At 71.1% G+C, this 57,671-nt stretch carries 49 protein-coding genes and 1 tRNA gene (1 of these 50 only partly in view); 20 read left to right on the top strand and 30 right to left on the bottom strand.

The window, feature by feature from the left end; translation table 11 throughout:
* Positions 1–80: 80 nt before the first annotated feature.
* A complete protein-coding gene (locus D1350_RS21220; RefSeq protein WP_125778038.1) occupies positions 81–779 on the top strand; it encodes a dihydrofolate reductase family protein in 699 nt (232 codons plus the stop codon).
* 73 nt (positions 780–852) lie between these two features.
* On the opposite strand, the gene D1350_RS21215 is transcribed toward D1350_RS21220, so the two are convergent.
* Together D1350_RS21215 and D1350_RS21210 are read right to left on the bottom strand one after the other, a co-directional pair.
* A complete protein-coding gene (locus D1350_RS21215) occupies positions 853–1,656 on the bottom strand; it encodes an alpha/beta fold hydrolase (protein WP_125778037.1) in 804 nt (267 codons plus the stop codon).
* A complete protein-coding gene (locus D1350_RS21210; protein WP_125778036.1) occupies positions 1,653–2,165 on the bottom strand; it encodes a PadR family transcriptional regulator in 513 nt (170 codons plus the stop codon). Before D1350_RS21210 ends, D1350_RS21215 begins: the two co-directional genes overlap by 4 nt.
* Before the next feature lie 194 nt (positions 2,166–2,359).
* Between D1350_RS21210 and bdeA the strand changes: the two genes are divergently transcribed.
* The 4 genes from bdeA to D1350_RS21190 all read left to right on the top strand — a co-directional run bounded on the left by bdeA (position 2,360) and on the right by D1350_RS21190 (position 8,077).
* Positions 2,360–3,283, top strand: a complete 924-nt coding sequence (gene bdeA / locus D1350_RS21205; RefSeq protein WP_125778035.1) for a bis(hydroxyethyl) terephthalate hydrolase — start codon at positions 2,360–2,362, stop codon at positions 3,281–3,283.
* A 150-nt stretch (positions 3,284–3,433) separates the two neighbouring features.
* Complete coding sequence (locus tag D1350_RS21200) at positions 3,434–6,115, top strand: helix-turn-helix transcriptional regulator (RefSeq protein ID WP_125778034.1); 2,682 nt, start codon at positions 3,434–3,436, stop codon at positions 6,113–6,115.
* A gap of 46 nt (positions 6,116–6,161) precedes the next feature.
* Positions 6,162–6,851, top strand: coding sequence for a GntR family transcriptional regulator (locus tag D1350_RS21195; RefSeq protein WP_164545261.1), 690 nt, complete (start codon positions 6,162–6,164; stop codon positions 6,849–6,851).
* Entirely contained in the window at positions 6,848–8,077 is a 1,230-nt protein-coding gene (locus D1350_RS21190; protein WP_240644263.1) for an MFS transporter, read from the top strand. Before D1350_RS21195 ends, D1350_RS21190 begins: the two co-directional genes overlap by 4 nt.
* Here the strand turns inward: D1350_RS21190 and D1350_RS21185 are convergent.
* Positions 8,074–8,550, bottom strand: a complete 477-nt coding sequence (locus D1350_RS21185) for a DUF2231 domain-containing protein (RefSeq protein WP_240644262.1) — start codon at positions 8,548–8,550, stop codon at positions 8,074–8,076. The two genes, D1350_RS21190 and D1350_RS21185, sit on opposite strands and share 4 nt — an antisense overlap.
* A gap of 120 nt (positions 8,551–8,670) precedes the next feature.
* On the opposite strand from D1350_RS21185, the gene D1350_RS21180 reads away from it, so the two are divergent.
* From D1350_RS21180 to D1350_RS21170, 3 genes are all read left to right on the top strand, one after another.
* Entirely contained in the window at positions 8,671–9,174 is a 504-nt protein-coding gene (locus D1350_RS21180; protein WP_125778032.1) for a sigma-70 family RNA polymerase sigma factor, read from the top strand.
* Positions 9,171–9,950, top strand: coding sequence for an anti-sigma factor family protein (locus D1350_RS21175; protein ID WP_125778031.1), 780 nt, complete (start codon positions 9,171–9,173; stop codon positions 9,948–9,950). The genes D1350_RS21180 and D1350_RS21175 overlap by 4 nt, the downstream gene beginning before the upstream one ends.
* A 61-nt stretch (positions 9,951–10,011) precedes the next feature.
* Positions 10,012–10,530 (top strand): COG4315 family predicted lipoprotein, encoded by a 519-nt coding sequence (locus D1350_RS21170; protein ID WP_125778030.1) that lies wholly within the window; start codon positions 10,012–10,014, stop codon positions 10,528–10,530.
* Positions 10,531–10,646: 116 nt separating this feature from the next.
* Here D1350_RS21170 and D1350_RS21165 read toward each other — a convergent pair whose 3' ends face one another.
* The 4 genes from D1350_RS21165 to D1350_RS21150 form a co-directional block, all read right to left on the bottom strand.
* Positions 10,647–12,392 (bottom strand): cellulase family glycosylhydrolase, encoded by a 1,746-nt coding sequence (locus tag D1350_RS21165; protein WP_206074633.1) that lies wholly within the window; start codon positions 12,390–12,392, stop codon positions 10,647–10,649.
* Positions 12,393–12,520: 128 nt separating this feature from the next.
* Positions 12,521–13,657, bottom strand: a complete 1,137-nt coding sequence (locus tag D1350_RS21160) for an RNA polymerase sigma factor (RefSeq protein WP_125778029.1) — start codon at positions 13,655–13,657, stop codon at positions 12,521–12,523.
* Positions 13,654–14,067 (bottom strand): YciI family protein, encoded by a 414-nt coding sequence (locus D1350_RS21155; protein WP_125778048.1) that lies wholly within the window; start codon positions 14,065–14,067, stop codon positions 13,654–13,656. The genes D1350_RS21160 and D1350_RS21155 overlap by 4 nt, the downstream gene beginning before the upstream one ends.
* 102 nt (positions 14,068–14,169) lie before the next feature.
* On the bottom strand, positions 14,170–14,538 hold the full coding sequence (locus D1350_RS21150) for a DUF4406 domain-containing protein (RefSeq protein WP_125778028.1): 369 nt from the start codon (positions 14,536–14,538) through the stop codon (positions 14,170–14,172).
* 49 nt (positions 14,539–14,587) lie between these two features.
* On the opposite strand from D1350_RS21150, the gene D1350_RS21145 reads away from it, so the two are divergent.
* From D1350_RS21145 to D1350_RS21125, 5 genes are all read left to right on the top strand, one after another.
* Entirely contained in the window at positions 14,588–15,373 is a 786-nt protein-coding gene (locus D1350_RS21145; protein ID WP_338068192.1) for a DeoR/GlpR family DNA-binding transcription regulator, read from the top strand.
* Positions 15,374–15,654: 281 nt separating this feature from the next.
* Positions 15,655–15,731, top strand: a tRNA-Pro gene (locus D1350_RS21140).
* A 180-nt stretch (positions 15,732–15,911) separates the two neighbouring features.
* On the top strand, positions 15,912–16,145 hold the full coding sequence (locus D1350_RS21135; RefSeq protein ID WP_125778027.1) for a helix-turn-helix transcriptional regulator: 234 nt from the start codon (positions 15,912–15,914) through the stop codon (positions 16,143–16,145).
* Positions 16,146–16,151: 6 nt separating this feature from the next.
* Positions 16,152–17,384: a tyrosine-type recombinase/integrase gene (locus D1350_RS21130; protein WP_125778026.1), complete on the top strand. Its 1,233-nt coding sequence runs from the start codon at positions 16,152–16,154 to the stop codon at positions 17,382–17,384.
* A gap of 99 nt (positions 17,385–17,483) precedes the next feature.
* A complete protein-coding gene (locus D1350_RS21125) occupies positions 17,484–18,392 on the top strand; it encodes a protein NO VEIN domain-containing protein (RefSeq protein WP_125778025.1) in 909 nt (302 codons plus the stop codon).
* 56 nt (positions 18,393–18,448) lie between these two features.
* On the opposite strand, the gene D1350_RS21120 is transcribed toward D1350_RS21125, so the two are convergent.
* The 3 genes from D1350_RS21120 to D1350_RS21110 form a co-directional block, all read right to left on the bottom strand.
* Positions 18,449–18,790, bottom strand: a complete 342-nt coding sequence (locus D1350_RS21120) for a hypothetical protein (RefSeq protein ID WP_125778024.1) — start codon at positions 18,788–18,790, stop codon at positions 18,449–18,451.
* A 157-nt stretch (positions 18,791–18,947) separates the two neighbouring features.
* On the bottom strand, positions 18,948–20,171 hold the full coding sequence (locus tag D1350_RS21115) for a hypothetical protein (RefSeq protein ID WP_125778023.1): 1,224 nt from the start codon (positions 20,169–20,171) through the stop codon (positions 18,948–18,950).
* A gap of 398 nt (positions 20,172–20,569) precedes the next feature.
* Positions 20,570–20,872 (bottom strand): helix-turn-helix domain-containing protein, encoded by a 303-nt coding sequence (locus tag D1350_RS21110; RefSeq protein ID WP_164545260.1) that lies wholly within the window; start codon positions 20,870–20,872, stop codon positions 20,570–20,572.
* 389 nt (positions 20,873–21,261) lie between these two features.
* Here D1350_RS21110 and D1350_RS21105 point away from each other — a divergent pair, with 389 nt between their 5' ends.
* From D1350_RS21105 to D1350_RS21095, 3 genes are all read left to right on the top strand, one after another.
* On the top strand, positions 21,262–30,087 hold the full coding sequence (locus D1350_RS21105) for a golvesin C-terminal-like domain-containing protein (protein ID WP_125778021.1): 8,826 nt from the start codon (positions 21,262–21,264) through the stop codon (positions 30,085–30,087).
* 1,076 nt (positions 30,088–31,163) lie between these two features.
* The gene (locus D1350_RS21100) at positions 31,164–31,727 is read left to right on the top strand and encodes a hypothetical protein (protein WP_125778020.1); all 564 of its coding nucleotides are present in this window, start codon (positions 31,164–31,166) and stop codon (positions 31,725–31,727) included.
* 29 nt (positions 31,728–31,756) lie between these two features.
* Positions 31,757–32,284, top strand: a complete 528-nt coding sequence (locus tag D1350_RS21095) for a peptidoglycan-binding domain-containing protein (protein WP_125778019.1) — start codon at positions 31,757–31,759, stop codon at positions 32,282–32,284.
* 177 nt (positions 32,285–32,461) lie between these two features.
* Here D1350_RS21095 and D1350_RS24210 read toward each other — a convergent pair whose 3' ends face one another.
* The 3 genes from D1350_RS24210 to D1350_RS21080 form a co-directional block, all read right to left on the bottom strand.
* Positions 32,462–32,854 (bottom strand): hypothetical protein, encoded by a 393-nt coding sequence (locus tag D1350_RS24210; protein WP_206074632.1) that lies wholly within the window; start codon positions 32,852–32,854, stop codon positions 32,462–32,464.
* A 103-nt stretch (positions 32,855–32,957) separates the two neighbouring features.
* Positions 32,958–33,986 (bottom strand): DNA-processing protein DprA, encoded by a 1,029-nt coding sequence (gene dprA, locus D1350_RS21085; protein ID WP_125778018.1) that lies wholly within the window; start codon positions 33,984–33,986, stop codon positions 32,958–32,960.
* 15 nt (positions 33,987–34,001) lie between these two features.
* A complete protein-coding gene (locus tag D1350_RS21080) occupies positions 34,002–35,006 on the bottom strand; it encodes a hypothetical protein (protein ID WP_125778017.1) in 1,005 nt (334 codons plus the stop codon).
* Positions 35,007–35,474: 468 nt separating this feature from the next.
* Between D1350_RS21080 and D1350_RS21075 the strand changes: the two genes are divergently transcribed.
* Positions 35,475–35,801, top strand: a complete 327-nt coding sequence (locus tag D1350_RS21075) for a hypothetical protein (RefSeq protein ID WP_125778016.1) — start codon at positions 35,475–35,477, stop codon at positions 35,799–35,801.
* 4 nt (positions 35,802–35,805) lie between these two features.
* On the opposite strand, the gene D1350_RS21070 is transcribed toward D1350_RS21075, so the two are convergent.
* The 6 genes from D1350_RS21070 to D1350_RS21045 form a co-directional block, all read right to left on the bottom strand.
* Positions 35,806–37,077, bottom strand: a complete 1,272-nt coding sequence (locus D1350_RS21070; protein WP_125778015.1) for a hypothetical protein — start codon at positions 37,075–37,077, stop codon at positions 35,806–35,808.
* A complete protein-coding gene (locus tag D1350_RS21065; RefSeq protein ID WP_206074631.1) occupies positions 37,077–37,829 on the bottom strand; it encodes a hypothetical protein in 753 nt (250 codons plus the stop codon). Before D1350_RS21065 ends, D1350_RS21070 begins: the two co-directional genes overlap by 1 nt.
* Positions 37,830–37,842: 13 nt before the next feature.
* The gene (locus D1350_RS21060; RefSeq protein WP_125778014.1) at positions 37,843–38,310 is read right to left on the bottom strand and encodes a single-stranded DNA-binding protein; all 468 of its coding nucleotides are present in this window, start codon (positions 38,308–38,310) and stop codon (positions 37,843–37,845) included.
* Between the two features lie 68 nt (positions 38,311–38,378).
* Positions 38,379–40,190, bottom strand: coding sequence for a type IV secretory system conjugative DNA transfer family protein (locus tag D1350_RS21055; RefSeq protein WP_125778013.1), 1,812 nt, complete (start codon positions 40,188–40,190; stop codon positions 38,379–38,381).
* A gap of 5 nt (positions 40,191–40,195) precedes the next feature.
* On the bottom strand, positions 40,196–40,909 hold the full coding sequence (locus D1350_RS21050) for a hypothetical protein (RefSeq protein WP_125778012.1): 714 nt from the start codon (positions 40,907–40,909) through the stop codon (positions 40,196–40,198).
* A 2-nt stretch (positions 40,910–40,911) separates the two neighbouring features.
* Complete coding sequence (locus D1350_RS21045) at positions 40,912–42,057, bottom strand: ArdC-like ssDNA-binding domain-containing protein (RefSeq protein WP_125778011.1); 1,146 nt, start codon at positions 42,055–42,057, stop codon at positions 40,912–40,914.
* Positions 42,058–42,131: 74 nt separating this feature from the next.
* On the opposite strand from D1350_RS21045, the gene D1350_RS21040 reads away from it, so the two are divergent.
* Both D1350_RS21040 and D1350_RS21035 read left to right on the top strand, forming a co-directional pair.
* The gene (locus D1350_RS21040) at positions 42,132–42,569 is read left to right on the top strand and encodes a hypothetical protein (protein ID WP_125778010.1); all 438 of its coding nucleotides are present in this window, start codon (positions 42,132–42,134) and stop codon (positions 42,567–42,569) included.
* A 272-nt stretch (positions 42,570–42,841) separates the two neighbouring features.
* Positions 42,842–43,105: a hypothetical protein gene (locus D1350_RS21035; protein ID WP_125778009.1), complete on the top strand. Its 264-nt coding sequence runs from the start codon at positions 42,842–42,844 to the stop codon at positions 43,103–43,105.
* Between the two features lie 162 nt (positions 43,106–43,267).
* Here D1350_RS21035 and D1350_RS21030 read toward each other — a convergent pair whose 3' ends face one another.
* The 6 genes from D1350_RS21030 to D1350_RS21005 all read right to left on the bottom strand — a co-directional run bounded on the left by D1350_RS21030 (position 43,268) and on the right by D1350_RS21005 (position 49,071).
* Complete coding sequence (locus D1350_RS21030) at positions 43,268–43,777, bottom strand: hypothetical protein (protein WP_125778008.1); 510 nt, start codon at positions 43,775–43,777, stop codon at positions 43,268–43,270.
* A gap of 14 nt (positions 43,778–43,791) precedes the next feature.
* Entirely contained in the window at positions 43,792–44,280 is a 489-nt protein-coding gene (locus D1350_RS21025) for an NYN domain-containing protein (RefSeq protein ID WP_125778007.1), read from the bottom strand.
* Positions 44,281–44,983: 703 nt separating this feature from the next.
* A complete protein-coding gene (locus tag D1350_RS21020) occupies positions 44,984–46,075 on the bottom strand; it encodes a hypothetical protein (protein WP_125778006.1) in 1,092 nt (363 codons plus the stop codon).
* Between the two features lie 162 nt (positions 46,076–46,237).
* Positions 46,238–47,695: an ATP-binding protein gene (locus D1350_RS21015; protein ID WP_125778005.1), complete on the bottom strand. Its 1,458-nt coding sequence runs from the start codon at positions 47,693–47,695 to the stop codon at positions 46,238–46,240.
* Positions 47,692–48,168, bottom strand: coding sequence for a hypothetical protein (locus D1350_RS21010; RefSeq protein WP_125778004.1), 477 nt, complete (start codon positions 48,166–48,168; stop codon positions 47,692–47,694). The genes D1350_RS21015 and D1350_RS21010 overlap by 4 nt, the downstream gene beginning before the upstream one ends.
* Positions 48,169–48,216: 48 nt before the next feature.
* The gene (locus tag D1350_RS21005) at positions 48,217–49,071 is read right to left on the bottom strand and encodes a hypothetical protein (RefSeq protein WP_125778003.1); all 855 of its coding nucleotides are present in this window, start codon (positions 49,069–49,071) and stop codon (positions 48,217–48,219) included.
* A 98-nt stretch (positions 49,072–49,169) separates the two neighbouring features.
* Between D1350_RS21005 and D1350_RS21000 the strand changes: the two genes are divergently transcribed.
* On the top strand, positions 49,170–50,120 hold the full coding sequence (locus tag D1350_RS21000; protein WP_125778002.1) for an SH3 domain-containing protein: 951 nt from the start codon (positions 49,170–49,172) through the stop codon (positions 50,118–50,120).
* A 59-nt stretch (positions 50,121–50,179) separates the two neighbouring features.
* Here D1350_RS21000 and D1350_RS20995 read toward each other — a convergent pair whose 3' ends face one another.
* The 5 genes from D1350_RS20995 to D1350_RS20975 all read right to left on the bottom strand — a co-directional run.
* Positions 50,180–51,634: an SCO6880 family protein gene (locus tag D1350_RS20995; protein ID WP_125778001.1), complete on the bottom strand. Its 1,455-nt coding sequence runs from the start codon at positions 51,632–51,634 to the stop codon at positions 50,180–50,182.
* Positions 51,631–52,938, bottom strand: a complete 1,308-nt coding sequence (locus D1350_RS20990; RefSeq protein WP_164545259.1) for a type IV secretion system protein — start codon at positions 52,936–52,938, stop codon at positions 51,631–51,633. The genes D1350_RS20995 and D1350_RS20990 overlap by 4 nt, the downstream gene beginning before the upstream one ends.
* 156 nt (positions 52,939–53,094) lie before the next feature.
* A complete protein-coding gene (locus tag D1350_RS20985) occupies positions 53,095–55,485 on the bottom strand; it encodes a TniQ family protein (protein WP_125777999.1) in 2,391 nt (796 codons plus the stop codon).
* Positions 55,482–56,630, bottom strand: a complete 1,149-nt coding sequence (locus D1350_RS20980) for an ATP-binding protein (protein WP_125777998.1) — start codon at positions 56,628–56,630, stop codon at positions 55,482–55,484. The genes D1350_RS20985 and D1350_RS20980 overlap by 4 nt, the downstream gene beginning before the upstream one ends.
* A protein-coding gene (locus D1350_RS20975; protein ID WP_206074630.1) for a helix-turn-helix domain-containing protein crosses the window boundary here: on the bottom strand, positions 56,627–57,671 show its final stretch. Its footprint extends 1,061 nt past the window's final position; only the last 1,045 of its 2,106 coding nucleotides appear in the window; its start codon lies off the right edge, out of view — the gene reads right to left on this strand; the stop codon is at positions 56,627–56,629. The genes D1350_RS20980 and D1350_RS20975 overlap by 4 nt, the downstream gene beginning before the upstream one ends.

The following is a 57,671-nucleotide window of genomic DNA, read 5'->3' as shown; positions in this document are numbered from 1 at the left end:
GCTCCACTGCCGCGCAGAAATAGCGTGCCAAGCGCCGTGCGCGGGTGGCGCCCGGCCGTCACCCGCGCCACGATGCCCGCATGAGCGCTGCCGACGCCGGCTCCCGCCCGCACGTCGTGGTCCACGTCGCGGTGTCGGTCGACGGCGCCACGACGGGCTTCGCGCCCGACGTCGCCCGGTTCTACGAGCTGGCCCGGACCTGGCACGAGGACGCGACGCTCACCGGGGCGGACACGATCCTCGCCCAGGAGGCCGCCCTGGCGGCACAGCCCGGCCCCGGTCCGGCCGACGACGGTCCGCTGCTCGCCGTCGTCGACAGCCGCCACCGCGTCCGGGCCTGGCAGGCGTTGCGGGACGCGGGGCACTGGTCGGCGGTGGTCGCGCTCCGGTCCGCGGCGGGTCCGGTGCGGGCCGACGGCGGCGCGACGTCGTCGGGCGACGGCGCGGACGCCGCTCATGCGGACGCTGCCGTCCGGGATGCCGCCGCCGTCGAGGAGCTCGTCCTCGGCGACGACCGGGTCGACCTGGCGGCGGCGATCGGCGCGCTGGGGGAGCGCGGCGCGAGAGTGGTTCGCGTGGACAGCGGCGGCTCGCTGACCGGGGCGCTGCTGCATGCGGGCCTGGTGGACGAGATCAGCCTGCTCGTCCACCCCTGCCTCGCGGACCCGGGCGGCGGGCGCCGCTGGTACGGCACCGAGCCACCGCCGCCGTCGGCCCTGCGCCTGACGGGCGCCGAGGCGTTCGACGACGGCGCCGTCTGGCTCCGCTACCGCTGCTGAGGCCCGTGGGCCCACGTATGGTTGCCCTCCCCGTCCGGGAGGACGACCATACGTGGACCCACAGCGGAGGGGGTCAGGCGGACCGGACCCGGCCTGCCGGCGGAACGGGCAGGAGCTCCGGCGACGGCTCTCCGGTCGCCAGCCAGTGGTCGAGCGTGCGCTGGAAGAGCGCGGGGTCCTCGAGGCTCCAGACGTGGTGCATCCCGGGTGCGAGGCGCGCGACCGCGCGGGGTGCCCGGGACACGGCCTCGACCTGGGCGTCGCGGATGAACCGGGGCTCCTTCTCGCCGGCGAGGGCGAGCATCGGCGCGTCGAGGGTGCGAAGGCCGTCGAGGACGTCGGCCGGGACGCCGTCGAAGATCTCGGGGACCATGCGCCGGGCGGAGTCCCGGTTCAGGCCGAGTCCGGTCGCGACGAACTGGTCGACCCCGTCCTCGGGGATGCCGTAGATCCGGGCGTTCACCTTCCAGTACGCGGGGCTGCCCCAGAGCGGCAGCTGTGCCAGCCCGATCCAGCGGTTGAAGCCGTGCGCGCCCCGCAGCATCGCGCCGGTCGCGAGGACGCTCCGGACGATGTCGGGGTGGCGTGCCGCCAGGGTGGTCCCGACCACGGCTCCGAACGACAGGCCGACCACGTGGGCACGGCCGCCGTGCGCGCGGTCCCGGACGAGGTCGGCGAGCACGTCGGTCGTCGTCGCGAGGTCGACCCAGGGGAGGTGGGCGGAACCGGCGAACCCGGGGAGGTCGGGGGCGAGGGAGTGGTGGCCGGTGAGCGCCTCCGCGTTCTCGGCCCACATCCAGCCGCCCACGACGCCGCCGTGGAGGAACAGGACCGTCTCGTCGTTCTCGGGGTGGTGCTCTGTGACGTGGTAGCTCACAGCGAGGCCTCCAGCTCGTCGAGCCAGGCGAGCTCCGCCTGGGTGTGCACGATGCCGTAGCGCAGGGTTCCCGCGCGCAGCCGGTCGGCGAGCCGGTCGTGGATGGTGGGCATGCTCTCGAGCTCGTCGAGGTAGGCGCGGGCGGCCTTGCGGCGACCCTCGATCAGCCCGCGCACGAGCCCGGGATCTTCCTCCCGTCCGACGAAGAAGATGCGGCCGAGGAACGCGTCGCGGGTCTTGTCCTCGGGGACGGGGGAGTGCAGCCAGTTGGTGAGAGCCTCGCGGCCCGCGTCCGTGAGCCGGTGCTCCCGGCGGTCGGGCTTGCCCTCCTGGGGCACGACCCGGACGTCGACCAGGCCGTCCTGCTCCAGCCGGGCGAGGGTGCGGTAGATCTGCGACTGGTCGGCGGACCAGAAGTGCGCGACGGTCCCGTCGAACACCTTCTTGAGGTCGTAGCCGGTCATGGGGCGGAGGTCGAGGAGTCCGAGGATCAGGGCGTCGAGGGCCATGCGGATATCCTACTCCGCATATATTGGACTGTACATATATGGGCGAGGAGGCCGGTGATTTCACCGATGCCACCCCCACGCCCTCGGCCTGAGAGTGAGCAGGCAGCCAACCCGGCAGGACGCCGAGGGTGCGGGACGCGACGACGCGGCCCGCGACAGACCCCGGCGTCGTGCCCCGTCAGAGAGGACGAACCGTGCAGCACTCACTCACCGCACCACGCCCCACGCACGCACCCCAGGCGACCCGGCGGAAGGCCCGCGCCGTCGCCGTCGCGGCCGCTCTCGCCGCAGGTCTCGGGTTCAGCGCCCTGTCTGCCCCAGCGGTCCAGGCCGCCGACAACCCGTACCAGCGCGGCCCCGCGCCCACCAACGCGAGCATCGAGGCCACCCGTGGCCCCTACGCCGTGTCCAGCACCTCGGTCTCGTCGTGGCTCGTCAGCGGCTTCGACGGCGGCACCATCTACTACCCGACCACCACCGCCGACGGCACGTTCGGCGCCGTCGCCATCTCGCCCGGGTACACGGCCTACGAGTCCTCCATCGCCTGGTTCGGCGAGCGGCTCGCGTCCCAGGGCTTCGTGGTCTTCACCTTCGACACCAACACGACCGTGGACCAGCCGGCGCAGCGCGGCGACCAGCTCCTGGCGGCGCTCGACTACCTCACGCAGCGCAGCTCGGTGCGGTCACGGGTGGACGCCAGCAGGCTCGGCGTCATGGGCCACTCCATGGGTGGCGGCGGCTCGCTCGAGGCGTCCAAGGACCGCCCGTCCCTCAAGGCGGCCATCCCGATGACGCCGTGGAACACCGACAAGACCTGGAGCGAGATCAGGACACCGACCCTGATCTTCGGGGCAGAGAACGACTCGGTCGCGCCCGTCGCGTCGCACTCCGAGCCGTTCTACAGCACCATCCCGTCGACCACGAACAAGATGTACATCGAGCTCAACGGGGCGTCGCACTTCGCACCCAACTCGTCCAACACGACGATCGCGAAGTACTCCATCTCCTGGCTCAAGCGGTTCCTCGACAACGACACCCGCTACGACCAGTTCCTGTGCCCGCTCCCCACCTCGGCCCTCTATATCGAGGAGTCGCGCGGCACCTGCCCGCTCCGCTGATCCCGCCCCACCCCGGAGGCTCCCGCCTCACCCCCTGCCGAGACAGTCACCTCGTCCGACGAGGTGACTGTCTCGGCGGCGTGGTGCCCGGGGGAACACGGGGCGTTACCGACACTTCCCCTGGGCTTTGCTTTTCCGTAACATCGCGACGTGGTCGGACAGGCTCCACGGAGGCACGGCCGTAGCGAGGAGCTCCGGTCGGCGGCCGCCGCACTGGACCTTCTGGGGGAGGGCAGCGTCGCCCTCCTCCTCGTCGGCGAGCCCGGCTCCGGCCGCACCACCTTCCTGGACGACGTCGCCCGCGGCTTCGCCGCGGGACGGGCCCTGCGGGTCGGCGCACCCCCGGCGGGCGCCGCGTACGGCGGGGTCCAGGCCCTGCACCGTGCCGTCCGCCCGACTGCGCCCCCCGCCGCCCCCAGCACCGAAGGGCTGCTCCGCCTGCTCCGCGACGCGGCCGACGACGGACCGCTGCTCCTCTGCGTGGACGACGTCCAGCGGTGGGACCCTCCGTCGCGGGGGATCCTCGGCGCCACCGCCCGGCGGATCGGCGAGGCCCCCGGTGTCGGCCTGCTCGTCTCCGTGACAGGGGTCGGGGCAGCGGCCACCGCGTTCGCCGGTCGGCCGCTCCTCCGCCTCGCACCGCTGTCCCGGGCCGCGGCGGAGGCCCTCCTGGACGACCTGGCCCCCGGCGTCGACGCCGCCGTGCGCGAGGAGCTGCTCCGAGAGGCTGACGGCAACCCGGCCCTGCTCCGGGCGCTGGTGCACCGGTTGTCGCCAGGTGAGCGCTCGGGAACGGTCCCGCTGCCTCACCCGGTCGCAGACCCGCGGCTCCTCGCCGGGGTCGCCGGGGACGACCTGGCCGGACTGCCCCAGGAGGCCCAGGACGTGCTGCTCGTGGCTGCCGCGGCGCACGTGGGCGGCCTGCCGGGCGGCACCGCCTGGCCCGACGTCGACCTGGTGCTCCGTGCCGCGGACCGGATGCCGCCCGGCGCGTTCCCGGGCGCCTTCCTGCTCGAGGGCGACCGCCTCGCCGGCGGGTCGCTCGTCCGCCGGGCGCTCCTCGCGGGCGCGCCGGCCGACCGCCGCCGGGCGGCACACCACGCGCTCGCCGACGTGCTGGAGTCCGACGGCCACAGGCTCCCCGCGCTGCTGCACCGCGCGCTGGCCGTGACCGGGCAGGACGCCGGGCTCGCCGCCACGCTGGCGGACGCCGCAGCGGACCCCGCGGCCGTCGCCACGTTCGCCGGGCGGTCCGCGGCCCTGGCCAGGGCCGCCGAGCTGACCCCCGACGCGTCGGAGCGCGCGGCCCGCTGGACCGGGGCCGCCGAGCAGGCGCTCCTCGCCGGCCGACCGGGCGAGGCGCGGCGCCTGCTCGGCGAGGCGGACGGCGGCGCCGGGAGCGTGACGGTGCGCGGCCGCGCGGAGCTCCTGCGGGGCACGTTGGCCCTCGGCGACGGACCCATGGCCGACGCCTACGCCTCCCTCGTCCTCGCCCGCTCGCTCCTCGCCGACGACGAGCCCCTGCTCGCGCTGACCGCGACGTTCGGCGCCACCGACGCGGCGTGGAACGCCGGCGACCTGGCCGCGTGCCTCGCCGCCCTGGACCCCCTGGACGTCCTCGCCGCCCCAGGCCCGGACACCTCGGTGCACGACTACCTCGTCGGTTTCCGCGCCCTCCTGGAGCGGCGGCTCGACGACGCGCTGCCCCCGCTGCACCGCGTGCTGGACGCCGGCCGCGCGCAGGACGAGCCGGAGCCGCTCCTGCGCGCCGCGGCGGCCGCTCTCCTCCTCGGCGACATCGAGGTCGCCTGCCACGCCGGGGCCCGCGCGCTCGCGGCGGCCCGCGCCCGCGGCCGCGACGGGAACGTCCCGCAGGCCCTCGAGTACCTCGCGTACGCGGAGCTGCGCGCCGGCCGGCACGCCCGTGCCCGCGCGCACGCCGAGGAAGGGCTGCGCGTCGCCCTCCGCTCCGGGCGGCGCAACACGGCCGCCCACCACCGGGCGGTGCTGGCGCTCGCCGCGTCCATCGAGGGCGACGCCGACGAGGTGACGGCGCAGGTCACCGAGGCGCTCGCGACGGCCCGCAGCCACGGCCTCGCGCAGACGGTCGCCCTCGCCGAGTGGGCCGCCGGCCGGGCCGACCTCGGGCGCGGACGCCCGTCGGAGGCCGCCGCACGGCTCGGCGCCGTGGTGCGCCCGGGCCGCTCGACCGGGCACTTCGCCGTACGGCCGCTGGCCATGCCGTGCTTCGTGGAGGCCGCGGTGTCGGCGGGCCTGGCGGAGGAGGCCCGGCCGATCGCCGACGAGTTCGCGATCTGGGCCGCGTTCGGCGCGGACCCGCAGGCCCCGGCCCAGCTGGCCCGGTGCCGCGCGCTCCTGGCACCGCCCGACGACGCCGACGCCCTCTTCCAGCACGCCCTCCTCCTGCACGAGCAGGCGGGCGGCGACTTCGAGCGCGCGCGGACCCAGCTGCTGTACGGGAAGTGGCTGCGGCGCCGTCGTCGGCCGCGGGAGGCGCGCGACCGCCTGCGGGACGCGCTCCACGCCTTCGAGCGCTGCGGCGCCCGCGTCTGGGCCGACCAGGCCCGCACCGAGCTCCGTGCCAACGGCGAGGCGCTCGCCGGGCCGCGGGACGGCGCGCTCGCGCTCCTCACGCCGCACCAGCTGCGGATCGCCCGGCAGGTGGCCGACGGCGCGACGAACCGCGAGGTGGCCCAGAGCCTGTCGGTGAGCATCCGGACCGTCGACCACCACCTGCGCAACATCTTCGCCGTGCTGGGGGTGAGGTCCCGCGTGGACCTGGCGCGGCTGGTGGGAAGGGAACCGGCCTGAGGCCCTCGGGTGGACGTTCGGTGTCACATAGATGCAACATGCATTCATGACCGCCGCCCCGCCCGCTGCCGCCGCGTCCGCTCCCGCGTCCGAGACCGTCTTCGCCCGCCTGAAGGACGAGATCCTCACCGCCGTCCTCGCGGGCGGCGAGATGATCAGCGAGGGCGAGGTGGCGGAGCGGTTCGGCGTGAGCCGCACCCCGGTCCGCGAGGCGTTCCTGCGCCTGGAGGCGGCGGGCTACCTGCGCCTCTACCCCAAGCGAGGCGCCCTGGTGGAACCGGTGCACCCCGGGGAGGCCGACGACGTCTACGAGGCGCGGCAGCTCCTGGAGTCGCACGCGGCCGAGCGCCTCGCCCGCGAGACCGACGACCTGCTCCGGGACCTCGTCGCCGAGCTGAGGTCGCTGGTCGCCGCCCAGGAGGTGGCGCTCGACGACGCCGACCTCGACACCTACACCGAGCTCGACCTCCGGTTCCACCACCGCATCGTCGAGGCCGCCGGCAACCCGCTGCTCGTCGGCTTCCACACGACCCTCCGCGAGCGCCAGGCCCGCCTCGTCGCGACAGCGCTGCGCGGTGGTCGCCGGGTGCCGAGCGAGGTGGGGCGCCTGTTCGTGTCGGGCCACGCCGCGCTCGTGGAGGCGATCTCGCACCGGGACCCGGCGGACTTCCGGGCCGTGCTCGCGCGGCACCTCGCCGACTCGCGCGGCGACGCGCGCAGCGGGACCGCGCTGTGACGGACGGCGCCGCCCGCCGCGCCTGGTGGCCCGTCGCCGCGGCGATGCTCGCCGTCGCGTGGGGTGGCAACGAGTTCACCCCGCTCCTCGTGCTCTACCGCGAGCAGGGCCACATGGGGCCGGTCACCGTGGACGCCCTCCTGGCGGCGTACGTGCTGGGCATCGTCCCGGCCCTGTTGCTCGGCGGCCCGCTGTCCGACCGCTTCGGCCGCCGCCCGCTGCTCCTGCCCGCGGCACCCCTGTCGGCGCTCGGGTCGCTGGTGCTCGCCGCGGCCCCGGCGGAGCCGGTGGTGCTCGCCGTGGGCCGCGTCCTGTGCGGGGTGGCGCTCGGCCTCGTCATGGCGACCGGCACCACGTGGGTGACGGAGCTGTCGGGCGCGGCTGGGGAGCGTGCGGCGGGGCCGCGCCGGTCGTCGCTGTCGCTGACCGGCGGGTTCCTCGTCGGCGCGGGGGTCGCGGCGGTGCTGGCGGAGTGGGCGCCCTGGCCGGCGCACCTCACCTACGTGCTGCACGCGGTCCTGGCGCTCGCGGCCGGGGCGTGGGTGCTGCGCGTGCCCGAGACGAGCCCTGCCCGGGGCGGGCTGCCCGCGGGGGCGAGCGACCGGCGTCGGGCACCGTTGCGCGACGACCTCTTGGTGCCCGCCGTGGTCCACCGCCGGTTCCTGCTGGTCGTGGTGCCCGTGGCGCCGTGGGTGTTCGGCTGCGCGGGCAGCGCGTACGCGGTGCTGCCGGGCCTTCTCGCCGACCACGCCGGGGGAGTCCCCGTCGCGTTCGCCGGGCTGATGACGGTGCTGGGCCTGGGGTGCGGGCTGGGGATCCAGGTGCTCGCGCGGCGGATCGACACGGCGCGGAGCGCGCGGGCGTCCGTGGTGGCGCTCGTGATCGTGGTCGCCGGGATGGTGCTGGGGTCGGTGGCGTCGGCGACGCTGTCGCTGCCGCTGGGGCTGCTGGCCGCGGCGGTGCTCGGGTCGGGCTACGGGCTGGGGCTCGTCGCCGGGCTGAGCGAGGTGGCCCGGCTCGCGGGGACGGGGCAGCTCGCGGGCCTCACCGCCGTGTACTACGCGCTGACGTACCTGGGCTTTTTCGTGCCGATGGTCCTCGCGTGGCTGGCGCCCACCTGGTCGTACGCGGAGATGTTCGGGTTCGGCGCGGCGTCGGCCACCGTGTGCCTCGTGGTGGTGGCGGCCGCATGGCGGACGCACCTGCCCACGGTGGTCCGTGCCTAGCCCCAGACGGCGCGGGCGCCCGAGCCCCCGGTGAGAAGGAGGAGCCAGAGGGTGCCCGTCGCGACGGCGACGCTCGCGGCCGCGAGCACCCACCAGACCGCGAGGCGCGGGCCGCGGCGGCCGGACGCCCGCAGGCGCGGCTCGCCCCACCTGAACCAGACCCACTGCGCCGCCGCCACGACGAACAGGCCGATCACCCACGGCAGCATCCGTTCGCCGTACGCCTGGTGCTCCGCGACGCCCGGGACGGGGCCCACCATCGCCGCGAGCTCGCGTCCCGCCCGCACCGTGACCGGCACCAGGGCGAGCATCGCGAGCGCGCCGAGCGGGGTCACGACCCCGAGGCGGCGCCGGGCGGCCGGCCAGAACTGCGCGAGGAGGAGCGCCAGGACCACGAGGGGGACCAGCACCACCACCGCGTGCACGAGGAGCGGGTGGAGGGGGAGGCCGTCGAGCTGCAGCGTATCGTCCATAGGGAAGACACGACGCCGGGGCCCGTCCGGTTCGGTCGGGATCCCGCGCGGCTGTCCGTCCGCAGGTGAACCACGGCCGCCCCTGCCTCGTTCACCGGACGAGACGGTGAAGGAGGCGCGATGCCCGTCGACGACCACGCGGTGCTCCGCGAGCTGCACGACCGGCACGCCGCCGCGGTGTGGCGCTACGTCGTGCATCTCACCGGCAACGCCGCGAGCGCCGACGACGTCGTCCAGGAGACCCTGTTCCGCGCCTGGCGGAGCCCTCGCATCCTCGGGCAGGACCCGGCCACCGCCCGGTCGTGGATGTTCACCGTGGCCCGCAACCTCGTGATCGACGACGCCCGCAGTGCCCGCCGGCGCCACGAGGTGATGGACGAGCCGCCCGAGCCGTCGGTCGACGACCGCACCGACCAGCTCTTCGACACGCTCCTCGTGGAGGAGGCGCTCGCCGGGCTGAGCGACGACCATCGGGCCGTGATCGCGCGCGCCTACTTCGGAGGCCGGAGCACCGCCGAGCTCGCGTCCGAGCTCGGCATCCCTGAGGGGACCGTGAAGTCGCGCCTGCACTACGGGCTGCGCGCGCTCCGGCTCGCCCTCCAGGAACGAGGGGTCGTGCGATGAACCGGGAGCATCTGGCCTTCGCCGACTGGGACGGCGCGTACGTGCTGGGCGCGCTCACGCCCGCGGACCGGCGTGCGTTCGAGGAGCACCTCCTCACCTGCGAGCGGTGCCGTACGGCGGTGGCGGAGCTGGCGCCGCTGCCGGGGCTGCTGGCGCGCACGGCGGCGCCTGAGTTCGGCTCGGTGGCCGGGTTGGGTTCGGCTGCGGGTCCGCGTGCGGCTGCGGGTCCGGACGGGTTGCCCAGGGCGGGATCGGCGGCCGAGGCGGCCCCGGCCTCGCCGTCGGGCGACCTGGTGGACCTGGTGGTCCGGCGCGACGCCCGCGAGCGGCGTGCGGGGCGGGTGTGGCGCGGCCTCGCGGCGGTCGCCGCAGCCTGCGCGGTGGCGCTGGTCGTGCTGGTCGCCCTCCCGCGTGGTGACGACGCCCCGGGCCCGACGGCGGACCCCGGCACGACCGTGACCCTGGAGCAGGTCGCGGACGTGCCGCTCACGGCGAGCGTGCGCCTCACGTCGGTGGGCTGGGGGACGCGGATCGCGATGGACTGCGACTACCCGGCGGGGGAGTACGGACGGTACGGGCAGCCGGAGGCACGCGAGTACGCGCTGGTGGTGACGGACTCGGCGGGGACGTCGAGCCAGGTGTCGACGTGGGCCGCGGCGCCCGGTCAGTCGGTGGAGCTCGACGCCGCGACCGCGGTCGCGCTCGACGAGATCGCGTCCGTGGAGATCCGCTCGGTCGAGACGGGCCGGAGCCTGCTGTCCGCCGACGTGGGGTGAACCGGGTGGCGGCGGGTGTCGTTCACCAGATGACACCGTCGGACCGACCGGAGGACCCGCCATGACACCGCGCACCAGGACCACGATCGCCGTCGTCTCTCTCGCTCTCTTCGGCCTGACCGGCTGCGGCGGCAGCGACACGCCCGGCACGGGCGGCGGCGACGGGTACGGCGCCCCCGCGGCGAGCGAGCCGGCGGAGGACGAGACGGGCGCCGCGGACGACGCCGTCACCGAGCTGTCCACCGCGGACACCGACCTCGGCACGATCGTCGTGGACGGCGAGGGCATGACGCTCTACCAGTTCGACGACGACACGCAGGGCGGGGACGAGTCGTCGTGCACGGGGCAGTGCCTCACCGCGTGGCCCCCGGCGCACGCCGGCGACGAGGACCCCACACTCGAAGGGGTGACCGGCGAGGTCGGCACCATCACCGGGACTGACGGCATGCCGCAGCTCACGCTCAACGGGTGGCCGCTCTACTACTTCGCGGGAGACGCGGCGCCGGGCGACACCTCGGGGCAGGGCGTCAACGACGTGTGGTGGGTGCTGACGCCGGAGGGCGAGCGGATCACGAACTAGCCCCCGCCCCGGTGCCGAGGTAGTGCCTTCGTCCGACGAGCGCACTACCTCGGCGATGCGCACGCGCCGAGGTAGTGCGCTCGTCGGACGAAGGCACTACCTCGGCGAGAGGGAGGTCAGCCGACCGTGCCCGTCACGGCCGTGCCGTTCCGCACCACCGTGTACTGCAGCGTCTCGCCGCTCCAGAAGTGGAACGTGAGGACCACGGGGGCGCCGTCGGTCACCTCGGCGAAGAACGCGGGGCGCAGGAGGATCCGCCCGGCCGCCGTGTCCGGGGCGAAGGTCACGTCGAACTCCTTGAACGACGTCCAGCCGTGCGGGCCCGCGTTGGACCCGTCGAGGTAGCGCGCCTCCATCGTGGCGAGGCGGTCGCCGTGGAAGGCGGTCGGCACGGCGAAGTCGGACGTGGTCCCGGCCGCGTCCTGGAGCACCGGGGTGTCGGCGCCGATGATCTCGAACCGCCACGGCAGGCCGCGGCTGAACCTCGCCTGGAGCACCGCCTGCGTGCCGTGCTGCCCGTCGCCGGCGAGGCGCTGGAGCAGCGGCGCCGAGAGGGTGAGCGCGTCCCCAGCGAGCGTGTAGTCGCGGCCCGCCCGCAGCGCCTTGGTGCCGAGGTACAGGCCGCGGAACCGGGTGCCGTTGGTCTCGAGCGTCACCGTCTGTGCCGTGACCTCGCCCGCGCGGACGAAGACCAGGTCGGTCGACGCCGTGCCCGAGCGCGTGGACCAGCTCGACCGGATCTGGTCGATGAGCGTCGGGTCGCTCCACTCGAACGTGGTGCGGCCGAAGTGCTGGCCGTTGTCCCAGAGCATCGTCGTGATGCCGGTGGTGCGGGCCTGGTAGCCCACGTACTCGAAGAACTTCAGCTTCTCGCCCTGCTCGATCGTGCCGGTGTGCCGGTCGAAGCCCAGCAGTCCGTACTCGCCGAGGATCACGGGGATGCCGCGCGCCACGAACGTGTCGTGCACGCGGGTGAACGTGCCGGTGACGTCCTGCTTCGCCGTCTCGTCGAAGCGGGTGCCGCCCGCGACGTTCACGCTGAACGGCCAGTAGCCGTAGTAGTGGACGGTCGCGACGAGGTTCGGGTCGGCGAGCTGGTCGAACGTCGCCGTGAGCGCGTCGAGCCGGCCCTGGTCGGCGTTGGTGTGCAGCGTGGGGAGCACCAGCAGGCGGTCGGCGTTGCCGCCGCCCGACGCGCGCACCGTCTCGTGGAACGCGACGTTCAGCTCGTGCAGCAGGGCGTAGCTCTGCGCGTCGCCCGAGGCGCCCGCGAACTGCGGCTCGTTGATGCTCTCCAGCAGCAGCTCGTCCGGGTGGTCACGGAACCGCTCCGCGACCTGCTCCCACAGCGACGTGAACTGCGACAGCACCTCGTCGTGCCGCGTGGGCATCTGGTTGGTCCACATCCACGAGTCGTGGTGGACGTTCAGCAGGACGATCAGGTCCTCCTCCAGCGCCCAGCCCACCACCTCCTCCACGCGGTCCATCACCGCGGGGTCGACGACGTGGTCCGCGCCCTGGTACTGCCCCCACGTCACGGGGATGCGGACGCTGTTGAACCCCTCGTCCTCGAGCTCGTCGAACAGCTCGCGCGTGATGCGGGGGTTGCCCCAGGCCGTCTCGTCCGTGCCGAGGGCGTCGAGCGAGTTGCCCAGGTTCCAGCCGGGCTGCATGGCTTCCACCATGTCCTCGGCGGGCGTGGAGTGGAGGCGGACGCCCGCCGGGGCGCTCGCGGTGGTGAACCCGGCGACAGGGCCGCTCGCGGCGGCCGGGCCGGCCGCCGCGGCGGGGCCGGCCAGGCTCGCCGCCACCGCCAGCCCGGCGGTCAGTGCTGTGAGGGTGGTCCAGACAGGTCTCTTCACGGGGTGGTGCCCTTCTTCGCGCACGTGAGGGAAGGCGCCCGAGTTGTCGAAGCGCTTCAACGACCGTAGGGGGCAGAGGCCTCCGGGCACAAGACCTGAAACGGTTGGGCCGGGCCTTCGGCCAGGCCTCAGCCGCGGTTGAGCCGCGCCGCCTGCTTCGTGAGGTGCGTCCGCTCGGCGGCGTTGTCGGCCGCGAGCGCCGCCGCTGCGTAGAGCCGCGCCGCGTCGGCCCGGTTCCCGGCCTTCTCGTGCAGGTAGGCGGCGACGGCATCCCGGCGCGGGATCCCCGGGTCGACGGCGTCCAGGGCGCGCAGCCCCGCGAGCGGCCCGTCCACCTCGCCGACGGCCACCGCCCGGTTGAGCGCCATGACGGGGCTGTCGGAGAGCCGGGCGAGCTCGTCGTACCACTCGAGGACCTGCGCCCAGTCAGTCTCGGCCGTGGTGCGGGCGTCGCAGTGCAGGGCCGCGATCGCGGCCTGCGCCTGGTACTCGCCCAGGCGGTCGCGGGACAGGGCCCGCTGCAGCCGCTCGACGCCCTCGGCGATCATCACGGTGTCCCACAGGCCGCGGTCCTGCTCGGCCAGCGGGACGAGGTCGCCGCGGGGCGTGCGACGGGCTGCCCGGCGGGCGTGGTGCAGGAGCATGAGGGCGAGCAGTCCCGAGACCTCGGGGTCGTCCGTGGTGGCGGCGAGCTGGCGCGTCAGCCGGATCGCCTCCTCGGCCAGGTCGACCTCGCCCGTGAACCCCTCGTTGAAGACGAGGTACAGGACGCGGAGCACGGCGTGCACGTCGCCCGGCTGCCCGAACCGCTCGCCGGAGACGGTGCGCTTGGCGCGCGAGATCCGCTGCGCCATCGTGGCCTCGGGGACGAGGAAGGCCCGCGCGATCTGGGCGGTGGTGAGCCCGCCCACCGCGCGCAGCGTCAGCGCGACGGCCGACGCCGGGGTGAGCGCCGGGTGGCAGCACCGGGTGAGCAGGAGCAGCGTGTCGTCGGCCTGCTCGGTTTGCCCCGGCGACGGCTCGCCGTGCACGCGGAGCTCGCGCTGCTGCCGGGACGACTCCGACCGGCGGGCGTCGATCAGCTTGCGCCAGGCGACGGTGACGAGCCAGCCCTTCGGGTCGTCGGGCATGGCGTCGGGCCAGCGCCGCACCGCCTCGACCAGCGCCTCCTGCACCGCGTCCTCGGCCGCCGCGAAGTCTCCTCCGCGGCGGACGAGGACGCCGAGGACCTGGGGTGACAGGTCCCGGAGAAACGGCTCGTTCACTCGATGACCATAGGCATCTCGCCCAGGACGGGCCGCACCTCGATCCACTCGTGCAGCGGGCGCCCGCCCTGTCCCGGGGCCGACGACAGGTGAGCGGCCGCCTCGTACGCCCGCTCCTGCGACTCGACGTCGATGACCACCCAGCCGGCGATGAGGTCCTTGGTCTCGGCGAAGGGGCCGTCGGTGACCGGCGGACGGCCCTCGCCGTCGTACCGGACGAACGTGCCCTCCGGTGACACGCCCTGCGCGTCGACGAGCTCCCCGCGCCGCGTCAGGTCCTCGGCCATGTCGGCCATGAACGTGAGGTGCGCCGAGATCTCCTCGGGCGCCCACTGGTCCATCGGTGCGTCGCACCCCGGAAGCAGCTGGGGGCCGCCGCGGTAGTGCTTGAGCAGCAGGTACTTCGCCATGACGATCTCTCCTCGGTTCTGGGGCGGCCTCATGCCGCCCTCACTCCTGGGACGGAGCCGGACCCGGCTTCTCGACATCCTTCGGCGAAATACTTCTGGCGGCTACCCCGCGGACGGGATCTCGTCGACCGAGGTGTAGACGGGCAGGCCGCGCTCCCGGGCGATCGCCACGTCGTTGTCCGCGCCGCGGGACTCGCCGGGGAGGCGCAGCACGGCGTCGCAGTGTGCCAGCAGGCGCTCTGCCGTGGGGTACATGACGGCCTCGGCGCGGGGATCGGACGGGCCGGAGGCGCCCATGCTCGACAGGACCGGGAGCGCCACCCACTCGCCGATCATCGGGACGTGGCCGCGCTCGAAGATCGGCCAGGCCGCCTCCTCCAGGCGGCGCAGGTTGGCCGCCATGGCCGCCGGGTCGCCGTCGGTGCCGGACTGGTAGGGGCCGGCGATCAGGATCATCAGTGGAGTCGTCATGGCCTCGACCTTAGTACGGAAAAACGTGCAAGACTACGTAGTAGTACGGATGAACGTCGACGACTATGGAGGACGGATGCTGCCGGCGCAACGACGGGACGAGCTGCTGCGGGTGCTGCGCACCGAGGGGCGGGTGGTGGCCAAGGACTTCGCGGTGCGGCACGACCTGTCCGAGGACAGCGTGCGACGCGACCTGCGCGAGCTCGCCGCGGCAGGGCTCTGCCAGCGGGTCTACGGGGGAGCGCTGCCCGTCTCGCCCGCCGTCGCCGACTACGCGGGGCGCCAGAGCGTCGCCGTCGAGAACAAGGACCGCGTGGCCCGCAAGGCCGCCGAGCTCGTCCGGCCCGGCTCCACGGCGATCCTCGACGGGGGCACGACGGCGCTCGCGGTCGCCCGGGCGCTGCCGCCCGACCTGCGGGCCACGATCGTGACGCACAGTCCCACCGTCGCCGCCGCGCTGGCCGTGCACCCGACCGTCGAGGTGCTGGTGCTGGGCGGGCGGCTGTTCAAGCACTCGGTGGTGACCTCCGGCTCGATCACCGCCGAGGCCGCCGCGGGGATCTGGGCCGACGTCTTCCTGCTCGGCGTCACGGGCGTGCACCCCGAGGCCGGGCTCACGACCGGCGACCCCGAGGAGGCGGCGATGAAGCGCACGCTCGCCGGGCGCGCGGGCGACACCTACGTGCTCGCGAGCGCCGAGAAGATCGGCGCGGCGTCGGCGTTCCGGGTGCTGCCGCTGTCGGAGGTGACGGGGATCGTCACGGACGTGCCGCTGGACGGGCCGGCGGCGCGGGCGCTGCTGGAGGCGGGGGCGCCGCTGCTGGCCGCGGGGTGAGAGGGCCGGGGCGCTGCGTGGCTCGGGGTGTGCGCGCCGGACTGCTTCCAGGATCGTCCACAGGTCCCGAGGCGAGCCTGGAAGCAGTCCGGCGCGCACACATCGCATGCCTGGGCGGCGGGTGTGGCCCGGGTTCGCCGGGTGGGTGCCGGGTGGGGCGCGGCGTGGGGCGCGGCGCCGGTTCCAGCACATCGCTCGACGTGGGGTAGTATTTCGGTCGTCCCCATGGGGACGGATCGGTACTCTGATCGTGCTCCTGGAGCACGGCCAGGAGCACCGATCGGGCTGTGGCGCAGCTTGGTAGCGCACTTGACTGGGGGTCAAGGGGTCGCAGGTTCAAATCCTGTCAGCCCGACCATTTCAGGCCTGGAAACCCTAGGGTTTCCAGGCCTGAAGGGTTTCTGAGATTTGAACCGGTCATCAAATACTCATCAGATTGGCCGCCGCGGCGGTCGGATCTGGGCATCGCGGACGGCGGGCGCGCAGAGCGCTCGGGTCGTCTCCGGTCCGTGCGGAGCGTGCTTCGCACCTGAGCGTCATGGAGACGCACACCACATCCCCCGCGGGTGGGCTGGACCCGCTTCTCTCGCTGGACGAGCTGGCCGCCTACCTCGGCGTCCCGGTCCGGACGATCTACGACTGGCGCACCGACGGCAAGGGTCCGTGCGGGGTGCGGGTCGGCAAGCACGTGAAGTTCTTCGTCTCGGACGTGCGCGAGTGGCTGGCGCAGCAGCGCGAGTCCTCGCCCGGCCGGTCCGCCGAGGGGCGGTGAACGGTCGTGGCTAAGCCTCGGACCCCCATCGGCACGTGGGGCGACATCAACGTCGACCGCGTCGGGTCCGGCTCCTACCGTGCCCGGACCTGGTTCCGGGACCTGGACGGCAAGGCCCGCCTGATCCAGGCCAGCGCGGACACCGGCCCCCGGGCCGAGGTCGCGCTCAAGGCCAAGCTCGCCCGCCGGATCCGGCGCTCGTCCGGGTCGGTGGAGCTGAGCCCGGACAGCCCGTTCACCCGCCTGGTGCAGGTCTGGCTCGAGGACCTCGAGCTGGACGACCTGGCCCCGGCGACCCGGGAGCTGTACGAGCGGGACATGCGCACCCTGGTGCTGCCCGCGTTCCGGGAGATGACACTGCGCGAGATCACGATCATGAAGGTCGACCGGTTCCTCAAGCAGCAGGCGAAGCAGTCCTACGCCCGGGCCAAGCACTCCAAGGTCGTCCTCAACCTAGCCCTCGGGCTCGCGCTGCGGTACGAGGCGATCGACCGCAACCCGGTCACCGGCACCAAGCGGCTCAAGCGGCCCCCGACCGAGACCCGGGCCCTGACCCACCAGCAGGTCGAGGCGATCCGCGCGGCGGTCAGGTCCTGGCGCCGTGGCGGGGACAAGGTGCCCGGGCCGCCGCCGGACGGCCAGCTCGACGCCGTCATCGAGGTCATGCTCGGCTCCTCGCTGCGGATCGGCGAGGTGCTGGCCCTGCGCCGCTGCGACGTGGACCTCACCACGACCCCGGCGACCGTGCGCAACTCCGGGACGATCGTGTCCCCGAAGGGCAAGCCGACCCACCGGCAGGCCAAGCCGAAGACGGCGACGTCGGTACGGCGCATCGCCGTGCCCTCGTACACGGCCGAGGCACTACGCAAGCAGCTGGCCCGATCGGCCGCCGAGCCGCCCGAGACGCTGGTGTTCCGGTCCCGCAACGGCACGCCGTTGACGACGAACAACGTGCGTCGGCGGCTGCGGGACATCCTCACGGAGGTCGGCATCACCGGGGTGACACCCCACTCGTTCCGCCGGACGGCCGCGACCACGATCGAACGGTCCGCTGGTGTTGAGCTTGCGGCCGAGCTCCTGGGGCACACGTCGACGGAGATCACCAAGCGGCACTACATCGAGCCGGACGAGAATGTGAACGTCCGCACCGCGCAGATCCTGGAGTCGCTGGCCCCGGCGCCCGCCGGCGCGGAACCGGTGGTCGCCGACCCCGCCGACGACGCGGTCGCTGACAGGTAGACCGTCGCCAGGGCAGGGGGTGGAGACCGGAAGGTCTTCACCCCCTGTGCGCTCCTTGGTCGCGAGAGCGACGGCGACGCCTGTGGCACGATCGCGGCCATGCCGATGGTGTTCCTGCACAACACGTCCTTCGCGCGCGAGCACGACGCTCTCGCCTTCATCGAACAACTGCCGCAGCTCGTACGCGAGGAGTGGTTCTGGAACATCTGGAAGACCGGTCAGAAGCCGTTCGGCATCCTCGAGAACGGGTCCCTGGTCGGGCTGGTGGTCTCCTGGAAGGGGCACCGCGAGATCGCGTGGCTCGCCACCGCGTCGAAGGTCCTGACCGACTCGTTCGACGACTGGGGTGCGGCGACCAAGGCGATCGCCCGCCACACCCGCCTCCCGGTGAGGGACGTGCGTTCTGAGCCGTACACGGACTCCAAGCGCGAGGGCGACGGTGCGAAGGTGATCGTCTGGCAGGCGCTGCTCGCCAGGCCGCTCGGGATCGAGCTCCCGGCCGGCGTCGTCATCCGGCGCAACGGCTGGGGTGCGGTGGAAGCCAGCGAGTTGTTCACCGAGGTGGGCGGCTCGGACGACGCCGAGGACGAGGCCGGACGACGGCCCGGCAGCGCGGGCTACGTCGTGGACGCCGACGCACGACGTCTCATCGAGATGCACGCCGTGGAAGCCGTACTCGCGTGGTGCCGCGAGAACGGCTGGCACGGCGCCGAGCACGTCGGGGACATGGGCAACCCGTACGACGTCGTCGGGTCCCTCGACGGACGTGATCGGCGCATCGAGGTCAAGGGCACGACCCGCGGCCCCGGCTCCGTCTTCGTCACCTACAACGAGGTCGAGGCAGCCCGCGACGACAAGGACCACCTGCTGATCATCGTCCACGACATCAACCTGAGCCTCGACCGAGACGGCAACCTCGAGACACAGGGCGGCGCGCTCGAGGTCTACGACCCCTGGCTACCCGAACCCGCCGAGCTCGTACCCGTCACCTACCGGTGGACCAGGTAGCAGAGCGCAAGCGCCAGGGCGGGCGCGTACAGCACCTCGCGCCCAGGACGCTCGGTTCATCGGCGTCCGTGGTCTTCGGCCCACGCCGCGTCCAGCAGCGTGCGTGCCTCGGCAGCGCCGGCGGGGTCGACGTACTGGGCGAGGTCGTCGATCGCGGTGCCGGCTATCGCGTAGAGGTCCCAGGGTGTCATCTCGGGCAGGGGCTCGGTGGCCATCATGCTCAAGGGGTGGTGCAGCTGGTCGATGCGCAGGAGCGTCCAGGTGTACCGGGAGAAGATCTCGTCGTCTGCGGAGTCGGCCAGGGCCGCGAGGGCGGACCGGGCTCGCTCGTAGGCGGCGAAGTGCTCGGGCGGTAGCGGCACGCCGAGGAGGTCTCCGGCGGGAAGTTCGTCTGTCACGGTGGACTCCTCGGATCGATGGCGTTCCTGTGCCTTGTCGTCGACCGTACGAGCCGGAGCGGGTTCACGCGGGCTCGGCGCACGGTGCTGGGGACGGCGGACGACTGTGGTCACATCCGGACCTGCTCCGGGTGTTCGGGTCGGCGGCGGAAGTCGTTCACCGTCGGGTCGGCGGGGTCGGCGAACTTGCGTTGGCGGTCGGCCCGGATTCGGTGTCGTCGAGCGTCGCTCGAAAGGCCTGCCGGGCCGCGGCTGCCTGGGCGGTGTCCACGGTGAGAGGTCGCTCCTGGCGGGGTCGTTCCGGGAGGGGAGGGCGGAGCTCGCGGACGAGCGGGCCGAGGTCGGGGTGCGACAGGGCAGTGATCGGCTCGAACACCGGCACCGCGAATGCCCTGACTCCGGTGTCGTGGAGCCGCTTGCGGTTCGTCACGAAGTAGCCCTGCTGTGCGACCCCGAGGGCGAGCACGTTCGCGAGGGCGGCGTCGGTGCGACGGAGAGCCATCTCGAGCCAGGCAAGGTCGTCGTCTGCGGTGGGGCCGGCGTCGGGCAGCAGGGTCAGGGCGAAGCGGGTCTCGTCGGCGGCGAGGCGGCCGCGCCCGAGGTTGCCGCCCACGTTGCGCAGTGCTGCCGAAAGCGCGCGGTAGGTCGACGCGCGCGCGGCCCACGTCGCGGTGAGGCGTGGGTCGTCGGTCGCGCGGGCGGCGCGAGCGGAGAGCGTGACGTGGTCGGCGACGATGCCGCGAAGGGCGTGTGGGTTGGGCAGACCCTCGGCGGCCAGGTGTGCACGGGCGCGGTCGAGTGCGTCCGCGCAGCTCGAGACGGTGCGGGGGAGCGGGCCGAACGGGCGGGGCGGTGTGGGCGCGTACCCGAGGGCGTCGACTCGGTAGGCGGACGGTTGGATCCGCTGGGCGGCCCAGTCGCTGCACCGGGCCGCGGTGGTCATGAGCCCCTTCGGGCGTCTGGGTACCCCGTTGGCGCCCGGAGCGGGGACGTGGTCGGCCATCGCCGTCCAGCCCGGGATGGCCAGGTACCGGGCGTCGAGCCGGGCGAACGCCCAGACAAGCTCGGCAACGTCGCCCACGACGACGGGCGCCTCAGCTGCCGTGACGTGAGCGGCGAGCTCCTCGATCTCCAGCATGCTGCCGAGCGCGGCCGTCGCTGCGGCTCGGCGCCACGCCTCGACCAGGGGCAGGTCCTGCGGCGTTCCGAGCTCTGCCAGGTCGAGCCACCTGAGGGTCAGCTCGGCCAGGGCGTTCTGGACGCGGCGCGTCAGGATGAGCACCGGGCCCCAGGTCGAATCGCGATCCTCGGGGATGACGGCAAGGAGGGCGTCGCGCGCGTACGTCCAGACCGCCGTGCGGTACCGCTGGATCTGCTCCATCGACGCCGTGATCTCCAGCGGCGTGCGCCAGGCAGGCTGACGTCCAACCGCCCCACCGAGTAGGTGATTGACGTGCCGTGTCCCCAGCAGACCTGTGAGGTGGTGCCGCAGAGCTTGCGAGGTCTCTCCATACGTCATGCCCACCCCTCCGCCCCGGTGCGGTCGTGATCGGCGACCGGTCTCGGAGGGAAGGTGTGCGGCGGCCGCTGAACGACCGAAGCCTGCAGGTCGCGAGAGGGGACGCGACGGAAGCCGGGTCGCGAGGCACGAGGACGAGCGGTATTCAGGCCCAGTCCGGCTGGCGCACGACCTCGTCCGGCTTGGCGCACGACCTCACTGGGGTGATCCAACGACCGGAATGCGCGGGCAGGCGGACGGACCGCGCGCTGTCTCGGTGGTTACAAGACCTCGGCTGTTTCGCCGAAGAGCAGGTTGAGGTCGTCCGCGGTGAGTTCGAGGACGACGTCGACGTCGGCCATCGCTTGCTCTGCGCGCTCCAGGACGAACGTTCCGAAGGCGGTCAGGCGTGCCGCTCCTGGGTGGTCCTCGAGGAGCGGGTCGTCGTAGTGGTCGACGAGGTCGCCGATTCGTCGTCGGACGGTGGACTCCGACTGGTGCATCGCCCGGGCTGCTGCGGCGACGGAACCGTGGTCGGCGAGGGAGCGTAAGAACAGCCAGTTCTCGATCGGTGGTCGCGCCATCGGCTGCGCTTCGTCGTGTCGTCCGTCCTCGGACGCCGGTGAGGCTCGTGCACGGTGACCGTACAGGGCAGACCACTCACGCCGCGAAGGGTGATAATCCGCCATCAAAGGATGAAATCGCGGCAACGGTTACCGCGACGATCAAGACTGCGTCAAGGCGCTGGTGAGAACTTCACCCGCCAGATTATGGAAGCGCCGAAGTCTGGGAAATGTCTGGTTCGTCAGGCAAAGTCCTATCCGTTCGTGGCTCGGACCTCCCGCTGGCGGAGGCGGCCTGACCGGGGAGAGGTTCTTTCATGGCTCGCAGGGCGACTGCTGTACCGGCGTCTGCTTCGACGTCCACCCCGACGGGCGGGACGGAGTGGTTGACACGGTTGGCGGTGTCGGGCTTGACGTCTCTCGCCCTCGTCGCTGCATATGTGGTGCCCGCCGGGCCGGCGTTCGCTGCCGAGGACGCCGTGAGCTCGGAGGACCGCGCCGCGGCCGAGGCTGCAGCGTCAGCACCGCAGGCTGAGGAGAGCAGTTGGTGGACCGACCTGTTCGCCGGTGACGGACCGGACCTGGCGGACGCCCCCCTCACGAAGGCACCCACGGTCGCGGACCGCGAGCACCTCCCGCCCGGCCAGGCTGCTGAACCGGTGGAGCGGACGGGCGAGATCCCCGGCCTGCGCTCGGTGAACACGCGGACGTTCGCGATGAGTGACGGCACCCAGCAGGTCGAGATCTCGAGCACCCCCGAGGCGTTCGAGACCTCAGACGGCAGCTTCGCCGACATCGACCCCACCGTGCGGGCCGTCGACGAGGCGGCCGGTGGTGCGGCGGGCCCGTCGGCGAAGAGTGCCGACCAGGCGGCCTCCGCCGCCAAGGCGGACGGCTTCGCGTTCGGCAACACGTCCAACGTCGCGCGTTCCTGGTTCGGGACCTCGGCCGACGCGCTCGTCCGGGTCGAGGCGGCCGCAGGCGCCGGGACGGGCGGTGTGACCGTCGGTCTCGTCGGAGCAGACGACCTCGCAACGCCCGTAGTGGACGGCGCGACGGTCACCTACGAGGACGTCGAGGCGCTCGCGGGCGGTGACCTGGTCTACGAGGTGGGGCCGGGCACCCTCAAGGAGCGCATCGTCCTGGACGAGGCGCCCAAGAAGCCGGTCGCGTTCGAGTTCCTGCTGGATGTGGACCCGGGCCTGACACCGCGCGTCGACGAGGACGGGAGCATCGGGTTCTACGGGGAGGGCGTCGACCCGGTCCTGACGATGCCGCCCGGTCTGATGTGGGACAGCGCCACTGCTGACGAGGGCAAGGCGGTGGCGGCGGACGCCGTGGAGCGTGCCGTGTCCGAGGACATCGCCTACGACCTGGCGAAGTCCGGGGACGACTGGGTCCTGACCGTGACGCCGGACCACAAGTGGCTCTCCTCCAAGGACCGCGTCGCCCCGCTGACGATCGACCCGACGATCGTGATCGCGCCGACACCGACGACCAGCCGGGACACGTTCGTGCTCTCCACGTCGCCGACCAGCAACTACAGCAACTCGAACCGGATGTCGGTGGGTCGCACCGCCACCGGTGTCGCGCGCGGCCTGATCACGTTCGAGGACCTGCTGAACTTGGTGCCCGCCGGGACGGACCTGCGGTCTGCGAGCCTCGAGCTGTACTTCGACCAGGCGCAGACGGAGTACGCGACGAACGTCGCGCTCGAGGCGCACCGCGCCACAGGCCCGTGGGTGTCGGGCACAGCGACGTGGAACAACACCAGCGGCCTGGTCGGTGAGCTGTCGGGCACGCAGATCATCGTGGACGACGGCGATGCGGGCACCACGTCGGCGACGGGTTCGTGGCCGACGTCGACGAACTCGACGTTCGTGCAGTACGCCGTCGGCAACGACTACAAGTACAACAAGGACACCGTCGCAGGCGGCAAGTACGCGTGGCAGCCGAACCTCCCCGTGGCGGGCGACTGGCGCGTGGACGTGCACCACGTCCCCGGCACCGACCGTTCCTCCAGCGTCCCCGTCGCCGTGAACTTCAACGGCGGCACGAAGAACTACACGGTGGACCAGCGTCGCGGGTCCCAGGGCGTGTGGACCACCCTGGGCACGCACCCCTTCGCAGCGGGCACCGCCGGCAAGGTCGTCATGAGCGACACCCCCGCCAGCGGGACGGTCGCCGTGATCGCCGACGCGGTGCGCTTCACGCACGGCTCCACGGTGGTCAAGCCCGCCGGGCAGCTGCAGCAGTGGCACAAGTTCGACGTCACCGACACCGTCCAGAAGTGGATCGACGGCACCGCCGCGAACCACGGCTTCGTGCTGACCGGTGCCGACGAGTCGAGCAACGGCCCGATCGGCGGGCCTCGCTACGAGACGGCGGAGTACGCGTTCGACGGCGAGCACCGCAACCGTCCCAAGCTGGTCCTGACCTACGGACGGCCGGGCGTCGAGCTGAGCGCCCCGAGCACGATCCACTCGACCGGAGCTGAGCTCGCGTGGGGCGCCTATGCGGACCCGAGCACCGGTGCGGCTGACGATCTGGTGGAGTACCAGGTCCACCGCAGCATCTACCAGACGTTCACCCCGTCGGCTTCGACGCTGGTCGCGCCCGTGGCGCCGGGGACGACGTCGTTCACCGACACGACCGCGGTGCCGACGCCCGCGGAGTCGACCGACCCGTTCGGTCGCGCGTACTACTACTTGGTCGCGGTGAAGACCGCGGACCGGGCCGTCGTCGCGGGCACCACGGAGCTAGTGCGCCTGCCCAAGGCCGGCCGGACGACGAAGGTCGTCGAGGCGACCGGCGACACGACCGTGTCGTCCGGGCAGCCGAACACGAACCTGAACGTGATCAACGAACTCGGCAACCAGTACTGGGACATGGTCGGCAACGACTCGACCTACTACGGGGACGTTCGGACGCTGATGGCGTTCGACGACTGGGGAATCCCGGCGACCGCGCAGGTCGAGTCGGCCCACCTGCGGATGTGGCAGTCGATCACCGAGACGACCAACGGCAGCGCCACCTACGACGTGCAGGCGCTGACCCGCACGTTCGACCAGACCCAAGCCACCTGGAACCGCGCAAGCTCGGCGACGACCTGGACGACGCCGGGCGGTGACCTCGGCGGAACAGTCTACGACGACCTGACAGGCTTCGGCGAGGGCCCCGAGCGCATGGCCTGGGACGTCAAGCCCCTCGTGCAGCAGTGGGTGTCCAACCCCACCGGGTTCAAAGGACTGGTCCTCAAGACGCACGACGAGACCGTCGCGCAGGAGCACACCCTCTTCGCCTCCCTCGAGGTGGCCGACAACGGCGGCCTCGAGCGGTCCGGACCGCGGATCGCGATCACTTACATCGACCAGACGCCGGAGTCGACGTTCTACGTGCCGCAGACGCCGTCGCGCATGGTGCCCGGCAGCGCGCAGACCGTCGACGTCACACTGACGAACACCACCACCTCGACGTGGACCGTGGCCGGCCAGGCGCTGACCTACTCCTGGTCCTTGCCCGACGGCACGGCTGTGGGCGGGACGATCCCGACCACCGCGCTGCCGCAGGACATGAGCCCCGGTGAGACCCGCACTGTCCCTGTCCAGGTCTCCGCACCCGCCCTGTCGGGCGTGTCCAGCGGCAACAAGCGTGCCGACCTGAGCCTGACGTGGCGCGTGGTCGACAAGGCCGCGCCCATGCAGGCCGGCCTCGCACCCTCCGCCGGCGGACAGGGCACCGGTACGTCGCCGGCCTCCCTCTACTTCGGGATCGCGGCTCTGCCGGCGGGTGGCCTGAAGCAGAACGTCGCCGTCGAGGACCCGACGTCCGACCAACTGGGCCTGGAGTCCTTCTACACCTACGCCGGGAAGAACACCGGCGCCGGCTCCACGATCATGAACAACGTCGCGGCAGGCAACGCCGTCTGGTCCTACGACGCGTTCTCCAACCCGGGCCGAGGCCTGTCCACGTTCGCCCGCTTCGCGTACAACTCCCAGGACACCAGCGACACGGTCTCCGGGTTCGGCTGGTCCGCGCAGATCAGCGGCCCGATCCGCCTCGGCGCCCCGCTGGACTTCCACCCCAACCCCCGACCGACCGAGGTTTTCCTCCCGGACGGTGACGGGACCACCCACGTCTTCCGGCTCGACGCCACGACGGGCAGCTGGATCGCCCCCGCGGGCGTCAACTACAAGCTCACCGCCGCGGACGGCCTGGACTGCACGCCCGGCAAGGACGAGCAGCCCCGTGCGTGGACGCTCCTGCGGCCCGACGGCACCCGGTTCTTCTTCGGGTGCGACGGCTACATGACGGCCACCGTCGACAAGAACGGCAACACCCAGACCTTCACGTATGCCGAGCGGAACTCGAACAACCAGCCGCGCAAGTTCCTCCAGTACGTGACCGACCCGGCCGGCCGCCAGACCCTCACCGTCGACTACTGGGAGAAGGGCCAGACCGGCTACCAGTACATCAACGCCGCAGGCCAGGTCACCACCGCCACGGGCAAGCTCTCCAACTCGAAGATCTACGACCACGTCAAGTCCATGACGGACGTCTCGGGCCGGCGGATCGACTTCTTCTACACCGAGCAGGGCCTGCTGGGCCGGATGGTCGACGGCGCGAACGACACCGCGCTCGCCAAGACCTTCGCCTTCACCTACGACGCGGTCCAGGGCAACAAGAACGTCAAGCTCGTCCAGGTCACCGACCCCCGCGGTAACGCCACCGACCTGTCGTACTTCTACCCCTCCGAGGGCGACGACCCCAAGGACCACTGGGCCGTCCAGACCATCACCGACCGCCTCGACGGCGTCACCACCTTCGACTACGTCCCGCACGCGACGACCGACGACTGGTGGAACACCACCGTCACCGACGCCAAGGGCAACAACACCACCTACGTGTCGGACGACTTCGGGCGCCCACGCAGCGTGACCAACGCCAAGAACGAGACCGTCACGCTGACCTGGGACGGCGACAACAACGTCCGAACCCTGACCGAGGCGAACGGCGCCGTCACCGCCTACTGCTACGACCCCAAGACCGGCTTCCCGATCTGGCAGCGCGACGCCGAGCAGAACGCGGCCCACGGCGGAGCGCCGGGCACCTCAGAGTGCGTTCCCGGCGAGACCGCCACCCAGGCGCCGCCGGGCGCCGCTGTCTACGAGTACGCCACCCGCGCCGACGGGTACGCCGCGGACATCTTCCGCACCACCTCACCCGCCGGCCGCATGAACCAGTTCTCCTACGACCAGTACGGCAACCTCCTGACCGTCACCGACGGCAGGGGCCTCGCCACCGCGACCGAGGGTGACTACACCACGTCGTACACGTACGACCAGTACGGGCAGCTGCTCACCGCGACCGACGCGAACGGCAACACCACCGAGCACCGGCAGTACACGCCCGTCGGGTACCCGGAGATCACCGAGGACGCGCTCGGCAACATCGCGACCACCACCTACGACGTGCGAGGCCAAGTCACCCAGGCCGCGGACCCCTTGGACGGACTCGTCACCCAGACGTACGACGTCTACGGCCGGCCACTGGTCGGCACCGTACGCAAGTCCGCGACCGAGACGATCACCAGCCCTGCGCCGGCTTACGACGCGAACGACAACGTCACTGTGTCCACCGCGCCGAACGGGGCCGTCTCCACGGCGGTATACGACGCCACTGACCAGATCACCAGCGCGTCGGGGCCGAAGGACACTCCGACGTCCGGCGACCGCATCAGTACATACGCGTACGACAACGTTGGAAACCTCCTCAAATCCGTCGAGCCGAAGGGCACGGCGACGACGAGCAACCCGGACGACTACACGACCAGTTATTTCTACGACGAGATCTACCAGTCGATCGCTGTCAAGAACGCGGTCGGGGACCAGATCGAGTACGAGTACGACAACGTCGGCAATGTCGTTGAGGTCCGTGACCCCAAGAAGGTTGCCTCCCCGAACCTGGACGACTACACCTCCAAGACCGAGTACGACCGGAACCACCGTCCCGTCGCCGGGATCGACGCCGCAGGCAACCGCTCCACCACCACCTACGACGCCGACGGGCTGACGCTCTCAGCCACTGACCCGCTGGGAAGCACCAGCTACGTCACCTACGACGAGCGCGGTGCCCAGGTCGAGACGAAGGCACCGCACTCTGGCACTGGTGGCGCGACGGTCTTCCGGACCACGCAGTTCGAGTACGACGAGGTCGGCAACACCACCCGCGTCATCACGCCGCGCGGCGTCGCCACCGCCAACGTCGACGACTTCGCGATCCGCACCGAGTACGACGCCCTCAACCGGCCCGTCCGGTCGTACCAGCCGTACGACCCGGCCCACACCCGGTACAACGATCCGAACGTCTACACCGAGACGACCTACGACGCCGCCGGTCGCGTGACCGCGACGTCGCTGCCGCCGTCGGAGGGCCAGACCATCCGCAACACCAGCGGGGTCGAGTACTTTGCCAATGGTTGGGTTAAGAAGTCGACCGACCCGTGGGGCATCGCGACGACGTATGAGTACGACGCCCTCGGCCAGCAGACAGCCCGCACCCTGACGTCCGCTGACGGTTCAACGAACCGCACGATGACCTGGTCATACTTCCCCGACGGGAAGCTGGCCGCGACAGCCGACGACGGCGTGCCGGTCGGGTCGAACATTGCAATGGCCGACAACACCGACAGCCAGCAGGCGAATCCCACCGGCACCTGGGGCACCGGCAACATCACCGGCCAGCAGGGCTACGACCACCGCACCCACATCGCGGCGACCTCCACTGCAGACAAGTTCACCTGGAACCTCGACGTGCCCGCCGACGGTGCGTACGACCTGTACGTCACCTATCCCCAGGTCAGCTCCGCCGCGTCGGACGCCCCGTTCACCTTTACCCACGGTGAAACCGGCGCGGAGACCGCTGAGCCGGTGGCCCGCGTCGACCAGCGTCGAGGCGGCGGGGCCTGGCACAAGGTCGGCACCTATACCCTTTCGGCCGGGGAGCCGACCCGGGTCGAACTTGCACCGACCGGTACGGGCGTGGTCGTGGCCGACGCGGTCCGTCTCGTGCGAGACAACACGGCCGACGCTGACACTGAGCAGAAGACATTCACGTACGCCTACGACGTTAACGGCAACCTGATCAGCATCGCCGACGACTCCTCCGGGACTGGGGCGGCGGATGCGTACACGATCGCGTACGACGGCCTCAACCAGGTGTCGTCCGTGACTGAGGCCCTCGCGGGGCAGACCACGGCCACCACAGGCTACGCGCACGACGCCAACGGCCTGCCGACCACGGTCAATCACCCGAAGCAGAGCTCTGCGTACACGTACGACCTGCGCGACCTGGTCGACACCGTCACGGTTGACGACCTGACCGACACCGCCGCTGGTAAGACCACGCGGTACACCTATACCGTCCGTGGGCAGCAGGAGACCGAGACCAAAGCCAACGGCAACCTCGCCACGTACACGTACTTCAACGACGGCGCGCTGAAGTCCCTGCAGGAGAAGGACGGCACCACACTCGTCTCCTCCCACGAGTACACATATGACCCCAACGGCAACCAGGCCACCGACGCCGCCTCGAAGCAGAACGCCGACAACGCTGCCGCGTACCTGAACTCGACCACAACCTACGCGTACGACCCCGCCGACCGGCTTACCGCGAAGGTCAAGGCCGGCAATGGGGCGTCTGTCGAGACGTACGTCCATGACGACAACGCGAACGTCATCAGCCAGAGCGTTGGCGGCACGACCACGTCGTACACATACGACCGCAACCGGCTGTTGTCCGCCGCTCTGGGTGGCACGAGCGCGGCCTACCACTACGACCCTTTCGGCCGGCAGAAGTCGACCACCTCCGTAGGCCAGGTCATCGCGCGGACCACCTACGACGGGTTCGACCACGTCGTGAAATCCGAGCAGATGAACGACGCAGGGCAACTCGAGGCCACGACGTACACGTTCGACCCGCTAGACCGGACCACGTCTACCACCACTGGCGGAAAGACCACGGACTACACCTACCTTGGGATGTCCTCCGAAGTGCTCACCGAGCAGGTCGCCGGTCAGCTCACCAAGTCTTACCAGTACTCCCCCTGGGGTCAGCGCCTGTCCCAGGTCACCCATGAGGGCACGTCGACCGAGACGGCCTACTACGGGTACAACGCCCACACGGACGTCGAAACCCTCACCGACGACACCGGCAAGGTCACAGCGACCTACGGATACACCGCCTACGGGTCAGACGACACCTCCGAGTTCACCGGCATCGACAAGCCTGACCCCGGCGACCCGGCGCCGAACGAGCCCTACAACGCGTACCGCTACAACTCCAAGCGGTGGGACGCCAGCTCGGGCACCTACGACATGGGATTCCGCGACTACTCTCCCGGCCTCAACCGGTTCACGACCCGGGACATGTACAACGGGGCTCTGGCCGACGTGGGACTCGGCGCCGACCCCTACTCGGGTAATCGCTACGCATTCACGGCAGGCAACCCCATCAGCCGCATCGAAGCCGATGGTCACGACTGGCTCTCCGATGCCGGGAATTGGGTAGCGGACTTTGGATCCAGTCTCTTGGACCAGGCCGTTGCAGGACTGGAGGGCACGGCCGACTGGGCAATTCAATGGGGTACTGGCTTCGTCGGATGCCTTAAGGAAGACCAGGCGACCTGCGACCAAGCGGTCGCAGCCGGCGATCAGATGTCCCTTGAGAATCAGTGGGCGGGCCTCAAGAGCGACGTATCTGGTATCCAGGCAGGCTACGAGTCGGGCAGCAGCGCCGTTGCAACCGCAAGCGCGGTCCTGCTGGTCGGAGACTTCGCATCCCGAAAGCCTAGGCCAAAAACTCCGGACGCTTCCCCTGAGGGTGGAGTGGCTCTCGGCCTTCGTAACCACGGGCTACGCGAATTCGCTGAAAAGAACGGTCTGACGCATTTTCTTGATGTGGAGGAGTGGAAGTCGAAGGTTCACGAGGCGGTGAACTACTCAGGCGAGCAGCTTCATATCATGCTTGACGGGTTTCACGGGGGCACCCCCTCCGAAAAGTTCCAGCTCGCGTACGAGAACGGAATCGGTGACAACTGGTTTGCCACCGAATGGGAAATGGGCATCGTTGGGCGATCGCTTCGAGTCGAAACCCGCGATTGGAGTAGTATATCCTTCTACCTTGACGGTTCGCCTGTTCAGTTTGATATGCCGACCCTGCGGAAGCCCGGGAGCTGATTGGAATGCAAGAGCTCGAGATATTGCGAGTGTGGAATCGCCGATTCCGCTTGTGGCATTACACCGTGATGCATCAGACCCTCCTGTTTAGGAGCGTGGAGGCGAGTGAACCACGCCGTGTCGACCTGGTCTTCACTGGAGTCGGTGCCGTCCACTCTAAGTCCGAACTCGACGGGATCAGGTTGGCGCGTAGGCTGCCTGAAGGGTCGACTGGAGCGGATGGGAGCACGTTTCTGCTCAATGACGAGGGTGACTTCCTCGTTGCTTCTGGGGTCTGGTGGCGCGAGGACGACGGTGACTCTCGGACGCCCCCGTCGGGCGGCATCTATGAGAGCAAGGCGGCATGGTGGTCGGCTGCCCCCGGTGCGCAAAGCGTGGACCGGGAATCGTCGGAGTCGTAACCCAACCTCGATCATGCGGGTGTCGGGGGCAGTTGATTCGCTGGGACCGAGGGATTCCGGCACGCTCTGCTGCACGACAGCAATCCGTTGGGGCGGGGCGTTGGGGGCCGTCTCGGGGATCTTCGGGTTCGAGGATGATTACGATCCTGTCGAGCGTGGTGTTCGTGCTGCCCTTTCAAGGCATCAAGGCGGAGAGTATCAGGTCGATCAGGTCTCAGAAGGGCTCGCGTCAAGCTGGCACCTTGCTACAGTTTTGTTCGATAAGGGTGAGCTTGCGGCACCCTTTGTCAAGGGGCTGCATGTCGCGAACTACGCATTGATGACTGCAAGAGACGGTGGTACCGGACAGGTTCTTAGAAGCTCGTTGGAGACAGCTATGGAAGCCGCACGTCTTTGGCCAGAGCCGGTTGCGATCGCGCCATTCTCCAACCTTGCGGAGTTCGAGTCGAAGTGTCAGGAAAAGGACATTGCTCAGGCCCTGTCGGGGGACATTTCTTCATTAGTCTCTGAGGCTGAAAAGGAGTCACAAACCATGAGGTCCATTGTCCAGGCGTGGCCCCGCTCAGGACCGGAATCAACCTAAAGCGGCCTAGGCGAGTGCCGAATGCTGGTTCATGAGTGCACAGACGGACGGGTGACCTTTTGGCTGCCCGACACGAATAAGTGGGAGATCATGTGACGCGCATCAAGTGGCTTGGGATTCCTGTGGCAGCAGTGCTGTTGCTTGCGGGGTGTGCCAGCCCGTACGTTCTGGAGGACCGAGGCGCGGCAGAAGTGGCGACCGAGCAGCCGGCGTCCGAGCCGACTGTTGTTCCCGCTAGCGGTGCGATGGCGTCTCTCGACGCCGCTGCGTTGATCGAGGAGCTGCGCGGTCGCACGGTTGTCGGTGAGTTCCACCAGGTGGGTAGCGGGGAGGACCCGGAAGGGCGGCCGTACATTCAGTACGGGACCGATCAATACACCCATTCGCGAGAGGTCGACCCGACCGCGCCCGGCGGCGCGGTCGTGACGATGGGCGTCGGAGAGTCCAGGTCGTACGCAGCGAAGGACTTCCCTCCCGGTCTGGTCGTCGCGGAGCTCAGGACGAAGCACGGGGTGCCAGCGTTCGGCTTCTCCGAGGACGAGAACCCGAACTTCACGCACCTCGAGGTGCCCCTCGGACGTGCCAACCTGCTCCTCGCCGGCACGGACGTCAGCATCGATGAACTGCTTGCCTTCGCCAACGAGGTGACGAAGTGATCCGCCGCGTTGCGCAGTGTCTGGGAGCGATGAGCCTCGCGCTGGTGCTGACGGTTGTGCCGTCGAATGCGGCCATGGCCTACAGCGCCAGCAACCCGACTCTGACGGGACTCCCCGTCGTTGGCCTCAATTACGTTCGCCAGGGGAACCTGGTGGGATTCTGGCAAAACATCCTGTACGCGGACAGCTACATCACCAAGTGCCTGAGCGTCAACTCATTACACGCCATCGACGGGCATTTCGGCAGCCGGTCGCATCAGTACACCGGATACTGGCAGTCGCACTTCGGGCTCACAGGCGACGGAATCGTCGGCCCGAACACGTGGGGCAACATGTGGTCTCGTGTGTACGCGTCGAACTCGAGTCTCGGCGACGGCCACGTCCACTACTACAAGTACTACGACGGCAGTTTCCACGACATCTCGTTCATTCGCCTGACCACCACGTCGGCCTATGATCACGCACTCGAGGGCGAGTGGGGCTTCCACTCGAAGTCCAACCCGAACGGGGACATGGCCGACCTGGACTACCCGGCAATCACCTTCTACCCATGCTGAAGTTGGATTGAGAGCGTAGATGGAGGGCGAGTTGATATCTGTGTGAACCTCTCGCGGATACATGGCGGTTCGCGCGCGGCGCCGCACTCATGTGGCGTCGCTGTCGTCTGCCCTTTGGGCGACAGCGACGCCACGCCAGGAGCAGCGTTGCCAGGTGTCGGTGTCCAGCCGGTGGGGTCAGAACGGGTCGTCCGTGCCCTGCGGCCGGTACGGAGCCTGCCCTCGGTCCGCCGAAGTTGGCGGAGAGCCCGCGACTTTGGTCGCGCTCCTGCCTCGGACCGGCAGACGCGGGTAGGGACGTCTGGGGATCGAGGTGTAGACGTCCCTGGTCTGGAGCCAGACGATGAGCTCGTCAGTGCTGGACGGGGCGCCGATCGGCTTGATCATCACCATGACGTGGTCCTCGGTCCAGCGGATCGCTCGCCCGGGCACGAGCTCGTCCCCGGCGGGCCAGGCGAGGCGCACGATCACGGCGATGCTGCCTTGCGGGCGCACGGGCACCCTCTTGGGCATGGAGAAGTTCAGCGGATGGTCCGCTGGCCACCAGTCGCCCCCGTCCCGTTCTCGCACCTACCAAGGCTAACGCCTCCTCGAACGCACGTTCGACACCGGCGAGCCGAGGAGCTACGCGCCACGTTGCTGGCAGGTCGTGATCGTGTCGCGGGGCCTCTGCTCAGAGGGACGGCCCGGGCGTGGGTGAGGGGCGTCCGTTCTGTGCTGGCGCGGTGGGAACGAGCTGGAGTCGTGGTCTGCCCCGCTCAGGCTGTGGCGTGTCGCTCTTGTCGTCGATGAGGGCGACGACGTCGGCCGTGCTGGTCACCAGGCGTGCTGCGCCTGTTGCGATGAGGTGGTTGGTGCCGGAGCTGGCGGGGGAGGTGATCGGCCCGGGGATCGCGCCGATCGGCCGGCCGAGGGTGGCGGCTTCGTGGGCTGTGTGCAGGGAGCCGGACCGGTTGGCTCCTTCGACGACGACGACTGCGCTGCTGAGGGCGGCGACGAGCCGGTTCCTGGCGAGGAACGCGTCCCGCGACGGTGTGCTCCCCGGGGGCGCCTCGGAGAGCTGGAGGCCGGTGGTGGCGATCTGCTGGTGCAGGTTCCGGAGCCCGGCCGGGTAGGTGTGCCCGAGGCCTGACGGGAGGACCGCGATGGTGCGTCCGTCGTTGTGGAGCGCGGCCTTGTGTGCGGCGTCGTCGATCCCGTACGCGCCGCCTGCGACCACCCGCAATCCGCGGCTGGTCAGCCCGGCGGCCAGCTCGGCCGCGACCTTCAGCCCGTACTCGGAGGCGGCGCGTGACCCGGTCACGGACACGCAGCCCGTGGCGCCGGGGGAGAGGAGCCCGAGGCGGCCCTTGGCCCACAAGGCCACCGGCTCCCGGCGGCCCAGGTCGCCAAGAGCGGCCGGCCAGCTGTCGTCGCCGGGGATCAGCACCTCGAGCCCGTACTTGCCGGTGAGCTCGACGACCCGGTTCAGGCCCGCGACGGTGAACCTGTCGGAGACTGTTTGATGCCAGGTGTTGGCCAGGGTGGTGTCGAACCGGTCGGGCATCTGGTCGGACAGCGCCAGGCGCACGGTCTCGGTCGCGCCGACCGCCGCGACCAGCCGCCCGGTCGTGATGTTCCCCGGCGGGCACGCGATTGCCAGCAGCACCCGCGCGGTCCGCTCGTCCGCCGCAATCTTGCGCAGGGCTTCCTTCTCGTCCATGACTGTCACTGCCTTTCAGAGGCTGGGCGCGTCGCCGCGCAGGGTGGCCGACGGCGGTCGGGGCGCCTGGGCGCGGACGCTGCGGTCCGCCTCGGGGGCAAGACGGGCCTCGGGCGGGTGCCAGGACGCCGATACCGCGACAAGGCCGCGGGACAGGGCCTGGGCGACGATGCGGGACACGACGTGGTGCAGGACGACGTCGACGGGCTCGTCGTCGCACCGGACGGTGTACCGGGCGGCGTCGTGGTCGGCGTCGCCCACGACGCCGGCGGTCCCGACGATGTGCTCGGGGTAGGTGAAGCCGTAGTACTCGTTGACGTACTCGACACCGCCCGGGACGGCGACCGGGTGCAGGTTCAGGAAGTCGGCGGAGCGGACAGGCTCGCCGGGCAGGCGCCTGCGCAGGAACAGCAGGTCGCTCGCCTCCGCATTCTCGACGGGCAGGTCCGGGCGGAAGAACGTGGCGGGCAGGCGCGCCGCACCGAGCAGGTCGGCGTTGTCCAGGAACAGCTCGCGGTGCGCCGTCTCGGGACCGTCGAGGACCTGACGGGAGGCGACGGCGGCCACGATCCCGCCCGGGAAGGCGTGCGCGATCGCCGAGCGGAGGTACTCGTTGTGGATCTGCGCGATCCGCTGCTTGCCGTACTCGGACCGGAAGTGCACGTCCGACCACGGCAGGGCGGTGATCACCACGTCGTGCGTGGCCGGGTCGTGCTCGGTGAACGACCGCAGCCGGACCATGTCCTGCGGCCACGGATACCTGCCGTCCTGGCCGGCCGGCGGGATCGCCGCAACCCACTCCTCGTAGATCGACGTCGAGACCTGCCCCCTGGCCGAGATCCCCGCGTGCACGGCCGCGTGATCGCCCAGGACCAGCATCCGGCCCCGCTCCACGCCCAGTCCGCGCAACGCACCCCAGACCTTCTGCGCCAGCAGGGCGTGAGCGGCGCACGCGTCGAACGTCCCGTGCCGGTACATCGCCTCGGCATCAGCGTTGTCGAGCTCTTCCTCGCTGGCCATGACCAACTCCCGTCTCTCGAGGGCTCTCGAGAGACAGGTGCCCGGCCGACGCCGAAGAGCAGTAACCCGGGCGCGCGCCGAGGACGGTGAACGCCGCAAGGGTGTGGGAATGCGCAGAAGAGTCCGCTCGGATGCTGCCGACGCCGACCGGCCGGGACCCGGACCCTGTGAAAAGTGTGCCAAGCCGCCGCATCTCTGGCTGGGCGCAAGCCGACCAGCCACCGGACGGCGCCCGTGGACGGTTGTGGAGCCGGCTCGTGTGGGATCCCGGTGAGCCGGTCGGCCGGGTCGGCAGCCCTATCGGACGCGAACACCGTCCGACGGCATCGACTTGAGCCGACGGCTCAGTACGCGCTACGCCAGCGCGAGAACGTCATGGCACGGACGCTGGGAGCACGGTGCTGCACGCAGCCGGCAGGGAGAGATGTGATGAGGCCGGGAGCGGTGGGTAGGCGTAGGGTCGGGAGCATGGCGATCACGCGACGAACCGCCGTCTTCGCGCAGCTCGCAGCGTCTCTCGAGTCTTGTCTGGATATCGAGGGCTACGCGGCCGAACCCGGCGAGGTCGACCGGGTGCTGAACACGTTCCTGGAGGTCCGTGCCGCGGAGATGCGGATCCAGCCGCGTTCGATGCTCACCTATTTCGCCTCGCCCGAGATCGCGCTGTCGATCGCCCAGAACCTTGCCACCTGGTTCGCGGCTGGCCCGCCGTCCGAGCAGGACGCGCAGCGGATGGGCCGCCTGGCTGGCGCGGTGCAGCAGATGATCGACGACACGGACCGGCCGAACTCCTGAGAAGTCACAGATCTGGGCCCGGACGGTCTGGGTTCGGGCGAGGCGGGTGCGGTGGAGGATCGCCCATGCCGCCGGGGCGCTGCGCGTTCCTCCACTGAACGGCACGAGGATCGCGGTCGCTCAAGGGCGGCGGCTCGCCCGCGAGCCCCTTGGGGACGTTGCGGTTCTGGCGGACATGGTTGGCACGTAGGGCTGTGATCCGTCGACGGACGTCGTCGAGGTCGTGCCGGTGCACGAGGGTGTAGTTGATCGGTGTGTCCGGGTCGTCCCGCTGCGCTTCGCGGATCCGTGCGTCGACCGCTGCGCTTGTCTCGGCGGTCAGGCCGGCGGCATGTGCGTGGTCGACGATGTCCTCGAGCCGTAGGGCCAGGCTCGGGAACAGCCTGTACCCCCGGGCAGGGCGGACGGCCAGGTCCGGTGGCCCCCACGTGCTGGCCCGTGCCTCCAGCTCGCCGAACACGTTGAGCGGGTTGGCCAGCCAGTACTGGTTAAGCTCCACGACTGCCTCCCCGACGCGGTGGTCGTGGGTGGGCAGGAACACGCAAGGGGCGGTGTCGGTGCCGGGGACGAGCGGCCGGCGGAAGATCAGGAGGTCCACGCAGGACTCGTTGCCGGGCAGCCCCGGGCGAAGTGCTCCCGAGGGCAGGCGGACCGCTCCGACGAGCTCGCCGTGCCGGGCCAGCTGCTCGCGGGAGCGGCGGTCGGGGGAGTCCATGACCTCGCGGGAGGCCAGCGTGATGCAGTAGCCGCCGGGCTCGGTGTGTGCGAGGCAGCCGAGGATCGCCATGACCTGGGCCTGACGTCGGGCATCCGCAATGCCCGGCCTGTGGAGCGAGACGTCGACGTGCTGGGGCAGGTGCACGACGACGTCGTACCGGTCGGGTGCGGTGTCGTCGAAGAGCCGCAGCGTCAGCCCGGGGTGGGGTGCTTCGGAGGGCGTCGCGGACTCGGGGATCTGGGCGAAGAACCCGCCGGCAGCGCCGGGGTGGAGTCGTCGCTCGTCGGAGGGGACACCGGCGAGGACCTCGGGGTCCTGGCCGACCACGAGCATCCTGCCCCCGGGCACGCCCATCGCTCTGAGGTTGCGCCAGAGGGGGGTGGCGATGACCTCGTGCGCGTCGGTGGCGTGGACGGCGTGGTGGTCGGCCATGGCGGTGAGGTCGGCGCGGGCGGCGGCCTTGGCGTGCTCGTCGCCGTCGTACGCCTCGTCGAGCCACCGGTCGAGATCGGGGCCAGGACCAGGCCCGAGGTCGCCGTCGAACGGGTCGTCGTCCATCACTCGTCCCTCCGGAGGCTGGGCCGCAGCGCGCGGCCGTCGAGCATCGGTTCACGGCGGTGGGCGCGGGCTTGTTCTTCGATGTCGCGTCGGCGGGCGATGTCGGCATCCATCCACGTACGGAAGTCGGCCTGGCGGTCGCTGATCGGGACCGGTGTCGCGGCGTCGGTCCAGGTCTCCTGGGCGCCGAATCCCGGTTCGCCGGGCCACAGGGTCACCGGGGTGGGGCGGTCTTCGACGAGAGAGGTGCCCGACTGCGACACCCATTCGTGCAGCCGCCGGATCGACTCGGACAGCTCGCGGTGCCAGTTGACCGGCGAGCCGGCGTGCGCCTCGGGGTCGTAGGCGGCCAGCCAGGCGGTGTGCAGGGCTGACAGCTCCCATCTCAGCTCGGCGTGGCGGTGCCACAGCGGCGGGATGATCGTCACGCCGAGGCCGTAGTCGCGCCGCAGCCAGTGGACCCACCCGTCGAGCTCGGGCCAGTATTCCGAGGCGTCGGCGGCGCTGAGCAGGTTGAGGTTGATGGGCCGCAGCGCGGGCCCCGGCTGGAGTCCGGTATCGGCCCTGTCGTCCATGCCGAGAATGTCGAGCTCGCCGAGGTCGTCCTCGTCAAAGTCGTCCAAGTCGTCGTCGCCAAGGGCGGCGACGTCCATCGGGAGCCTGAACGATCCGGCGAGGTAGGCCTCGAGCAGGCTCTCCGCGTCGGGAACGCCGCCGGGGCCATGTGCGCGGGGGTTCTCGTCGTCTGCCATAGGACCCGTCCTCTCACGCGACGGGTGCCGGCTGGTCGGGCACGGTCCCGGCGACGACTGAGTCGACGGCGCCCGTCGTTCCGGTGCCGTCCCGTGTCTGGCGTGCGGCGGTCCGGCGGCCGGCGCGTCCGGTGCGGCGTGGCCGGACGCGGGTGACGGTGTAGTCGGTGCGGGCGGCGTCGTGCCCGATGCGACGGGCGACGAACGCGCCGGCGTCGTGCTCGGAGACGTGACCCGAGGCCACGACGACGTCGCCGAACCGGAACCGGCGGGCGAGGCACAGGGCGGCCTTGCCGCGGGCGACGAGGAAGCCGTCGACGGGCTCTGCTTGGGTGAAGGTGCCGTCGGGCTGGTACTCGGGCTTGGGCTCGGCCGCGAACCGGACGCGGACGTACGGCTTGCCCTCGTCGGTGTGCTTGAGGTGCGGGTCGGCGGTGAGCCGCCCCTCAACGCTGTCGAAGGTGGGGATCTGCTCGGGCATGGTCTTCCCTCTCGCGCTGGGTTGTGTGGTCGCCTTGCAGGTGTGCGGGCTGCTCCCGGGACGGGTGATCAGCCAGCCGGTGCGGCTTCGGAGCCGTCACCGGCGGTGCCGTCGCTCGTCTCGCGGATGCTGGTCTCGAACGCGGCACGTCCTGCGGTGAGCTGGTCCGCGTCGGCCCGGCGGGTCCAGGGCCGCAGCGCGGCGATGATGGGCGGCGCGGATCGCAGCAGGACCAGGCCGGTGCCGAACGGCAGGGTGCGGATCTGCTCGGGCGGCAGGACCGGCACCCGGCGCAGGGATCGCTGCAGGGACCGGGATCCGTCGGGTCCCATGGTCCAGGAGTCGGTGGTCTCGTCCTTCTCGCCCAGCAGCGCGGACAGGTCGCGCAGGTCGGACGCGGAGGAGGTGCCGCCCAGGACGACTTTCACGATGGACGAGTCCCAGATCGCAGCAGCCGACTCCGGCCCCCACTGGTCGCGTGCCTGAGCCATGGACTGGAACACGGGGACCGTCGTTATTCCGGTGCCGCCGCCGTCAGCCATGAGGAACCGCAGGGACGGCAGCGGGGCGATGTTCCCGATCTCGTCCAGCGCGAGGAGCAGCGGCGGGTCCAGGCGCTGGCCGGGGGATCGTGCGGCGAGCCCGCGGGCGGACTCGGTGAGGTCCTCGATGAGGGCGGCGACCAGCGCCGAGGACGCCGAGGCTCCCGAACCGGTCGCGAGCAGGTAGAGGGTGCCGCGTTCGCGCAGGAACCGTTCGGGGTCGAAGTGCTCGTCGGGTCCGGGGGAGACGGCGTCGAGCACGTCGGGGTCAGCCAGGCAAGCCAGGGCCTGTCGGACGCCGATCCAGACCGAGCCGCGCGAGCGGCCCTCACCGTTGATCATCCCCTCGAGGCCTTCACCCCACCCGTGGGCGGCCTTGGGGTGAGCGCGCAGGATCGCGATGGCGTCCGCGGCAGCTGCAGGGGACAGGGACCAGACGAACAGGTCCTTGGGCGTCCGCCCGCCCAGCGCGGCGGCGTGCAGGAGCGCTTGAAGCGCACCGCGGGTCGTGTTCTCCCAGAAGCCGCCGTTCTCCACGCCCTTGCCGCCGATCCCGGTGTCCTTCGCCAGGCCCGCCGCGCGGACCATCGCCCGGCGTGGGACCTCGCAGCCCCGGATGGGTGACCATCGCATCCCGGTGCCGAGGTCGCCGGCGAGGTGCTGCGGGTCGAACACCGCGACCGGCCCGACCGCCTGCCGGGCGGCGAGAGTGACAGCGAGAGTGTCGGGCCGCGTGCTGGTGGTCACGACCGCGCCGGGGGCATCCAGCACGGCGTTGATCACCAGGTGCAGACCCTTGCCTGACCGGGGCGGGCCCAGGACGAGCATGGAGTCCTCGACCGACGCCCACAGCTCTCGGCCACGTGCGTGGCCCAGGAGGTAGCCGACGTCGGACGGGGTCGCCTTGACCAGCGAGGGCCGCAGGGTTCTCGACCGGCGGACCAGGGACGTGCGCGAGCCGGTGCGGGCCAGGTCGGACCTGCTCGCGAGCCCCTTGGTCGTGTTCGTGTGCGCCGACGGCGTGCGCAGACCTCCCACGACCCGCCACACCAGCCAGGCGATGACCATCGCGGCCGCGACGAGCACGGTGACGGTGAGCCAGTAGACGAACGGGTTCAGGCTGTCGTTGCCGAACGCCCTGCCGGGGTGGGCGGGGTCGGCCAGGACCTTCAGCCCGGTGACGGGCCCGCCGTCGGGCGTGGCACCTCCGGTGAGGAACGCGGCGAGGTTCGCGGAGAACCGGAGCACTGCCGAGAGCGTCAGCAGCGCGACCAGGGCGATCAGGGCGAGGGTGGTGAGCTCGTCGCCGCCGTTGCGGCCAGTCGTTGTGGGCGACATGGTTCTCACATCCCGAGGTCGGGGCCGCCGGCGGGGCGGCGGAAGCCGAGGTTGAGGTCGTCGAGGCCCGGGGTGGGCTGCGTGGGCGCTCGTCCGTCGAGGCTGGGGATCCAGCGCCCCGTGGCGGGCGCGCGCGTGCCGGCCTGACTCACGTTGATCTCGCGGGACTCCTCACCGATCGCGACCGAGTCACCGATCATCGGGCGCAGCGCCGCCGGCAGGATGAGGCAGATCCGACCCTGGTCGTCCGCCCTCACGCGCGTGACGATCACGGCGATCGAGACCTTCTCACCCGGGGTGTACCCACCGGCCTCGAACCATCCGGTACCCCGACCCGGGCGGGGCTTCGGCGCAGGCCGTTCCACCGGTTCGCTACCGCCGACGGTGTCCTCATTGGGGACCGCCACGGGTCGGCGGTGACGGTCGGGCGCGTACCCCGGGGGAACCGGCGGGAACGAAGGGTTGCCAGGATCCGCCGACTGAGGAAGGACCAGGTCCCGGAAGGTCTTTCCGCGGTCGCGCAGGACGACGTCCAACGGGCGGCGGTGCTCGGCCAGGAGACTGTCCAGGACCCACGGCACGTCGCTACGGCCGAGAGGAACTTGCGGACTGACGCCTCCGGGGCCGGGCGGCACCCACTCCACGTCAGCGGCGAGAACCGTCAGGTGGCCCTCATGGTCGACGTCGATCCGGACGCCGACGGGACGCTCATCGCTCATCCTCAGATCCCTTCCATGACGGGCGCCGACGCGGGCATAGAGGTACGAGACGGCGCGGACGGCTTCGCGGGCGCGGGGGAGACGGCAGGTCGCTCGACCGCAGGGTCGGGCTGGGCGGCAGGACTCGGTGCTGGTGGTGATCCGTCAGGGATCTGGTGGGTCTCGAGCCGCTCGAGGATCGTCACGGCGGCGGTCCGGACGCGGGCCGCGGTGCTCTGGACTGTCTGGAGCGGGTCGCTGCCAGGGACAGTGGTGGCCCAGCCCGAGACGTAGGGCACGGTCGAGCCGGTCAGGTCCAGACCGTGAGCGGCCGCCACCATGAAGGCGACAAAGTCGGCTTCGACCTCCCGGATCCCGCGGTGCGGGGACCGGCCCTCACGCCCGGCCTCGGGCGTGGTGCCGTCGTCGGGGGCGGTGTCGTGCCCGGGGGCGTGGAGCATGGCGTGTGCGAGCTCGTGAGCGAGTACGGCGGCTTGGGCCCCGGGCGGCAGGTCGGCGCTGATCTCGACGAGGCGTGCGGCGTAGGTCGTACGCCCGCTCGCGCCGTCGAGCGCCGCGGCGTCGGGGACCATCCGCAGGTCGTAGCCCAGCGCGGTGACCTGGGCGGCCAGGCCGTCCCACAGGCCCGGCGGCGCCTGACCCGCTGGCAGCTGGATGGCTGGTGGTTCTGAGATGGGCGGGCCGTCGGTCTGGGAGACGTCCCAGACGTAGGCGGGCCGGACACCGATCATCCGAGTCCGGACGACCTCGCCCGGCGCGGGCTTCTCGCCTTTGGACAGGCGGTGCCAGGAGGTGGGGTCGTCGTCTCGGCCGGCCATGCGAGCGGTGACCGGGGCAAGGATCTGGTACCCGGGCTGTCCCTTCATCACCTGCCGACCCAGGGCGCGCCACTGCTGAAAGCCCGCGACGTAGGTCGGTGCCGGCGCGGGCACGAGGCCCTTCTCGTGCGCGACGGTGTGCTGGGCCCAGATCAGCAGGGTGTTGTTGAACGACCGGGAACGGAACCGCGCGGCGAAGGTCAGCGCGCGCCGCCAGTCGTCACCCGTGACCAGGGCTTCGACGGCACTGGTGAGTTTGGCCTGCAGCTCGTCGAGCTTGGCGTTGCGGTCGGCGATCTTCTGCTCGAGCGAGCGGCTGTCCTTGCCCATCGCGGCCTCCTCGGTCTCAGGAGGCAGGTGCGCACCGGGTGCCGGGTTCAGGAGCCGGGCTTAGATTCCGGTCCATGGGCAACGGCCGCAGGGACAGCGACGAGCACTACGTCCTCGACCTGTGCGATGACGTCCTGGGTACGGCCGGGATCCGGCAGCACCGCTTCGACTGGCTCCGCGGCGATCCGTCACCCACGACAGGCCGGCAGGTCGCACTCCCGGTGGACGCCTACTGGCCGGCCCTCGGGCTCGTCGTCGAGTTCTACGAGAAGCAGCACTCCGAGGCCGTCGCGTTCTTCGACAAGCCGGACCGGCTCACCGTCTCCGGCGTCCACCGCGGTGAGCAGCGCGCCCTGTACGACCAGCGCCGCCGGGACCTGATCCCGCAGCACGGGCTGACGCTGACCGTCATCGTCGCCGACGAGTTCACCACCCGGCGCGGCAAGATCCTCCGCGATCCGGAGCGGGACCGCGCCGTCGTCGCCCGACGACTGGAGACGTTCTTGGGCTGACTGCCGGCCCCCGGGATCACTGGGGAAAGACGTGGCCCCACGGCGGCGGGACGGTAGGGCGGGGTGTGCCGGCGGCAGCTGGACCAGTCCCCGTCGCGGACCGCCGGGGACCAGATTCTGCTCCGCGGGGGAACCTCGCCGCGTTGTAGGCCGCAAGTGCCTCGGTCAGCGCAGGTGCGAGGAGCCTCGCCGCAGCCGTGGCGCTTGAGTGCGGGACCTGCAGCAGCCGGGCGAGCACGGTGACGCCGACCGGGTTGCTCAGCATGTCTCGCATGCCGAAGGGGGTTCTGGTCGGCTGCGGCGCCGCGGTCGACGGCGAAGCCCACGCCGCCGTCGGGCTCGGACAGGTGGTAGGCGTAGATCGCGACCCGCTGGAGCGGGCCTGCACCAGCGCCGCTGAAATGGAAGCAGTCCCACCCGATCTGGTCCGGGCCGAAGCCCGGCAGCTGCTGGATGCGGTCGAGAGCTTCCACAACGGGCTGATCCCACGGGAGGGCGGGTCCTTCGAACCGGCTTGCTGTGTCCATGATCCGTAGGTGTCCCGCCTCGACCTCGCACTCCGCTCTCGCGTCGACTCACGCACGCGGCCGCGGGGCGTGATGGCCGGCCCCACGATGTGGGGCCGGCCCGGCGTTACTCTCGCGAGTGGCTCGCCCGCGTGGCCGTAGGCGGTGCGCGCGAGGTTGATGTGGGCCCGCTCAGGCGCACCAGCAGGGCACGAGCCGGCACTCGGGGCACACCGGCCTCTCGATCCGCAGGGCGCGCGAGGCGTACGGGATCGGGACCCAGCCGAAGACGACGGTCCTCGTGCTGGACCAGCCGAAGTCGTGGTCCCAGCCGTACGGTCCTTCCGCGAACGTCACGCGGCCACGGGAGACCTTCGCGCTGATGCGGTCTCCGGGAACCGCGCCGGTGTCGGTACGGCCTTCGAAGGTGGCGTCCTCGTAATGCCCGAACGCGACGTACTGCGCGCTCGAGGGCAACCAGTGGTGTGTCGGCGTGATCCACTCCACGATGCGCGAGGGCTCGACGTGTGACCGCCATCCTCGATCGATGAGCGCTCGGGGGATGTGGCCATGTTCGATGAGTTCGCCTGCCTTGATCGTCTCGAGGATCCAGGCTCGGGTTCGTGCGTCGCGGAAGCCGAGGGCGCGCAGCGCGTCCACGGGCGTTGCGGGGTCGCTGGTGTAGCGGGGGCGGGTAGCCATGCTGGTCCTGTCGGTCAGGCGGCGTCGGAGAGCCGGAAGAGGTGGCGGGGGATCTCGATGACGTGCTGGGCTGCCATGCGCAGTCGTCCGCTCAGGCACCCGGCCATGGCGACGGCGGTGGTCTCGACGCCGAGCTCGGGGAGTTCCGCGATGCGACCGGCGAAGATCCCGTCGCCGGAGTAGACGGTCACGGCCGAGAAGCGGCGCACGGTGTGGTCGTCCAGGACGTCCAGGAGTGCCCTGTCCGCGCCGTCGCGGCCGTAGCGGACGAGACGCTGCGCGGGCCCCCACGCGGACAGGGCGAGCAGCCCGGGCCCGCTGCCCACGGCCACGACGTAGGCGTCGCCTGGTCTCGCGGGGACCGTCGCCTGGAGCAGCGACCGACGGTGGTCGACGAGTCGGGACGTCAGTGGGTCACCGTCTGTGAAGTTCTCGATGTCGACCAAGTGCAGCCTTCGGCCGGTGGCGTGGATGTTCTGGCGGGACCTGCGGCGTGTAGTCATGCTTCTCCCGTTATCTCTAGAGGTATCCGCCCTGTTTTTGGGTGCAGCTATCCCCTGTAGTGATGGATATTTCTTTTCGTTCAGAAGCGGGAAAACATCACTTGCAGGAAGTTGGGTTTTCGCTCCGACATGCAAAAAGGTCCCCGATTGGGGACCTCGTGCTAGTTGCACTTGAACCTGTTTAAGTGCGGATCGAACTTAACTTGTTAGTGAACTTGGCGGCGATTACCGCCGGGGTCGAGTTAACACCGGTGTTAACTGAACTCGACTCGACATCTGCCCGCCTGTGACCTGGTACGGAGCGTTCCGGTCCTGAACCGCCTGCCATCCGCGACCCCTCCCGAGGGCACATCGCACGGCAAGACCGACAGAGCAGAACAAAGGTCGTGGAACACGGCAACCCTAGCAGGGCTGAGTTGTACGTCAAGCCATTCTTTGAGTGGCGTCGAACGGATCAATCTCGTCGCGGGCAAGGGCAGCCCTGGGTGCTCGATGGTTGGCCGTCAAACCGGGCGCGTACGGTGTCGTCTGCCAGCTGCGTGCTCTCGGCTGATGCGCCGCGCCACGGCCAGTCTCAGCCGCTCGGCGGTCGGCCCGGTGTCCATGACGCCCAGCGTCAGCGCCTCAGCACGGTCGGCTCGCAGCGCCGTACGGCGATCCATCACCATGTCGATCCTTCCCGTTCGCGGCTCGGTGACTGGGCTCACAGCCCGGGACCGTCGGGCGTCGTCGGTCGGGCCTGCTGCGGGCTGGTGGGCGCAGGCTGGTGCTGCGCATCCAGGCGGTCGTGCGTGGACCACGGTGCACGGTCCTGCGGTGCGCCGGGGTGGTCGGCCTCCCAGGCCTGCTGTGCGTGGTCGATGTCGTCGCGGGCCGCCTGTACGAGCACGGGGCGGAAGCGTTGGGGTTTGGCCCCTTCCTCCAGGGAGCGGGTCAGGAGGTAGGTGAGGTTCGTCTCGGGGTCGGCGTGGTTGAGCAGACCCCAGACGAGTGGCGGGTGCCATGCGGCCAGGAAGGCCGCTGCCGCAGCCGTCAGCGCGAGCGTCGGTCGCAGGTCCCGCGGTGCCGCGCGGAACGTGCGGACGAGCGCGTCGACGTGCCCGTCGTGGACCTTGTCCGCGATGGTGTGCGCGATGACGGCTTCGCGCACCATCGAGTCCGTCGTCACGGCGTGAGCGAGTGTCTGCATCCGTCCCGGATCGTCGGTCCTTCCGGCGGCCAGGGCCTCCATCGCACCCACGGCCACGCTCAGCCGCTGAACGGGCGACAGGTTCGCGAGTTCTCGTGCCTTGTCCGGGTCCAGGGGCTCGAACAGGGGGTTCTTGAGCGGGGTGACCGAGTCCATGAGGTCCTGCCGCGACGCGGCGGGTGCGGGACGTCCCCGCGCCACCATGTCGACCGCGCCGTCGGGAATCTGCTGCGGTGGGGTCCATCCGCCGGGGGTGTGGCGGCGCCAGGTGCCGCCGTCCACGTGCAGGACCGTGGTCGCCACATCCATCGTCCGGGTGAGGTAGTCGGCCAGCAACGTGGCGCGGCCCGGCCCGTCGGGCCCGTACCCGACCACGACGATCCGGTCGACCGATTCCTCGCGCAGCGCCCGGGACATGTAGTCCGCCATCCCCTGGGCGATCACCGTGTCCGGCACGGGGTCGTCCCACTGGAGTGCGCCGTGCACGATGGACCGGGCCGTCTCGTCGAACGCCCCGAGTACTACATGCTCGTCGGACAGCTGGTGCCCGACGACGAACGGGAGTCTGGCGACGTATGCGCCGATTCCGCGGGTCTTCGATTCCATCGTGACCGGCTCCTTCCCGAGATCGCCCTCCTGTGGGGCGCGTACTGGGCAGGTGTGCGTGCCCTGTCGCGCGAGGCGGGGATGCGGGGCGGCGCGCTGGTGCGCCGCTCCTTGCCGACGGGAACAACCGGAGCCGGCGCGGCCGGCATCCCACGTCGCGGTCTACGCGCGAGCGCTGTAGCGAGCGTCGGTGTCGAACAGTGCCAGCTCGGTGTCATGCAGCTGCAGGGCGATATGGAAGGCCTTGCCACCGATCTTCCACAGTCCTTCGCCCAAGCCGAGGTGCGGCAGCCGGGCGGTCTCGGCTGCGGTCAGCCCGAGGGCGGCTGCTGTGGGGCCGACCTGGTCGGTCTCCTGCCGGTAGATGATCCGGGTCTCCGCGTTGGCCAGGAGCGACGTGGCGGTGGCGCGCGCGGCCGAGCCCTGGTCGCCGACGTTGTCCAGGTCGGTCAGCTTGTGGAACACGAGCAGGTTCGCGATGCCGTAGTGGCGGGCCAGACGCCACTGGGTGTCCATCCGTCGCAGCAGCGCCGGGTGGGCCATGAGGCGCCAGGCCTCGTCGTAGACGACCCATCGCTGACCGCCGTCGGGGTCGGCGAGCGCGGTCTCCATCCAGGCCGAGGCGCAGGTCATGAGGATCGACAGGGCTGCGGCGTTCTCCGCGACGCGCGACAGGTCCATGGACAGCATCGGCAGGCTGGGGTCGAACTCGACGGTCGAGGGGCCGTCGAACATCCAGGCGAGGTCTCCTGCGACCATCCGGCGCAGCGCGTGCGCGACGGGCCTGCCGTCCTCCACGAGCCTGGAGTCCGGGTCGTCGGCGCGGTCGGGTCGCAGGAGGCGGTCGACGACCTGCGGCAGCACCGGCACGTCGTCGGACGCCTGGACCGCGGCCGTCAGGGCGACGTCGATCGCGGTGTGCTCCACCGGAGACAGCACCCGGCCGAGCGTCGTCTCGGCGAGCGCACCGAGCAGGCTGCGGCGGCGCGCGCGGACCTGCGCGGTCCACTCCTCGTTGGTGACTGACGCGGGTCGCCGGCCCGGGTCGAGCGGGTTCAGTCGGGTGGGCATACCAGGTCCGAGCTGGATGGCCCTGCCGCCGACGGCCTCGGCGATGACGGTGTGCTCGCCCTTGGGGTCGCACGGCACGTAGACGCGCCGGCCGAAGGCGAGCGAGCGCAGGTACAACGCCTTGGCCAGGGCAGACTTTCCCGCGCCGACGATGCCGGCGATCACGACGTTCGGGGCGGTGATCCGACCCCGCTGGTAGAGAACCCACGGGTCGTACGTGAACGACGCCCCGGTGGTGGCGTCCTGCCCGATGAACACCCCGTCGGCCTCCAGCCCGCTGCCCGCGAGGAACGGGTAGGCGGCCGACCAGGTCGCCGAGGTGTCCTGATGCCGGGGGACCCGCAACCCGATCGGAGACCGCAGCGCGGCCGGTCCCGGCTCGCCAGCGCGCGGCAGGTAGCGGGCAGGCTCGGGCCGGGTCCGGGCCGGTTGAGCGGACCCGCGCGTCTGGAGCGCTCTGAGCGCCTGGCGTCGGGCCCGGCGTTCTGCCAGGGACTGCCTCGGCGGGGTCAGGAAGGCGGCGACATGACGTCGCTCCTTCTCGTTCACAGGCCTGGCGCATCCTGCGTGACGGGACGATGTGACGACGGGGACGGCTCGGGAGGGGTCTGCTGTGAACGTGGCTGCGGCGGCGGTGCAGGCGGTAGCCAGGTGATCCGGCTCGACTGGGTCATCGCCGTGTCGAGGCCGTGGTGGGCGCGCTCGAGCGCGAGGAGAGCGTCGCGCACGCTCGCGTGGACGTTCGCGACGGCGGTCCGGCCGCGCGCCGGATCGTCGCCGACACGGGCGTGAGCGGCGTTGCGGTCGTGGGCCGCGCCGATCTGCTGGACCACCTGGGACAGCGACCGCACCATGGCGAGCACGTCACCCAGTGCCCAGTAGGTGTCCTCAGGATGCTCCGGCATGTCCGACCCGCTACCGCGGCCGTCGGGCCGGTTGAACCGGATCGTGGCGTGCACCAAGGCGCGGACGCTCTCACGGGCCAGCTCGGCGCCCGTCACATGATCGCTGAAGGTGGACATGATGTTCCTCGCACAGGTCTCGTGGCCGGCACGGCGCTGACCGGATGGTTACACAGCAGGCCCGTCCAGCCCACCGGGCGAATCCATCTGGCGGCGCGCGGGCGGGTCTGGGGCGACGTCGGCCGGCGTCACCGGCGACAGGTGGGCGGTGCGGTCGGGCCACCAGGCAGGCTGCTCGTCGCTCGACTCGAAACGGCGCAGGAGGTTGACGTGCCCGAGCCCCGGGTTCCAGACCAGGACGTATGGGCCCGACTCTGCGGTCCGGTCACCGGCGTGCGCGTGCGGCTCGTCGTAGACATGCCCGTGGAACAGCGCGGTGTTGCGGGTCTCGTCACCGTGGTCCCACCGCGACAGGTACTCGATCGCAGCGTCGATACCCCGCTCGTCGATCATGTCGACGACGTCGTACCCCTCTTCCCCATGGAGGAACACCACGTCCCACCAGCGCGCAGGCGGCCACGCGGCTTCTGGTTCGTCGACCTCGTAGGCCTGGGCGTATTCCGATTCCGGGTCCTGGGACGCCTCGAGCTCGACAGCGAGCATCGTCAGCTCGTCAGAGTTCAGGGAGGCGGCCTCGGGCACCCAGCCGGGGAACAAGTCGATGTTGTCCGACGGCGTTCCCGGGGACCGGAGCGTGTACCGGTACGCCTCCCCAGCCGCGACCAGGAACGACGCCAGGCTGCGGAGCATCGCGTCGACGTCCGGCCGGTCACCGACGCCCGACCGCAGGTCCGCCCCCTCGACGGGTCGATGCGACGGATCAGAGGTGTCGGTGATCCGGTAGCTGTACGACTGCCGGAACCCACGGTCCGGGAGCGGCTCAGGCTCTCGGCTGGTGTGCCACACTTCCAGGCGCAGCGTCCCCGCAGTCCGGACGGCTCGGGAGAACTTCGTGGTGCTCATGCGGCACAGGTGTGTGCCCGACTCCAACGGGGAAGGCGACCGCGAGCGGGGCGCGGCCAGCGACTGCTGTCTCGAAGGCCACGCGGAGGAGTCACAGGGTGATTACGTCCCTACTGGTTGGCGGATCCTCGACCGTGGCGAGATGCTCGGGTAAAGAGCAGGAACTGGCGGTGAAAGCGATGACTGTCGTCCGACACTTGGGCACCGTCGCGATCACCTGTGCCTGCTTGCTCGTTGCAGGCTGTGGCCCGGCGACGGACGGCGCGGTGTCCGGCCCAACAACGTCTGAGGCGCCGGTCGTAACCCGAACCGCATCACCGGAGCCGGAGGCCCCTGTGTTCGAGGAGCCGACGTCGGAGCCCGTGCGGACACCGACCCGTGAACCCTCGACGCTTCCGTCGGCGTCGACGAGTGCGTTGGCCCGGGTACGCAGTGAGCCGTCCTGTGATTCCACGGTCCTTGCCACACTCGATCCCAATACTTCCGTGCGGGTGACCGGCGACCCGCTTGAAAGCTGGTACCCCGTCAATGCCGACGGATTGGCGGGCTGGATCGCGGGTAGCTTGCTCAGGGGTCCCGGCATCCCTGACATCGCTCAACTCTGCGGCTCGACGACGGAAGCGCGGCCGCCAGCAGCCACCACTCCCGATCCCGTGGTAGCAGAGCCGATCGGAAGTGTTCAGATCCTTGGCCCTGAAGCTGGTCATAGGTACGGTCAGGGATTCTCGAGCGGCAACTGCACGAACTGGCTCGTTGGCGTCGCGAACCAGTCCGACACGGCAGTTTCAGGCTTCATCTTCGCGCCGCCCAGCGGCGACTACCGCAACGGATACACAGACGACGCCACCGTGATCGCGATCGCGACACCAGACCCCACCCACGTGGAGATCTATGTGGCTCCCGGAACTCAGCAGAGCGTGAGGTTTCAGGTCTGTACGACGACGACTCCGCCGTCGGAGGGCGGCTTTGAACTCGGGATGGTGGCGCCCGCATCGGTGACGTATCAGTGGGTCACGGGGCACGAAGGCGTCTCGGACTTTGGCTGGTAGGCGTGCAGTTCGGGCCCTGACGCCCGTGGCGCTCGTTTGACGCCGGAGGTCCCTAGACCTTAGGCGACCGCGAGCGAGGCGAGAAAGCCGGCCGACTGCTGCCCCCACAGTCGCCGGGTTTCGCACCCGGCTTGGATCGCGGTCTGCTCCACAGCGGCGATGTCGTGCTCGAGCTGCTCGGCGTCGGCCGCGGTGACGGTGATGAGACCGATCGCTCGCAGGACGCCGTGCCCCGCGGCGAGTTCCGCCTCTTGGGTCAGGACGTCGTCGTATTCGGCGGTCTGGGTGGCGTCGTCGATCTGACCGACCTTGGCGCGCTGGGCGGCCTCGGTGATGTGGCTGGTCCGTTTGCGGCGTAGGTCGCGTGCGGCGGCGTCGGCGCGGACAGGCTCCCAGCGGATGGTGAGGGTGCGCTGGACGCCGCTGGTCAGGATCAGTGGGGCGAGGAATCCCGGGTGGGTCGCGGTCTGCGGCCACTGCGCGATCCACATGGTCGTGTGCCACGAGGCGTCGGACTGGAGCTGGCCCCACGTCTCGCTCACCCCGACCGGCCCGGCCGCTGCGAGGTCCCGTCCGGCTGCCGGGTTCCGTTCCAGCATGGGTCTTGTGGCCGGGTCGTATGCGGTCCGCAGCCGCACCGCGAGGGCGGCGGTATCGAGCGGCGGGGATGGGGTGAGGTCGGCGGTCCGTAGCGCGGTCGACAGGGTCTGGGTCTCCTGGCGCAGGACGGCCACGGCGCCGGGGAGACCTCCGCCGGCCGCCCGGACGGCGGAGGCGGCTGCCTTGAGGTCGAGGGTCAGGGCGATGGTCGTCTCGTGGCGTTCCGCGGTCGGGCCGGCGCGTTCGATGAGCTCGCCGTAGATCCGGGCGGGCAGAGACTCGTCGTCGGTTCCGCTCGACTCCCACCACTCGGTGAGCGATGCCCCCGAGCCGGGCAGGGTTCGCTCCGTCACGGTAAGGGCCGCGATGCGCCCCGACCGGCACACTGTCGCCAGGACCCGCCCCCAGGCGGCGACGCGACGTGCCTGGTCGGCCGGGTCCTGTAGGGCGAACCCGGCTGAGGAGACCGGGATGGTGACGGTCAGGGTAGCGGAGTGCGGGTCGTGCACGAGCGCGGCGCCGGTGAGCGGGTCTTCGACGAGCCGCAGAGCGGCGGCCCGACCTGGCAGCGCGAGCGTCCCGGCCGGGCGCGGCCGGTCGATCCGGGCGTTGAACTCCAGCTGGCCGGTCAGCCTCCGCCACGTCCAGGCGGCCACGATCGGCAACCAGTCCACGACGAACCGGCCACCGGCGGGCACGAGCGCGACCGCGCAGGCGACCAGCGTCCATGGCAGCACCATCAGGAGCATCCCCGCGCCGAGGTACACGGCGGCGATGAACGGCACAACCCCCGCGGCGAGGCACATGACCTGTCCGGCGGTCAGGCCCAGCAGCAGCGCCCGCCGGGACAGGCGGGAGAACTTCACCGGCGCCAGGGCGGCGCTCGACGTCGTGGTCGTTGCGTGCGTGCTCATCGCGGACCCCCCTGGTTCTTGAGCACCGTCGGTACCTCACGCGCGGGTGGGGTGGCCGGTGGCCCGCCCGGCGAGGGCCGCGCGGTACGAGCGGGCGTGGACGGCCTGCTGGCGGATGCGTGGTCCGCCTGCCGGCCGGCGGCCTGGCCGATCGCGGCACCGGCGCGCGGGCCGGCCGTGGTGGCTGTTTTTGCGGCCTGCGCGCCGAGGACGAGTGGAACCGCGACGGCAGCGCCAGCTCCGACGGCCCGAGCCTTCGCTGCCCCGGCCGCACCACCAGCCGCCCGGCCCGTTGACGCTCCGACCGCCGGGGACGCGGCACGCCCGCTCGAGGTGCCGGCCGCGCCGCCGTCGGGCCCGAGGACCTTGGGGATGTTGCGTGCTGCGGCCCCTCCGGCCATGGCGGCGCCCACGGTGATCGGGACGGGCCGGTTGAGCGCGGCCTTGCTCTCCTGCTCGATCGACATCGCGTGGTACATGTCGAACCCCATGAAGTTGATCGCCTTGTAGGTCAGATACGGTGCGAACGCGGCCACCGCGAGGAGCACGACACCGGTCAGCTTCTCCGACAGCACCGCGAGGTCGCCGTCGATCGGCGTGGTGATCAGCGAGGTGGCGAGCAGGAACACCACCACGACGACGAGCTTGGACAGGATGAGGGCGACGACGAACTGCGCCCACCTGGACACCCACCCGCGGGTCGCGTCCCAGGACGCCCCGGCCAGCGCCAGGGGTGCCAGCGCGACGGCCATGAGCAGCAGTGCCTTGCGGACCAGCAGGGAGATCCACAGGATGAACGCGGCCGAGACCGCCAGGCCGGCGAGGAAAAGCGCCAGGAGCGGGCCGACGGCGGGCAGACCCGTGGCGAGCGTCGTCGACACCCCGACCAGGGCCAGGTCGGCGCCGAGGTCGTCCATCGTGGTGCCCGCAGCAGCCACGATGCCCACACAGACCTGGTCGGTGATCTCCAGCAGCGTGCCGGTCAGCGCGACGACGGCGAACGAGCCGAGCGCGCTCTTGGCCAGCCCCCCGGCCGCCCGGGCCAGCGCCCCAGGCTCTCTGCGCAGCATCCCCGTGATGAGCTGGAGTAGGAAGAACGCGAGCATGAGGAAGACCGCCACACCGAAGACCAGACCGTAGACAGAGGTGAACCGGTCGCTGGTCAGGTCGACGGCGGTGGTCGCGTCGAACACCGTCCAGAGGTTCGTGATGAGCCAGGAGGCCGCATCGCCCATGACCTCCGCGAGGTCGCCGAGGATGCTGCCGACGGCGGACTGCGTGTGCTCGGCGGCCTGCTGGCACACGACGGCGGTGATCGGGTCGTTGCATGTAGGAACCCAGCTGATCTGTCGGTTGGGCAGCCAAGTTGTCGGTGTAGTGCCGAGCAAAGGGACCAGAAAGTTCAGTGTCTCGGCTGAGTGCTGGAGCAGGGTGGGCATCGAAGTTGTCGCTTCCCTCGGTCATGGCGGTTCTCTTCGGGTCGTCGGGAGGATCGGTGTGATCCCGAGGTGTTCTTGTGCTTGGTGGCACAGGTCCTGACCGAGAGGTGTGAGGGTGGTGCCGCGACGGCTTCGGGCGCTTCGTTGGAGGAGGTGTCCTCCGGCGGCGTGTTCAAGGATGTCCAGCTGGTGGAGCAGGTTCGGAGCGGAGCAGCCGACGGCTTGCGCGGTCTGGTTGATGCTGGGCTGGTGGGCGAGGGTGACGAACCGTTCGAGGCGCAGGAGGGCACCGGTCCCGTGGAGCGCGTCGCGTAGCGGCTGGGGGAGCTGTGAGGGGTGTCGGCCGCCGGTGGCGTGCCGGTTGATGTTGCCGCTGCCGCCGGAGGGGCGGACGGCGATGGCGTGGGTGTGGGCGAACGAGCCGAGCGTGTTGTGGTTGCAGCCGATCTCTGCGGCGATGTCGGCCAGGCTGCGTTGCCAGGTGTGGTGCTGTTCGCGCAGCCAGGCCGGGTCGACGCGGACCGGGTCCGTCGAGCGGCGGTTCGGCGGCCTGCCGGGCGGCGCGATGACGCGATGGTCCAGGGGCAGCGTGCTTACTGCCTGTGGCAGTGGGTGGCGGTGCAGGACTGCGCGGACGTGTTCGATCGTCAGGCCGAGGTCGTCGGCGACGTGTTGCAGGCGGACCCGGCGGTCGAGGATGGCGTGGTGGATCTCGGCGGGGTCGGTGTCGTCGGGATCGGTGCCGGGCCAGTCGGTCGTGGTGACCCAGTCGGTCGGGGGTTCCCAGGTGAGGGGTTCGTCGGTGATCGTGGCGTCGCGCAGGAGCTGGTGGGCGTGGGTGTGCAGGGCGTCGCGGACGTCGAGGGGCATGAAGTCGGCGAAGTCTCGGTACTGGTCTCGGCGGGCGTCGCTGCCGGTGAGCTGGTGCGGGGGCGCGGCGATGGCGAGGTGCCCGCCGGTGAGCAGCTCGTAGAGGTAGCGGTCGGCGTTGCGGGTGTGTTGTCCGCGGCCGGTCCTGGTGGGGGCGACGCGCTGCCAGGTGTCGTCGTCGATGAGCCTGGTGCCGGCGAACAGGCGCCGGCGGTGGGCGTAGTCGATCGGGATGTCGTGGTCGTCGATCGCGAACGCGAGCTCGGTCAGGACGCGTAGGGCGGTGGTGCCGGTGGGCTGGTTGAGCAGGCGGACCATGTGGTGGGCGACGGTGGTCGCCTGGATCGCGGGGTTGACCAGGGCGGTGATCGTGGGCTTCAGGAGCAGGGTGGAGTGCGGGAGCAGCAGCGCGACCAGCGCTGCGGGCCCGAAGGTGGCCCCCTGGCGGCCGGTGTCCTGACCGAGGCGGATCGCCCAGACCGGCCAGATCTGGTCCGGCAGGCGCGGGGCCCGCGCGATGGCGGGGTCGGTCTGCCCGGCCCGGCGGTGCGGGAGGGTTCGCGGGGTGGGCAGGCTGGTGGCGCGGCGGAGCCGGTCGACCGCCGTCATGGACTCGGTGCGGCCGTAGACGATCCGGGTGCGCAGGCTCGGGCTGCCGGTCACCCAGGTGTGTGGGGTGCCTCGGGTCCTTCGCTGCGGCGCGCGGGACTCGACGAGGTCCAGCAGCGGGTCTGGCGACGTCGCGCCGCGATCGTGGTTGAAGATGGCCACCGCGGTGGTCAGGGGCTCGGCTCGTAGGACTGGTGCGGAGACCGCGGTCTGCTTGCCGCGTCCGTCGGCGGCGGCGTGCGCGGCGATCAGGCTGACGTCGTTGAGCGTGTCTAGGGCCTCTTGGCGCTGGTCAGGGGTGCAGGTGGGGTCCCGGATCGTGGTCAGCAGGGTGTCGATGGACCGTTGAGCGGTCGCTGCGGCGTCCGGGTCGGCGCACTGGGGCGGGCGGGCCTGGCGCAGGTCCTGCCCGCAGCGGCAGTGGGTGGGCGTGAACGGCGGGTTGGGGGACGTCGCCGGGCTGCCGGGCCAGAGCTCGGGCCGTGCCGGGGAGCCGACCGGGAGATACCGGCAGCCGGGACACAGGTCGGCCAGCAGGCTGCGGTGGTCGTGGCAGAAGAACTGCAGCCGCAGCCGCCAGTTCGCCGACCAGCGGCCCTGCGCCACGCAGGACGGGCAGAACCGGCCGGTCGTCCGGGGCGCCCAGGCGATGAAGGTGGCGTGCGGGGGCACGTGCCCCGGCGCGTCGAACATCGCCTGGACTGCTTGCGGGTCCAGGCCCGCAGCTGCGGCGATCGCGGCGATCGTGCGTTGGTCGGGTTGCGTGCGTTGCCAGCGTCCGCGTAGGACCTGTCCGAGCGCTCCGGTCAGGTCCAGGGCGTCGATGAGCCGGTTCGGGGTCAGCGCGAGACGGGCGGCGTAGCTGTGCAGCCAGGTCTCGAACGCCTCTCCGGGCAGCGGCTGGAGGGTGAACGGCCACCGGCCGCCGGTCATGCGGCGCCCTCGCGTCCGGGCCGGGTGTTCGTGGCGGCGGTCGTGGTGAGCAGTCCGGCGTCGAGCGCGGCGGTCAGGTGCTTGCGGGCGGTCTCAGCGGCCTGGTCGATACGGACCGCGTCGAGCAGATCGATGCTCAGCGTCTCGGAGCCGTCCTTGATCGCGCGGTAGCAGCCGCGTCCGATCAGCGACATCAGCGAGGCGAAGTGCCCGCTGGAGCGCGCGAACAGGTAGTCCGAAAGGTCCTGGCTGAGCACGCCCCGGTGGGGTCGGGCCAGGGCAAGGTTCTGCTCGATCGTGAGCAGCAGCGCCCGCCAGGTCCGCCGTCCGGGCTCGGTGCCGATCTCGAAGGAGCCCAGGTGCAGCACGGTCCAGCGTCGCGCGGTCTGGGAGAACGCGCCGTCGGCGCCGGTCAGCCCCTCGGCGAGCAGGCCGCGGGCGCCCAGCCCGACGCCGACGAACACGAACGTGACGGGGAAGGTGTTGGCCAGCCACTTGAAGTGGTTGGCGACCTCACGCCCGTCGTGACGGCTCATGTCCAGGAAGTGCACGTCGTCCACGACGATCAGACGCGTCTTGCAGCCCGCGACGGCCTCGGCGGCCCGGTGGGCAAGGTGCGTCGCCGAGCCGCGCGTCGCGGCGGGCAGCCCGTAGAACCGGCAGAGCAACGCGTTCAGGGACCGCATCGTTGTCGAGGACGTCAACGGCAGGTAGGCGACCGGGACCCGCTGCCAGGACCCGCCGACCGCCCCGGCGCGGTCCCCGTGCAGGTCGATCTGCTCGCGGTGGAACCGGCGCGCGAACGCGACCGCCGCGGTCGTCTTGCCCAGCCCGGGTGCCGCGTCCAGCACGGCTGCGGGCTTGACCTTGTCCCCGTCGTGCTGGTTGGAACCGACGATCTCGTCCAGCCCGTCCAGGACGGCGTCGACCTGCGGGGTGCGGATCGGTCCGAGGTTCGCGTGCCAGCCGGCGCGGGCCTGGTCGAAGCGCCGCCGCTCGCCGGCACCCATCGCGGCGAGCTCGGCGATCGAACGCGCCGGCGGGCGCGTGCGTGGCGCCGCGCCGACCATGGCGAACCACCCGTCCTTGGTCGACAGGTCCCAATCACGTTCGCCGTCGTCGTTCCCCGTGACCACGTCGGTCATGTCAGGACGTCGAACGCGTCGTCGTAGAACCCCTCGTCGTCGAGCTCGTCGTCGGTGTCGTCGTCCCCGGCCGTCTCCAGCGCCGTGACCCGAAGCGGCTCCGGGGCATCGGGGACCACCGGGCCGGTGACCGCGCGAAGCGTCGCAAGCCCGGCGACCTGCGCGGACGGCCCTGCCGCCGCCAGGCGCGCCTGGCGCTGCTGGCTGGCGCGGACCGCCATGCGCCGTTCGGCCGGGTGGCGGGTCAGGCCCGCGTCCCACCGCTCGAGCAGCTCGCCCAGCACGACCCGCTCGTTCACGTGCCGGCCGCCTGCCAGCGCGAGCCGGCGGGCGTAGGCCAGCGCCTCGGCCGAGAACGGGACCTCGACCTCCCCGGTGTGCTCCCAGACCAGGGCGTGCCAGGTGTGGTCGGCCGGGTCCTGGAAGTAGACCCGGGACACGTCGTCGGTGTCGTAGCGCAGCGGCCACTTCCCGGCGTTCGGGCCGGTGTGGCTGCTGCTCCGGTTCCGATACGGCGTCAGCGCGGGCCCGTTGTAACGCAGCCCGCCCAGCTCGACGCCGTAGTGCTGGATCGTGCGCCAGGCCACCGGCAGGAAGTCGAACACCAGGTCCGCCCGCGCCGGGACCCGCAACCGGCCCGCGCGCGCCAGCCCGCCGGCGAACATCTCCGCCGGAGACAGCTCCAGCCCCGGGACCAGCGGATCGGCCAGACCACGGTGCACTCGCTGGTGGTAGACCCCGCCGACCCACTCGCGCAAGATCGACTCCAACTCGTCGACGAAGAAGTAGGTGCAGCCCTCGGGATCGGTGCCGCGGGAATGGACGTCCGGGCCGGTGTAACCCGGCAGCGCCTCCAGCAGCTGCTCACGGATCGTGCGGAAGAACCGCTCGACCGCAGCCTTGTCCGTCGGGGTCAGCGGGCGGGCCGGCTGGACCGAGATCCCCAGCCGGGCGCAGACCCCCAGCAGGTGGTTCGACAGGTAGATCTTGCCGTGGTCGACCACGACCGTCTCCGCGGCCACCCCCGCCAGCCCCTGCCCG

The organism is Antribacter gilvus (assembly GCF_003946865.1).
In the GTDB taxonomy this organism is placed as follows: Bacteria; Actinomycetota; Actinomycetes; order Actinomycetales; family Cellulomonadaceae; genus Antribacter; species Antribacter gilvus.
The sequence above is the reverse complement of the archived record's forward strand: the minus strand, read 5'-3'. Positions and strand labels throughout refer to the sequence as shown.

Coding starts and splice junctions, on each gene's coding strand:
- D1350_RS21095 (WP_125778019.1), top strand. CDS start 31,757: ATGAGCCTCGCGCTGGTGCTGACGGTTGTGCCGTCGAATGCGGCCATG.
- D1350_RS21045 (WP_125778011.1), bottom strand. CDS start 42,057: ATGGGCAAGGACAGCCGCTCGCTCGAGCAGAAGATCGCCGACCGCAAC.
- D1350_RS20985 (WP_125777999.1), bottom strand. CDS start 55,485: ATGACCGGCGGCCGGTGGCCGTTCACCCTCCAGCCGCTGCCCGGAGAG.
- D1350_RS21220 (WP_125778038.1), top strand. CDS start 81: ATGAGCGCTGCCGACGCCGGCTCCCGCCCGCACGTCGTGGTCCACGTC.
- D1350_RS20980 (WP_125777998.1), bottom strand. CDS start 56,630: ATGACCGACGTGGTCACGGGGAACGACGACGGCGAACGTGATTGGGAC.
- D1350_RS21010 (WP_125778004.1), bottom strand. CDS start 48,168: ATGTCCACCTTCAGCGATCATGTGACGGGCGCCGAGCTGGCCCGTGAG.
- D1350_RS21185 (WP_240644262.1), bottom strand. CDS start 8,550: ATGGACGATACGCTGCAGCTCGACGGCCTCCCCCTCCACCCGCTCCTC.
- D1350_RS21030 (WP_125778008.1), bottom strand. CDS start 43,777: ATGGCTACCCGCCCCCGCTACACCAGCGACCCCGCAACGCCCGTGGAC.
- D1350_RS21035 (WP_125778009.1), top strand. CDS start 42,842: ATGCCGAAGGGGGTTCTGGTCGGCTGCGGCGCCGCGGTCGACGGCGAA.
- D1350_RS21210 (WP_125778036.1), bottom strand. CDS start 2,165: ATGGCCCTCGACGCCCTGATCCTCGGACTCCTCGACCTCCGCCCCATG.
- D1350_RS21040 (WP_125778010.1), top strand. CDS start 42,132: ATGGGCAACGGCCGCAGGGACAGCGACGAGCACTACGTCCTCGACCTG.
- D1350_RS21050 (WP_125778012.1), bottom strand. CDS start 40,909: ATGAGCGATGAGCGTCCCGTCGGCGTCCGGATCGACGTCGACCATGAG.
- D1350_RS21075 (WP_125778016.1), top strand. CDS start 35,475: ATGGCGATCACGCGACGAACCGCCGTCTTCGCGCAGCTCGCAGCGTCT.
- D1350_RS21150 (WP_125778028.1), bottom strand. CDS start 14,538: ATGACGACTCCACTGATGATCCTGATCGCCGGCCCCTACCAGTCCGGC.
- D1350_RS21155 (WP_125778048.1), bottom strand. CDS start 14,067: ATGGCGAAGTACCTGCTGCTCAAGCACTACCGCGGCGGCCCCCAGCTG.
- D1350_RS21060 (WP_125778014.1), bottom strand. CDS start 38,310: ATGCCCGAGCAGATCCCCACCTTCGACAGCGTTGAGGGGCGGCTCACC.
- D1350_RS21110 (WP_164545260.1), bottom strand. CDS start 20,872: ATGGCGCGACCACCGATCGAGAACTGGCTGTTCTTACGCTCCCTCGCC.
- D1350_RS21005 (WP_125778003.1), bottom strand. CDS start 49,071: ATGAGCACCACGAAGTTCTCCCGAGCCGTCCGGACTGCGGGGACGCTG.
- D1350_RS21170 (WP_125778030.1), top strand. CDS start 10,012: ATGACACCGCGCACCAGGACCACGATCGCCGTCGTCTCTCTCGCTCTC.
- dprA (WP_125778018.1), bottom strand. CDS start 33,986: ATGGACGAGAAGGAAGCCCTGCGCAAGATTGCGGCGGACGAGCGGACC.
- D1350_RS21025 (WP_125778007.1), bottom strand. CDS start 44,280: ATGACTACACGCCGCAGGTCCCGCCAGAACATCCACGCCACCGGCCGA.
- D1350_RS21055 (WP_125778013.1), bottom strand. CDS start 40,190: ATGTCGCCCACAACGACTGGCCGCAACGGCGGCGACGAGCTCACCACC.
- D1350_RS21115 (WP_125778023.1), bottom strand. CDS start 20,171: ATGGAGCAGATCCAGCGGTACCGCACGGCGGTCTGGACGTACGCGCGC.
- D1350_RS21080 (WP_125778017.1), bottom strand. CDS start 35,006: ATGGCCAGCGAGGAAGAGCTCGACAACGCTGATGCCGAGGCGATGTAC.
- D1350_RS21195 (WP_164545261.1), top strand. CDS start 6,162: ATGACCGCCGCCCCGCCCGCTGCCGCCGCGTCCGCTCCCGCGTCCGAG.
- D1350_RS21065 (WP_206074631.1), bottom strand. CDS start 37,829: ATGGCAGACGACGAGAACCCCCGCGCACATGGCCCCGGCGGCGTTCCC.
- D1350_RS21135 (WP_125778027.1), top strand. CDS start 15,912: ATGGAGACGCACACCACATCCCCCGCGGGTGGGCTGGACCCGCTTCTC.
- D1350_RS21145 (WP_338068192.1), top strand. CDS start 14,588: ATGAACGTCGACGACTATGGAGGACGGATGCTGCCGGCGCAACGACGG.
- D1350_RS21020 (WP_125778006.1), bottom strand. CDS start 46,075: ATGGAATCGAAGACCCGCGGAATCGGCGCATACGTCGCCAGACTCCCG.
- D1350_RS20995 (WP_125778001.1), bottom strand. CDS start 51,634: ATGAGCACGCACGCAACGACCACGACGTCGAGCGCCGCCCTGGCGCCG.
- D1350_RS21125 (WP_125778025.1), top strand. CDS start 17,484: ATGCCGATGGTGTTCCTGCACAACACGTCCTTCGCGCGCGAGCACGAC.
- D1350_RS21180 (WP_125778032.1), top strand. CDS start 8,671: ATGCCCGTCGACGACCACGCGGTGCTCCGCGAGCTGCACGACCGGCAC.
- D1350_RS21070 (WP_125778015.1), bottom strand. CDS start 37,077: ATGGACGACGACCCGTTCGACGGCGACCTCGGGCCTGGTCCTGGCCCC.
- D1350_RS21175 (WP_125778031.1), top strand. CDS start 9,171: ATGAACCGGGAGCATCTGGCCTTCGCCGACTGGGACGGCGCGTACGTG.